Below are 56,698 nucleotides of genomic sequence, written 5' to 3'. Positions count from 1 at the left end.
CGCGCAGACCAGGGAGAACACGCCGAACATGCCGGAACCGGCCAGCAGCAGGCGCCGCCGCCCCAGCGCGTCGCTGACGGGACCGAGCACGAGCTGCCCGGCGGCCAGCCCGATGAGGCAGGCCGTCAGGGAGAGTTGGACGGCCGTCTTCGAGGTGGCGAACGAGGTGACGATCTGGGGGAAGCCGGGCGCGTACATGTCGATGGCGAACGGCGATACCGCCGAGAGTCCGCCGAGGACGACGACGAGTGGCCCCGTCCCGGTCCGGGAGGACGCGGCATCGGTACTGACGGTCATCGGTCTCCATCCGGGGGTGCCTGCTGGGGGTCGGCCCATCGTCGGCACCGGGACCGCGCCGTGGTGTGGAGCGGCGGTCCCGTGGATGTGGAGCGCGGTGCCCGGCTCTCGGAGGTGTCAGGAGTGTGCCCGCCGGAACCCGGCGGGAGTGGTGCCCCGGTCGCGCCGGAAGGCGTAGCCGAAGTTGCTGGGCGAGGCGTAGCCGACCTCGTGCCCGATCCGGGCCACCGGCCAGTCGGTCTCGACGAGCAGGGCCGCGGCGCGGTCGAGGCAGCGGCGCCGGTGGTGCTCCATCACCGGCGCCCCGTACAGCGCGCGGAACCCGGTGGTGAGGCGCCGGACCGACATCGAGACCGTGCGGGCCAGTTCGGGCAGCGTCGGCGGTGCGTGGCGTTCTCGCCAGAGCAGTTCGGGGACGCGGCGCAGCGCGGCCACCTCGTGGTCGTCCAGCGCGAGGTCCCCGGTGTCCGCCGGCGGCGCGGTGGCGGTGAGTCCGTCGACCAGGGCGGCCAGCGCCGCCACGAGCCGCGATTCCATGTACAGCAGGCGCCCCGGGGACGAGCGCCGGTGCAGGAAGAGCTCCTCCAGCGGGCCGGCCGCCGGGCGCAACGCGGCGGACCGGCCCAGGTACTGTTCGCGCGCGACGTCCTGCGGCCCGGGGGCCGGCAGGGCGCCCGCGCCGAGGTTGCCGAGGTAGGTCTCCAGCCCGGTCCAGGTCCCGGTGACCGACACGGCGCGGTACCGCTCGCCGTCGCCGTGCGCGACGACGCCGCCGGTGGCGCACCGGGGGCTCAGCGCCACCGACCCCGCGTGCAGACCGCCGGTTCCGGTGCTGGTCTCGCTGACGTGCATGCGCCCGTCGACGCAGTGCTCCAGCTCGAAGTGGTCGCCGGGGAAGGCGTACCCGACCTGGTGCCCGCCGGCGAACGCGACGTCGTAGCGGACGATGTGGAACCCGCTGCGCAGCGGCGTCACCTCGATCGTGCCGTCGCCGACCTCCGGGCGGAGCCGGTGCCGGACGGTGCCGTCGCGGCTCCCCTCGGTCTCGGCGATCGACGCGTAGTACGCCGCGAGCGTCGCGTCCGACGTGGGGGAACCGGTCACGCCGGCGAGCTGGTGTACCCGGGTCACAAGATCGAGGTTAGCCTCCTGGCGCGTGCTGTTCAGCTCTTCTTCGTGAGGGCCCGCTCGACGTCCGTGAGGACGGCCTGCGCGGCGAGCGGGCCGCCGGAGCTGTTCCAGGCGGAGCCGTCGACCACCACGACGTGGTGCTTCTCGACGGCCTTGAGCTTGGTGAAGTTCGGTACGGCGGTGGCTTCCGCGAGGCCCTTGTCCCCCGCGGCCTTGTCGCCGAGCGCGCCGAGGAAGAGCCAGTCGCCGTCGATGGCGTCCAGGCGCTCCAGGCTCACCGGTTCGCTGTGGCCGGAGCTTTCGCCCTGCTGGCCCTGGGGGCGCTTGAGGCCGAGGGCGGCGAGGGTGTCGCCGACGTGTCCCTTGCCCTTGCCGACGACCGAGGGGGCGCCGTTCTGCCAGCGCACGACGCTGGTGACGGCCCCGGCGTTGGGTCCGAGCCCGTCCTTGACGGCCTTGGTGCGGGCGTCGAAGGAGGCGAGCCACTTCCGGCCGTCGGCCTTCTTGCCGAGGGCGTCGGCGGTCGCGGTGAAGGCGTCCCGCCAGGGGGCGTTCAGTTTGGCGGTGAGCACGGTGGGGGCGATCCGGCGGAGCTTGTCCTGCACGCGCTTGGCGCCCACCGTCTCGTCGAGCAGGATCAGGTCGGGCCGCATGGCGGCGAGCTTGTCCAGGTCGGGTTCGGCGACGTTGGCGACGATCCGGGCGGACTCGGCCTTCGGGGCGAGGTAGCCGGCCACGCCGGACTGGCCGCGGCCGCTGGTGGCGCCGATCGGCCGGGTGCCCAGGGCGAGCGCGGCGTCGAGGGTGGGCTCGCTGAGCGTCACGACCTTCTTGGGGGCGACGGGCACCGCCACCTCCTTGCCGTTGGCGTCGGTGACGGTACGGGTGCCGGAGCCGCCCTCCTTGCCGTCGGCGCCATCGCCGCAGCCGGCGAGGGTCAGGGCGCCTGCCAGGGCGGCGGCGAGCAGGGCGGCGGGTCGGCGGTAACGCATCGGTGTTGCTCCTTGTGTGTACGGAAAGGGTGCGGGGCCGGCGGGCGGGTCTCAGGAAGGCGGTGGCGTTCCCGGGCCGAGGAGGGTGATCAGCCCCTGTGCCAGGGCGACGGTCCAACAGGCGTAGTCGTGGCCGCCGTTGAAGTCGGAGCCGGTGACGGGGTGGCCGCAGGCCCGGAGCGTCCGGCGCAGGACGCGGGTCTGTTCGAGCATTCCCCACTCGTGCAGGCCCACGTCCAGGTGCAGCCGCAGCCCGCGCCGCGCCCCCTCGGCGTAGCGCCGGGTGATCCACGCCGTCTCCCCGGCCGGTTCGCCCGGGGGCTGCCACCACAGGGACGGGGACTGGGCCAGGACGTTGCCGAACCGGTCGGGCGCGCCGTACCCGGCGTACAGGGCGGTGAGTCCGCCCAGGCTCTGCCCCGCGACGACCGTGCGTGCGGGGTCCGGGCGGACCGGCAGGCGGTCGGCGGCCCAGGGCAGCAGTTCCCCGGCGAGGAAGGTGACGTACGCCGGGTGGCCGCCGAATTCCCGTACGCGGGTGGCGTTGTCGACGGCGTGCGGGGCGAGGACCGTGAGCGGCGGGATCGCGCCGTCGGCGACGAGGCCGTCGAGCACTTCTTCCAGGCGCAGTTGGCCGAACCACATGTCGCCGTCGAGCAGGACGAGGGTGTCGGTGTGCTGCCCGGCGCGGCCCGTGGCCGGTGCCGGCGGCTCGTACACCCACACCTCGCGTTCCGCGCCGAGCGCGGCGCTGGCCACCTGGTGGCGCCGGACCGTGCCGCGCGGGGTGCCGGCGCGGGCGGGGTGGGGCCAGGGCCGGGCGGGGGCGTCGGGGAGTTCGAAGACCGAACCGGGCGGGCCGTGCCAGCGGGTGGCGATGGTGCGGGGGTTGAGGGGGTCGCCGACGCCGGTGGCGGCCAGCCGGCCGAGGTCGCCGAGCGGCCGTCCCTCGGTGTCGGCGGCGATGCGGTACGAGCCGCGGTGGTCGCCGCGCAGCCGGTAGGTCAGGTGCCACACGTCCGTGCCGGGCAGCCGGCGCATCAGGCTCGGGGCGAGGTCGGCGCGGTCCATCAGCCGGTTGACCATCAGCAGCACCTGGCGGGTCGCGGTGCCGCCGCGCCACAGGAAGGTGACGGCGTGGTGCCCGGGGTCGCCGTCGAGCGGTTCGACGAGCGGGGTGCCGCGGGCCGCCACCTCGTCCCAGAACCGGTCCAGTACGGCGGCGCGCGCGTCCGCCGACCCGGCCGTGGCGAGCCGGGCGGCCAGGCGCGTCACTTCCGGGCTGTCCGTGGTCTCGGCCGGGCGGGGCCGGGGGGTGCGGGGCGGCCCGGCGGGGGCCGTGCGGGCGGCGGGGGCGCCGTCCGCGCGGCTCATCCGTCCGCTCCGCGGGCGAGGGCCAGTTCGACCAGCCGGGGCACGGTGTCGGCGGGGCTGGGCAGCGCGGCCATCTCCTCGGCCGTCTCGCGGGCCGCGGTGGCCAGCGCCTCGTCCTCCAGGAGCCGCCGCACCAGCTCGCGCCCGGGGCGGTCGGTGCCGGCGAGCGCCGACGGGTCGGGCGGGACCAGGCCGCAGCCGCGCGCCCGGACCGCCGCCGCGTTGGCCGGCCGGTCGGCTCCCTCGCCGAGGACGAGCTGCGGCAGCCCCGAGTCCAGGACGGTCAGGGTGGTGCCGGCGCCGCCGTGGTGGATGGCGGCGTCGCTGGCGGCGAGCAGGGCGCTCAGGGGCGTCCACTCCACGGGGCGTACGTTCTCGGGGAGCGGGCCGAGCGCCGAGAGGTCGGCGCCGCCGAGCGCGAGCACGAATTCGGCGTCGGTCTCGCGGGCCGCGTCGATGACCCACTCCACGGGCGAGAGGCCGTCCACGACCGGGCGGACGGTGCCGAGGGTGACCGCGACGCGGGGGCGCTTGCGCGCCGCGAAGAGCCAGTGCGGGAGCGCGCCGCCGCCGTTGTACGGGACGTAGCGCAGGTGGCGGCGGTGCGGTTCGGTGGTGACGCTCATGCGGGGCGGGGTGACGTCCAGCCAGGCGGCGACGGGTCCAGGGCCCGCCAGGTTGTGGCGGGCGTACCCGTCGGCGAGGGCGTCGTTCATCATCGCGACGTGCCGGCCGGTGTGGCCGAACCCGACCGCGTGGACGACCGAGGGGATGCCGAGCGCGGCGGCCACGAGCTGGCCGACGACGCCGTTGGGGGTGTGTACGACGAGGTCGGGCCGCCAGTTGCGGGCGGTGTCGACCATGGTGTCCGCCATCTCCTCGCTGAAGAAGGAGAATCCCTTCCCCTTGGGGGCGGTGCGCTTCTCATCCGGGGCCGGGGGCTTGCCCTGGCGGTTCTTCTCCATGGCGGCGTACAGGGCGTCGGGGTCGATGCCGGGCGCGCAGTCCACGGCGGGCAGTCCGGCCGAGGCGGCGTGGCCGACGGCTCGGCCGCAGGTGGCGACGAGGACGTCGTGGCCGGCGGCGCGGAACGCCTGGGCCAATGGGACCAGTGGATAGAGCAGCCCGAAGAAGGGCGGCCCGGCGAACAGGACACGCATCGACAACCTGCTTTCTGTCCCGACGGGCCGTCAAGTCGGTTTCGGGACACGGGTGGTGCGAGTGGCGGCGGGAAACGGGCGGTACGTCGGTACATGTGCGACAGGTCACATACCCCGAGTGACGACCCGACACTTAGGTAAGCCTAAGCTAACCACGTGCTCAGCAGGTCAACAACGCCTCCCGGCTGGCTACGCAGGCTCGGTGCCGCGTGCCGCCACCACCCCCGACTCCTCTTCGCGGTCGCCGTGAGTTCCGTGCTCGGCACGGGACTTGAGGCGATCGGCCCCCTCCTGGCCCGGCTCGGCGTCGACGACGCCGTGGCCGGGCACACCGACCGCATCGGCTGGCTCGCCGCCGCGATGGCGGGCCTCGCGCTGGTCCAGTTCGCCGCCGAGTTCACCCGCCGCTACGCCGCCGGGAAACTCGCCCTCGGCGTCCAGCACCGGTTGCGTACCGAGGTGTTCGACTCCCTCCAGCGCCTGGACGGCGTCAAACAGGACGCGCTGCGCACCGGCCAGGTGGTCTCCCGCGCCAACAGCGACCTGACACAGGTGCAGATCATGCTGGGGATGCTGCCGATCCCGCTCGGCACCACGGCCCTCTTCCTCGTCGCCGTCGGCGCGATGCTGTGGCTGTGCGCCCCGCTCGCCCTGGTCGCGCTGACCGTGGTGCCCGCCACCGCGTGGGCCGCCGCCCGCAGCCGCAAACGGCTCGTGCCCGCCACCCGCGAGGCACAGGCCGGCGCCGCGCGCATCGCCGAGCAGGTCGAGGAAGCCGTCACCGGCGTACGGGTGGTCAAGGGCTTCGGCCAGGAAGAGCGCGAGGTGCGCCGGCTGGCCCGCGCCGCCCGCGGCCTGTTCGGACGGCGGATGCGGGTGGCCCGCATCCAAGCCGGCGCCACCGCCACCCTCGCGGCGCTGCCCGCGCTCGGCCAGGTCGGCGTGCTCGCCCTCGGCGGCTGGCTGGCGCTGCGCGGCACCATCGGGCTGGGCACCTTCCTCGCCTTCGCCGCCTACCTGGCGCTGCTGGCCGGGCCCGCCCGCCTGTTCGCGAGCTTCCTGGTCACCGCCCAGCAGGCGCGCGCCGCGGCCGAGCGGGTCTACGAACTCGTCGACGCCCGGCCCGACATCACCGATCCGGCCGACCCGGTCGCCCTGCCCGCAGGGCCGACCGGCCTGGAACTGCGCGACGTGCGCTTCGGGTACGCGCCCAGCGACCCGGTGCTCAACGACGTGTCCCTGACCGTAGGGCCCGGCGAGACACTGGCCCTGGTCGGCCCTTCGGGCTCCGGCAAGTCCACCGTCTCGCTGCTGCTCCCCCGCTTCTACGACCCGCAGGACGGCTCCGTACGCGTCGGCCCGCCCGGCGCGGCCATTGACGTCCGCGAACTGTCGCTCGCGGACCTCCGCTCCACCATCGGCGTGGTCTTCGAAGAGCCCTTCCTGTTCTCCTGCTCGGCCCGCGACAACATCGCCTACGGCCGCCCTGATGCCACCGACGCGCAGGTCAGGGCGGCTGCCGAGGCCGCCGAGGCGCACGGGTTCATCTCGGCGCTGCCCGACGGCTACGCCACCGAGGTCGGCGAGCGCGGGCTGACGCTCTCCGGCGGGCAGCGGCAGCGCGTGGTGCTGGCCCGCGCCCTGCTGGCCGACCCGCGCGTCCTGGTCCTGGACGACGCCACCTCCGCCGTGGACGCCGCCACCGAGGCCGCCATCCACCGCACCCTGCGCGCCGTCACCGGCGACCGTACGACCCTGCTGATCGCACACCGCCGCTCCACCCTCCGGCTCGCCGACCGCATCGCCGTCCTGGACGAGGGCCGCGTGGTGGACTGCGGCACCCAGGAGGAACTGGCCGAGCGCTGCCCGCTGTTCCGCGAGCTCCTGGCCGGTCCTGGCGACTCCCTCGACGTACGCGTCACCCCGGCCCCGCACGCCACCGACCAGGGCGTCACCCCGGAACTGTGGCCCGAGCCCCCCGCCGACGCGGCCCGGAACGCGGTGGAGGAGACCACCGACGACCCGCGCCTGGACGAGGACCGGCTGCGCGCCCCCGACCCCGACGCGCGCTTCCGGCGCCTGCTCGCCCCCGTACGCGCCGCCCTGCTGCTCGGCCTGCTGCTCGTCGCCGCCGACTCCCTCGCCTCCCTCGCGCTGCCCCTCCTCGTACGGCACGGCCTGGACGCCGGGGTCGGCGCGGGCGACGGCGGCGCGCTCGCCGCCACCGCGCTGACCGCGCTGCTCGTCGTCGCGGCCGGCTGGGGCGTGCTCACCCTCCAGGCACGCGTCACCCGGCGGGCCGGGGAACGGGTGCTGTACGGGCTGCGGGTGAAGACCTTCGCCCACCTCCAGCGCCTCGGTCTGGACTTCTACGAGCGCGAGCGCGGCGGCCAGATCATGACCGCCATGGTCAACGACATCGACGCGCTCTCCGCCTTCCTCCAGACCCATTTGCTGGCCTCCGTCGCCGCCCTGGCCACCCTGTGCGGCGCCGTCGTGGCAATGCTCGCCGTCGACCTGCCGCTGGCCCTGACCGCACTCGCCCTCGTCCCCCTGATCGCCGTGGCCACGGCCGTCTTCTGGCGGCTGTCCTCCGCGGCGTACAGCGACGCGCGCAAACGCGTCGGCGAGGTCAACTCCAGCCTCCAGGAGAACGTCTCGGGCCTGCGCGTCGCCCAGTCCCAGAGCCGCGAGGGCAAGACCGCCGAGGCGTTCGGCAAGCTCTCCGAGGGCTACCGCGCCGCCCGGCTGCGCGCCCAGCGCTACGCCGCCGTGTACTTCCCGTGCGTCAACCTCACCGCCGAACTCGCCAAGGCCACCGTGCTGCTGTACGGCGCACACCGGGTCGCGGACGGCGGCCTCAGCCCCGGCGTCCTGGTCGCCTTCACGCTCTTCCTCGGCATGTTCTTCGCGCCCCTCCAACAGCTCTCGCTCGCCTTCGACAGCTACCAGCAGGCGTCCGTCGGCCTGCGCCGCACCCTGCAACTGCTGCGCGTCACGCCCTCCGTGCGGCCCGCCGCCGACCCCGTACCCGTACCGGAACGGCTGCGCGGCGCGGTCGAACTCCGCGCGGTCACCCTCCGCTACCCGGGCGCCGGGCAGCCGTCACTGGACCGGGTCAGCCTGCGCGTCGAGCCCGGCGAGACGGTCGCGCTCGTCGGCGCGACCGGCGCCGGCAAGTCCACCGTCGTCAAGCTGCTCGCCCGCTTCCACGACGCGACCGAGGGGCAGGTGCTGGTGGACGGCACGGATGTCCGCACCTACGACCCGCCCGCCTACCGGCGGCTGCTGGGCGTCGTCCCCCAGGAAGCCCACCTGTTCACCGGCGACATCGCCGACAACGTCCGCTACGGCCGCCCCGCAGCCACCGACCGGGAGGTCGAGGCGGCCGTACGGGCGGTGGGCGCGCTGCCCGCGGTGGCCGCCCAGCCGTACGGCTTCCGCCAGCCCGTCGGCGAGCGCGGGCAGCGCCTGTCCGCCGGCCAGCGCCAGCTCGTCGCCCTGGCCCGCGCCCACCTCGTGGACCCCGGCCTGCTCCTCCTGGACGAGGCCACCGCTGCCCTCGACCCGGCCACCGAACGCGCGGTGCTGGACGCCGGGGACCGCCTGGCCGACGGCCGCACCACCGTGCTGGTCGCGCACCGCCTGGCCACCGCCGCGCGGGCCGACCGGATCGTCGTCCTGGACGCCGGGCGGATCGCCGAGGAGGGCACCCACCAGCAGCTCCTCGACGCCGACGGTCACTATGCCCGGCTGTGGCACCACCACTCCGCCGCCGAACCCGCCACCCTCACCCAAGGATGACCCGCTCATGAAGGCACTTGTCCTCTCCGGAGGCACCGGCAGCAGACTGCGGCCCATCACCCACACCGCCGCCAAGCAACTCGTCCCCGTCGCCAACAAGCCGGTGCTCTTCTACGGCATCGAGTCCCTGGTCGCCGCGGGCGTCACCGACATCGGCATCATCGTCGGCGACACCGCGGCGGAGATCCGTACCGCCGTGGGCGACGGCTCCCGCTTCGGGGCCCGCGTCACCTACCTCCCCCAGGAACAGCCCCTCGGCCTCGCGCACGCCGTGCTCGTCGCCCGCGACTGGCTCGGCGACGACGACTTCGTGATGTACCTCGGCGACAACTTCGTGGTCGGCGGCATCACCGAACTCGTCGAGGAGTTCCGGCAGTCCCGCCCCGACGCGCGCATCCTGCTCACTAAGGTCGCCGACCCCAGCGCGTTCGGCGTCGCCGAACTCACCCCCGAAGGCCGCGTCCTGCGCCTGGAGGAGAAGCCGCGCGAGCCGCGCAGCGACCTGGCGCTGGTCGGCGTCTACCTCTTCACGCCCGGCGTGCACGACGCCGTACGGGCCATCGAGCCCTCGGCACGCGGCGAACTGGAGATCACCGACGCCCTCCAGTGGCTGGTCGAGGCGGGCCGCACCGTGCAGTCCACGGTCATCTCCGGCTACTGGAAGGACACCGGCAACGTCACCGACATGCTGGAGGTCAACCGCACCGTGCTGGAGGGCCTGCCGCCCGCCGTCCTGGGCGAGGTGGACGGCGACAGCGAACTGGTCGGCCGGGTCCGCGTCGAGGCCGGGGCCAGCGTCGTACGGTCCCGGATCGTGGGCCCCGCGGTCATCGGCGCGGACAGCGTCGTGCGCGACTCCTACATCGGCCCCTCCACGTCCGTCGCGGGCGGCTGTGTGATCAGCGGCAGCGAGGTGGAGTTCTCCATCATCCTGGACGACTCCCGCATCGAGAACGCCGGCCGGATCGAGGGGTCGCTCATCGGCCGCATGGTCCGCATGAGCGGCGCCGCCCGCGCGCCCCGCGCGCACCGCGTGGTGCTCGGCGACCACAGCCAGGTGCAGATAGCGCCCTGACCCCGCCCGCCACCACTCAGCCGCATCCCCTTCCTCTTTTTCTTCTTTGGACTGACGCCTTGAGAATTCTCGTCACCGGCGGGGCCGGCTTCATCGGCTCCCACTTCGTCCGCACCCTGCTCGCCCCGGCGGGCTCCGGCACCGGGCCGCACGTCGTCACCGTCCTGGACGCGCTGACCTACGCGGGGGACCGCGCCAACCTCCAGCCCGTGCAGAGCGATCCGCGGTTCACCTTCGTGCACGGCGACATCCGTGACCGGCCGCTGGTGGACGACCTGCTGGCCGATCACGACGCGGTGGTGCACTTCGCCGCCGAGTCGCACGTGGACCGGTCCATCGCGGGCGGCACCGACTTCGCCTCCACCAACGTCCTGGGCACCCAGGTCCTCCTGGAGTCAGCGGTGCGCCACCGCATCGCCCGCTTCGTGCACGTCTCCACCGACGAGGTGTACGGCTCGATCGCGGACGGCTCCTGGACCGAGGACCAGCCCCTGGCCCCCAACTCCCCCTACTCCGCCTCCAAGGCGGGCTCCGACCTCCTGGCACTGGCCCACCACCGCACCCACGGCCTGGACGTGTCGGTGACCCGCTGCTCCAACAACTACGGCCCCTACCAGCACCCCGAAAAGGTGATCCCGCTGTTCGTCGGCCGGCTGCTGGCGGGCGGGCGCGTCCCGCTGTACGGCGACGGGCTCAACGTACGCGACTGGCTGCACGTGGACGACCACTGCCGGGCGCTGCGCCTGGTCCTGGAGGGCGGCCGGCCCGGCGAGGTCTACAACATCGGCGGCGGCACCGAGCTGACCAACAAGGACCTCACCGAACGCCTCCTCGCCGCCTGCGGCGCCGGCTGGGACCGGGTCGACCACGTCAGCGACCGCAAGGGCCACGACCGGCGCTACTCCGTGGACTGGACCAAGATCCGTACCGAACTGGGCTACGTCCCCCGGCACTCCTTCGAGGACGGGCTCGCCGAAACCGTCGCCTGGTACCGCGACCGCCCCGACCGGTGGGCGGCGCCGGCCGCCGACGCCACCGGCGTACCGGCCGCGGGCGGTGCCGCCCGGTGAGCCGCTGGCTGATCACCGGCGCCGGCGGCATGCTCGGCCGCGAGGTGGGCCGCCTGCTGGCCGCCGAGGGCGAATGCGCGCTCCCCATGGACCGCCGGTCCCTGGACCTCACCGACACCCGCGCCGTGGAGTCCGCCCTGCGCCGCGTCCGCCCGGCCGTGGTCGTCAACTGCGCCGCCTACACGGACGTGGACGGCGCCGAGACCCACGAGGAGCAGGCACGGCGCGTCAACGCCGACGCGGTGCGCGAGCTGGCCCGCGCCTGCGCCCGCGGCGGCACCCGGCTGCTGCACGTGTCCACCGACTACGTCTTCTCCGGCGACGCCACCACCCCGTACGCGGAGGGCGCGCCCACCGGCCCGCTCACCGCCTACGGCCGCGGCAAGGCCGCCGGCGAACAAGCCGTCCTGGCCGAGCTGCCGCGCACCGGCACCGTCGTGCGCACCGCCTGGCTGTACGGCGCCCACGGCCGCAACTTCGTCCGGACCATGGCCGAACGCGCCGCGCGCGGCGCCACCGCTGACGTCGTCAACGACCAGACGGGACAGCCCACCCCCGCCCGCGATGTCGCCGAACGGCTGCTCGCACTGGGGCGAGGCCCCGCACGCCCCGGCGTCTTCCACGCCACCACCGGCGGCACGGCCACCTGGTACGAGCTGGCCCGCGAGGTGTACCGGCTGGCGGGCGCCGACCCCGACCGCGTCCGCCCCACCGGCAGCGCCGCCCTGGACCGGCCCGCCCGCCGCCCCGCCTGGAGCGTGCTGGGCCACGACCGCTGGGCCGCCGCCGGGCTGCCCGCGCCCAGGCACTGGCGCGACGCCCTCGCCACCGAGTTCGCCGCGGTGACCGCGACGCTGGAAGGAGCAGTCTCATGCGCCCGCTGAGCATCGAAGGAGCCTGGGTGCGCGAACCCCTCGTCCACCGGGACGACCGCGGCTCCTTCCACGAGTGGTTCACCCGGCCGGAGTTCACCGGCGCCACCGGCCGCGCCCCGGTGCTGGCCCAGGCCAACTGCTCCGTCTCCCGCCGCGGCGTACTGCGCGGCCTGCACTTCAGCGAGGTGCCGCCCGGCCAGGCCAAGTACGTCACCTGCGTGCGCGGCGCCGTACTGGACGTGGTGGTGGACGTGCGGACCGGCTCCCCCACGTTCGGCGCGTGGGAGGCCGTACCCCTGGACGAGGACGGGCTGAGCGCGGTGTACGTCTCCGAAGGGCTCGGCCACGCCTTCATGGCCCTGACCGACGACGCCACCGTGGTCTACCTGTGCTCCACCGGCTACCAGCCGCGGCGCGAGCACGGCGTCCACCCGCTGGACCCGGCCCTCGACATCGACTGGCCCGCCGGCGTCACCCCGCTGCTGTCCGCCAAGGACGCCGCCGCGCCCACCCTCGAAGAGGCCGGGAAGCTGGGCCTGCTCCCCTCGTACGAGGAGTGCGTACGCCACCGGGCCGCGGCCAGGGAAGGCAGCGCCGCGTGACGACGACCGCGACCGCGGCCCGCGCCGGCTCCCCCGCACCACCCGCCCCGGCCGCGCCGCCGGCCGGGCGCCGGGCCGTGCGGGCCGGCGGGCTGCTGCTGGGCCTGGCGCTGCTGGCCGCCGTGGTGCTGGCCGGCATCGCCGTGGGCACCAAGGCCATCCCCCTCGACCAGGTGTGGCACGGCCTGTTCACGCCGACCGGCACCGCCGACGACCGGATCGTGCGGGAGCTGCGGATACCGCGTACCGCGCTGGGCGTCGCGGCAGGCGCCGCCCTGGGGCTGGCCGGCGCCGTGATGCAGACCCTCACCCGCAACCCGCTCGCCGATCCCGGGCTCCTCGGCGTCAACGCGGGCGCCTCGGCCGCCGTGGTCACCGCGATCAGCGTGCTGGGCGTCACCTCCTTCACCGGCTACCTGTGGTTCGCGCTGGCCGGCGCCGGCGCGGCGGCCGTCCTGGTCAACGCGCTCGGCGGCAGCCGCGCTGCCACGCCGGTACGCCTGGCCCTGGCCGGCACCGCCGTCAACGCCGCCCTCTTCGGCTGCGTGAACGGACTGCAACTGACGGACCTGGGAGCGCTGGAGACCATGCGGCACTGGTCGGTCGGCACCCTCGCGGGCCGCCGCGGCGACCTGCTCCCGGCCGCGCTGCCCTTCCTCCTCGCGGGCGCCGTCCTCGCCCTGGCGGTGGCCCGCCCGCTGAACGCCATGGCCCTGGGAGAGGACACCGCCCGCTCCCTGGGCGCCCGGCTGGGCCGGACCCGGGTGCTGTCCATCGCCGCCATCACCCTGCTCTGCGGCGCCGCCACCGCGGTCTGCGGGCCGATCGGCTTCGTCGGCCTGATGATCCCGCACGCGGTACGGGCCTTCTGCGGCACCGACACCCGGTGGCTGTTCCCCTACTGCGCCGTCTTCGCGCCGGTCCTGCTGCTGGGGTCCGACATCGTCGGCCGGGTACTGGCCCCGCCCGCCGAGATCGAGGTGGGGGTGGTCACCGCGTTCTGCGGCGGCCTGGTGTTCATCCACCTCGTCCGCCGGCGCAAGGTGGCCCAGCTGTGAACGCCGTCCGCACCCCCGTCGCGCGCCGCGCCGCGCCGCGCCCCACCGTCCTGCGCACCCGGGGCGGGCTGTCCCTGCGCCTGGGCCGCCGTGCCCTGCTGGTCTGCGTACTGCTGGCACTGGCCGGCGCCACGGTGGCCGTCCTGTCCCTGGGCATGGGCAGCTACCACCTCACCCCCGCCGAAGTCCTCGCCACGCTCTTCGGGGACGGCCCGCCCGGCGCGGACTTCGTCGTCGTGGACCTGCGGCTGCCCCGCGTACTGGACGGGCTGCTGGCCGGCTTCGCGATGGGCATGAGCGGCGCGGTCTTCCAGTCGCTGGCCCGCAACCCCCTCGGCAGCCCCGACGTCATCGGCTTCGGCAGCGGCGCGTCGGCCGGTGCCCTCGTCTCCGTCATCCTCCTGGAGGCCGGGACCGCGCAGATCGCCCTCGGCGCGGTGCTCGGCGGCCTGGCCACCGCCGCCGCCGTCTACCTGCTGGCCTGGAAGCGCGGCGTGCACGGCTACCGCCTGGTGCTCGTCGGCATCGGCGGCTCGGCGGTGCTGGGCTCGCTCACCAGCTACCTGTACGTACGGGCCGACATCGGCAAGGCCGCCGAAGCCGCCACCTGGATGATCGGCAGCCTCAACGGGCGCGGCTGGCCCGACGTGACGGTGGCCGCCCTCGGCGTCGCCGCCCTGACACCCGCCGTCCTGGTCCTCACCCGCCGGCTCTCCCTCCTGGAAATGGGCGACGACACGGCGGCGGCGCTCGGCGTCGCCCCCGAACGCAGCCGCCTGGCCCTCCTCGCCACCGGCACCGGCCTGACGGCGCTCGCCGTGGCCGCCGCCGGCCCCATCCCCTTCGTCGCCCTGGCCGCCCCCCAACTGGCCCGCCGCCTCACCCGCTCCCCCGGCCCCAACGTCCTCCCCGCGGCCTGGATGGGCGCCACCCTGGTCACTCTCGCCGACTGGGCGGCCCAACGCGTCTCCGGCACGGCCATCCTCCCGGTGGGCGTGCTCACGGGAGTGGGCGGAGGCGTGTACCTGGCCTGGCTGCTGTTCCTGGAAAGGAAGTCGGGGAAGCTGTGAGCCGTAATCCCGTACGCACGCAGGCACCTGACCGGCTTTCAGGAACCGGGCGCGATTCCCGTATTGCGTGACACCCCTCACCGATCACGGGGGAACATGTAGCACATATACCGGTCTGGGCATTTTCGACCGAATGCACAATGCGCCACCGGGGACTTGCCCTTGGCCGGAACCCTGCCTACGATCAACGCGTTTCACCTGACCAGTGAATTCTTACGAGGGGAACCAGTGTCCGCAACACGTCGCGCGGCGGCAGGAATTTTGTCGCTTGCCACGCTTTCCGCCGGAATGATATTCGCCGGTGCCGCACCGGCTTCCGCAGCCGGTGGCTGCCGTACGTTCTCCAAGGCGTACTACCCGTCCGAGGCCAAGGTGTCCATGCGCCTCGGGCACGTGAAGATGCGCGTCCAGATCTGTGAGAACAAGAAGGGCGACATCACCGACAGCCGCGCCTGGAGCGAGGAATCGACCACCGCGCCCGCCAAGCTGCTCGGTTGGGAAATCAAGTTCAACACGCCGTACCAGTCCGGAAAGAGCAAGACGGTCGTCACCTGGACGGCCACCGGCAAGGCGCAGACCTGCCTCGCCGGAAAGATTCCGGTCTGCAGTTACGCGGAAGACTTCAAAGTGACGGGGACGTACTACAGCAGCAGCTTTATCGGCCCGGTGGCCGGCGGCAAGGGCAAGGTACACTGGAAGCCCAAGTGCGTTAACAAGTATTGCAAGTTGAAGTTCAACACGACCAAGTAGCAGCAACCGGGAAAGAGGAGGACATGCCGCAAGAACACACCGGACGTATTCGTACGCGGCGCTGGGCGCCTCTCCTGGTCCTCTTCGTCACCTGGGTCTTCTCCGCGATCGGTTGGGACCGCAACGGTGGCGAACCCAGCATTCCCTGGGCGCTGGGCGGCCTGGCGGCCGGACTCTGTCTGGCCGCCGTCGTCCATCGACTACGCAAGCGCTGAACCGCGCGCCGGCGACGCGCTCTCCATCGCCGTACGCCGAACGCCCGGCCGGGTCCGCCCGGCCGGGCGTTCGGCATTTCTCCTCGCATATGAGGATCGGGAAAACGCTCTCGCATTAACGGTGACGCGCACCACAATAACGCCCCCGGCGAGCGGATGAAGCGCCGCGCAAAAGCGCCCGGCGGCGTGATCCGGCGCACGGGACCTTGGTCCTCTACGGCCCCACGCCGTAGAAGCCGCTCGCCGTATGCGGCCGTATGGAGGTCTCACTCACGGCGTCGCTCCGGCTTCTACGGGGTCGCATAGCAGATCGCCACGCACCACCGCTATTGCTTTCCGATTTCGCCGCCGCTAATCATGGTGGAGCACCGGGAAAGAGCGCTGCGCCCTTCACCGCAGAAGGTGAGCGCGGTCACGCACCCGGATCACATCCTTCGTATTGCGCAGCCGGCACCACATGCCCGAATCCGTAACCGGCCGCGTCCCCCTTTTACGCACCAGCGTCCCGGAAGAGGTTTCCGCATGCCGATGCCCACTCTGCTCCGTTCCGTCCGCGTGACCAAGACCCGCAAGCTCTCCGCCGCCGTGCTGGTGGCCGCCGGTGCCACCGCGGCGCTGACGGTCCCCGCCGCGGCCGGCGAGGCGCACGCCGCTTCCTCGGCCGCGCCGTCCGCCGTGCAGCCGGTCTCCGCGAACGGCCAGCCGGTGGGTGCCAAGACCAAGGCCGCCGACCCGAAGGCCGGCGAGCAGGCCGCGAACCTCGCCGACGCGGTGAAGGTGACGGCCGTGGCCGCCCAGGGCCACACCGCCAAGGAGGCCGCCAGCCGCGCCGCCGACCGCAAGCCGGTCGAGGCCGCCAAGCCGCACTACGCGAACAACCTGGACGGCTGGATCAAGGAATCGCTGGCCATCATGAAGGAGAAGGGCATCCCCGGCAGCTACGAGGGCCTGCACCGCAACATCATGCGCGAGTCCAGCGGCAACCCGAACTGCGTCAACGACTGGGACATCAACGCCAAGAACGGCATCCCGTCCAAGGGCCTGCTCCAGGTCATCCAGCCCACCTTCGACACGTACCACGTCGAGGGCACGGCCCACGACCTGTTCGACCCGGTCGCCAACATCACCGCCGCGGCCAACTACGCCGCCCACCGCTACGGCTCCATGGACAACGTCAACTCCGCGTACTGAGCCGGAGAATGGAACGCGACCTCCGGGTCGGCTGCCGACGGGCCGTCGAGCAGGGGCCTGGCCGCGCCCCGCAGTGCCCGGTCGAAGAAGGCGCTCACGTACGAGGTGGTGATCTCGCCCGACCGCCGGCCGGACAGCGGCACCGTCGGATCGCCGGCACCCAGTTGCGCGCCGAGCACCGGCAGGTCGAGGAACGAGAAGTGGCCGGCGCCCTTGACCGTGAGCCAGCGTTTCCAGCCGTCGAGGCGGCGCCAGGCACTCGGCCAGGTGGTGTCCTCGCCGCCGGGCGCGTGACCGGCGGCGGTGCCCAGCATCAGGAAGGGGCGCCCGCCGAGGCCGGACCGCGGCACCGGTGCGAAGAACGAGCCGTCGAGGTTCACGCCGGCGCGGATCCGGTCGTCGGTGCTCATGGCGTGTGCCGCGGCGTTTCCGCCGAGCGAGTGTCCCGCCGCTCCGACGCGCCGCGGGTCGATCATCGCGGAGTGCGCCCAGAAACGCGTCCGGCCGGTTTCCGGGCGGCGCAGCAAGGCGTCGACGAGGAAAGAGATGTCGGCTGCGCGGTCTTGCGCGGCCTTCCCCATCCGTTTCTTTTCCGCCGCGTCCGTCGGTTCGCTCTCCACCGTGCGGCACGCTGCGCAGGTGAGGGTGCGGCCGCCGGGAAAGGCCGTACCGAACGACTCGTAGGCATGGTCGACCAGGGCGACGACATAACCGCGTGAAGCCAGGTCCTCGGAAAGCAGCGTGAGGGTGGCGCGCGAGAGCGAAAAGCCGGGCGAGAGCACGAGCAGAGGATGTTTACCGCCCGCCGGGCGCGCGCCGGCGCGAGCGTTCGTACGTGTCGCGGCGAGCTGCCCAGCGTCGAATACGCCGTCCAGTCTCCGCCCCTCCAGGAAAAACCTGGCTTCCTCCGGGGACATGTACGGAACGCTCTCTCCGCCGCCATCCGGATGCGCGGGGTAATACAGGGACACCATCAATTCCCGCTCGGCGGTGGGCACCCAGGGGTCGCGCCGCTTCTCGTCCACGAGGTGCCGGACGTCCCGCCCGACCGCGTACGGCCCCGTGGGGCGCGGGATGGCGAGCTGGGTCGCGGAAGCGGCGAGAGGCGCGGCGGCAACCGTGGTGGCGGATACCGGCGGGGCGGCTTCGGCCCGGCCCGCGACGAGCGCGAGCGGCAGTGCCGAGGCCAGCAGAAGTGCGGTGGAGGCGAGACGTGTGCGGATCATGGGCCAGAGCGTAGGAAGGGGCGGGTGGCGCTCTGCACTGCCGAAGGACAGCCGTGAACATGACTTTGGTGGGTGGCACTCGCCCCGTGGATCAGCCCGTCGACATCGTCGGCGGTGAGCCCGGACGCGGTGTACCGGGAGTCGCCGAGCCTGCTGGTGATCCGCGTGCACGGCCGCGCCGCCCCGGCGCCACGGATCCGGCCGGGCATAACACCTGAAGACATGTACACTTATTACACGAAGCCCCGCGGCTCCCCCGTCCGCGGGGCTTCGTCGTATCCGCGGCGCGGTCGCCGGGCCAGTGGCGGGACCACCCGAAGTGGCGCCCTTGGCAGCAAACCCCATGGCAGCGGAGCCGTTTCGGGTGTCAGAGTTCCCGCATGGCTCTCTCCGCTACCTCTTCCGCCGCTCCGGTTTCCGGCGCCTCCGCCACCTCCGCCGCGTTTCCCCGGCAGTTCGCGCGCACCCGGCGCTTCACCCTCGGTGTCCCGGGCCGCTTCGGCGTCTCCCCGGACGGCAGCCGCGTCCTGTTCGTCCGTACGGGCGGCGGCGACGACCCCGTAGGCCGGCTGTGGCTCTACGAGGGCGGAGCGGAACGGGTCCTCGTCGATCCGGCGCTCCTGGAGGGCGACGGGGGCGCGTTCTCGGAGGGGTTGCTGCCCGAGGAGGAGCGGCTGCGCCGGGAGCGTGCGCGTGAGCACGCGACGGGCGTGGTGGCGTACGCGACGGACGCCGCAGCGCGCGTGGTGGCTTGTGCGCTCTCCGGCGCCCTGTGGGTGGTGCGTACGGACGGGAGCGCCCCCTTCCACGTGCCGGCCGCCGGCCCGGTCGCCGACCCCCGGCCCTCCCCGGACGGGCGGTTCGTCGCGTACGTGACCGGCGGATCCCTGCACGTCGTCCGCCTGGAGGACGGTACGGACCGGTGCTTGGCCGCCGCGGAGGGCCCGGACGTCACCTACGGGCTCCCCGAGTACGTGGCGGCCGAGTCGATGCACCGGACCCGCGGCTTCTGGTGGTCGCCGGACAGCCGCCGGATCCTGGTCGCCCGGGCCGACACGTCGGGCGTGGCCCGCCGTTACATCGGCGACCCGGCACGGCCCGAACAGCCGCCGCGCGCGGTCCCGTACCCGTCGGCGGGGACGGCCAACGCCGAGGTGTCGCTGCACATCGTGCCGGTGGCCTCCGGCGAGGCACGCGTCGAGGTGGACTGGGACCGGGCCGCGTACGAGTACCTGGTCAGCGCCGGGTGGGACGGGCACGGGCCACTCGTCGGCGTACAGAGCCGGGACCAGCGGACGTTGCGCACGCTCACGGTCGACGACGGCAGCGGCGCGACCGCGGTCCTGCACGAGCGCACCGACCCCGCCTGGGTGGAGATCGTGTCCGGCACCCCGGCCCGTACGGCCTCGGGGGCGCTCGTCCTTCCCGAGGACGCGGACGGCACCCGCCGTCTGAACATGGGCGGCAGAAACGTCACGCCGCCCGGACTGAACCTGCGCGAGGTCGTCGCCGTTGAGGGCGAACGGGTGTGGTTCACCGCCCAGGAGGAGCCGACGGAACTCCACGTGTGGAGGTGGGACCCCCAGGACGGACCGGTCCGCCTGAGCGAGGGTCCCGGGTGGTTCACCGCGGCGGTCGGCGGCGGCACGGTCGTCCTGTCCGGGCTGACCCCGGACGGGCCGGTGACCGGCGTGTCCGGCCCCGTACCCGGTACGCCGCCCGGATCCGTCGCGTCGCTCGCCGAGGAGCCGGCCGTCGCTCCGCGCCCGCGGCACCTGGTACTCGGCGAGCGCGAGTTGCGCGGCGCCCTGTACCTGCCCTCCTGGCACGAGCCCGGTACGGGCAGGCTGCCGGTACTGCTCTCCCCCTACGGAGGACCGAGCGTCCAGTTGGCGGTGCGGGCGCGTACCTGGTTCGGCTGTGTGGCGCAGTGGTTCGCCGAGGAGGGCTTCGCCGTACTGGTCACGGACGGCCGCGGCACTCCGGGGCGGGGCCCGGCGTGGGAGAAGGCCGTCCACGGCGACCAGCTCACACCCGTCCTGGAGGACCAGGTCGACGCGCTGCACGCGACCGCCGAGCGCTTCGCGGACCTCGACCTGGAGCGGGTGGCGATCCGCGGCTGGTCGTTCGGCGGGTTCCTGGCGGCGGCCGCCGTCCTGCACCGCCCCGACGTCTTCCACGCGGCGGTCGCCGGCGCCGCCCCCACCGACCAGCGGCTGTACGACACCCACTGGAAGGAGCGCTTCCTCGGCCACCCCCGGGAGGCGCCGGACGCCTACGCGCGCAGTTCCCTCGCGGGCCACGGCCACCTGCTCCGCCGCCCGCTGCTCCTCGTACAGGGGCTGGCGGACGACAACGTGGCGCCCGCGCACACCCTCCGCTTCTCGGCCGAACTGCTCGCGGCCGGCAAACAGCACAGCGTGCTGCCGCTTCCCGGAGCAGGGCATTCGCCGGCCGACGCGGCGGTGACCGAGAACCTGCTCCGCTTCGAACGCGATTTCCTGCGCGACGCGCTCGCCAAGAGCTGAACGCCCTCCCCCGCCCCTCCGTATGGAACTTCCACAACGCCCGCGGACCGCACGGACCACGTGACACACGGCTCACGGGGCGCGGCGCCCACGGGCAGGGAATGCACCGACAGCCGGAGGCACAGCATGACTCAGCAGGCTTCAGCGGGACGGGCGGGCACGGGGACACCACGCCGCACGGTCGTGGCGGCGGCCGGCGCCGCGGGACTGGCCGCCGCCCTCGCGGCATGCGGGAACGACACGGACGGGTACGGCGGCAGCGCGTCCTCCGCCGCTCCCGAGACGTCGCCAGGCTCTTCGTCGCCAGCCGGAGGCGGCGGCGCCGAGGACGGCGGAGGAACCGGCGCGGGCGGCGCGGCCGGAGGCGTACTGGCGAAGGTCACGGACATCCCCGAGGGCGGGGGCAAGGTCTTCAAGGACCACAAGATCGTGGTGACGCAGCCGGCGGCGGGCGAGTTCAAGGCGTTCTCGGCGATCTGCCGGCACCAGGGCTGCCTGGTCGACGAGGTGGCGGGCGGCACGATCAACTGCCCCTGCCACGGCAGCAAGTACGCGGTCGCCGACGGCAGCGTACGCAAGGGTCCCGCCACACAAGGGCTCCCGGCGGCCAAGGTCAGCGTCGAGGGCGACTCGATCAAGCTCGGCTGACGCGTCCCGAGGTACGGGGCGCGCCGCCGGTCATCCGGGGGCGGTCCCGGGCCTGCGCGGCTTCGTCCAGCAGGAGACCAGCTCGTCGGTGGTGGTGACGGTGGCCACGAGGGCGAGGGTGTGGCGGACCATCGCCGTCGTGTAGTCGGCCGGCACGCCGGCGATCGCGTCGGCGGGCACGACGGCGGTGTAGCCGAGGTTGACCGCGTCGAAGACCGCGTTGGGGACCGCCACGTTGGCCGACACCCCGGCGACGACGAGGGTGCGGCAGCCGAGGTTGCGCAGCAGCGGGTCCACGTCCGTACCGGCGATCGGCGACAGGCCGTGCAGCCTGCGCACGATCAGGTCGTCCTCGCGGACGGGTATCGGCTCGGCGATCCGGACCGCGGTCGTACCGGCGAGCTGTTGTACGGGCAGGCGTTCGGCGGCGCTGAACAGGCGCGCGTTGCGGCTGGCGCCCCGGCCGTCGGGGCGCCGCTCGGCGACCGCGTGCAGCACCTGTACGCCCGCGACGTGCGCGGCCGCGACCAGCCGGGCCACCCGGCCGAGCGCGCCGGTCCTGCGGGCCGCCTCGGCGAGCTCCGGCAGCGCGCTGTCCGGTCCGACGACGCCCCGCTGGCACTCGACGGTGAGCAGCGCCGTCGTGGCCGGGTCGGTCTGCTGCGAGAGGTGCGCGCCCGTTGCCATCGATGCGTCTCCTTGTTGTCACCAGCGGCCGGAACGTGACGCCGGCGCCGTGGTCGCAAGCCGCGTGAGAGTAGCCGCCATCGCGCCGGCGGGGAAGGGCATTGCGCCGGCAGGGAAGAGACCGCATGATGCCTGGCACTCGGCAGGCCGGGCCGGTCCGCGCCCGCGGGCCGCACAGCGGAGGTGGACGAGGCATGACCGCCACACAGCGGCGCGGGCGCCGCATCATGATGACGCCGCCGGAATTGGACGCCTTCCTGGCGGAGCAGCGCACGTGCCGGGTGGCCACGGTGGGCGAGGACGGCACCCCGCACGTCGGCGCCCTGTGGTTCGTCTGGGACGGCGCGGCGCTCTGGCTGTACTCGGTCGTCCGCAGCAAGCGGTGGGCGCAGCTGCGCAAGGACCCGCGGATCGCGGTGGTCGTCGACGACGGGCACGACTACGGGGAGCTGCGTGGGGCGGAGCTGAGCGGCAGCGCGGCCGTCGTGGGCGGGGTACCGCGGACGAGTGACCCCTGCCCGGAACTCGACGCCCCGGAACGGATGTTCGCCGCCAAGTACTTCGGCATGGAGGAGATGCCGCACGACGGGCGGCACGCCTGGCTGCGGCTGGTGCCGGACTCCGTCGTCTCCTGGGACTTCCGCAAGATGCCGGGGTGAGCGGAGCGCGCCGGTACCCTCGCGCGGCGCCGCGTGATCGCGTTGTCGGTGGTCTCTGCCAAAGTGGTGGGGGACGGCCCGCTTCCGGCGGATCCGGGCCGCCGGCAACGACGTGGGACGACGAGGACGAGGGAGACCTGGTGAACGTGCTCTTTCCGACGCTGGGCGACGCATCGCCGCAGCCCGCGCTGCGCTTCGGCGAGCGTGCGCTCAGCTACCGTCAGCTGGCCGCGGTGGCGTGCCGGCTCGCCGAGCGCCTCGGCGGCCAGACCCGGGTGGCCGTCTGGGCCACGCCCACGCTGGAGACCGCCGTCGCTGTCGTGGCCACGCTGCTCGCCGGGGTGCCCGCCGTGCCCGCCAACCCGAAGATCGGCGAGAGCGAGCTGGCGCACATCGTGTCGGACAGCGGCCCGGCGCTCGTCCTGGCCGAGCCGGACGCCGAGCTGCCCGCCGCGCTGGCCGCTCTCCCCCGCCTCGACGTCGACACCGGTACGGGCGACGAGAAGGTCCCCCCGCTCCCGTACGAGCCGGTTGCCGAGTCCCCTGCGCTGATCGTCTACACCTCCGGCACCACCGGCCCGCCCAAGGGAGTCGTCATCCCCCGCCGGGCCATCGCCCACACTCTGGACGCGCTGGCGGAGGTCTGGCAGTGGACGGCCGACGACGTGCTCGTGCACGGCCTGCCGCTCTTCCATGTGCACGGCCTCGTCCTCGGGATCCTCGGGCCGCTGCGGCGCGGCGGCAGCGTCCGCCACCTGGGGCGTTTCAGTACCGAGGGCGTCGTGAGAGAGCTGGGGGCGGACGGCACCATGCTGTTCGGCGTGCCGACGATGTACCACCGGCTGGCCGTGGAGGCGGGCGAGAACCCCGCTCTGGCCAAGGCGCTGTCCCGGGCCCGTCTCCTGGTCTCCGGGTCGGCGGCGCTGCCGCGCAGCGACCACGAACGGCTCGCCGCTGCCGCCGGCTGCCGCGTCGTCGAGCGGTACGGCATGACCGAGACGCTGATGAACACGAGCGTACGGGCCGACGGCGACCCCGCACCCGGCAGCGTCGGCGTCCCGCTGCCCGGCGTGTACGTCCGGCTCGTCGACGAGACCGGGCAGGCCGTCGAGGCGGACGACGGCGAAACGGTGGGCGAGATCCAGGTCCGCGGCCCGAACCTGTTCGTCGAATACCTCAACCGCCCGGACGCCACCGCCGCCGCCTTCGACGGCGGCTGGTTCCGTACGGGCGACATGGCGACCCGCGACGCCGCAGGCAACTACCGCATCGTGGGGCGCAAGGCCACGGACCTGATCAAGAGCGGCGGGTACAAGATCGGAGCGGGCGAGATCGAGAACGCGTTGCTGGAGCACCCCGGCGTCGGCGAGGCCGCCGTCACGGGCGAGCCGGACGAGGACCTGGGCGAGCGGATCGTCGCCTGGGTCGTCCCGGCGCCCGCGGCCGAGGGCGCGCCCGCACCGACCGGTGCTGACCTCGCCGACCATGTGGCCCGGCAGCTCGCTCCGCACAAGCGCCCCCGCGTGGTCCATTTCCTGGAGGCCCTGCCGCGCAACGACATGGGCAAGATCCTCAAGCGGGAACTCCGTGCGTAGCGAACCACCGCTGGGGGCGGGCGGGTCCGGCGGGGCCGATGGCGGGGCTGACGGCGGGACGGGTGAGACCGGCGGGCCCCGGGGCGCGGACGATCGGTCCATACCGGCCGGGCCGTCCCCGCGCTGGACCGCGCGCGAGGCGGTCGCCGTGGTGACGGACGACTTCACCGAGCTGCCCGCGCCCGACGACGAGACGTTGGACGATGAGCCGCTCGACGACGGGCCGCTCGGCTGGCACGGGTACGGGGCCGCGCGGCAGCGGGCCCGGGAGCGAACCGGTGAACGCGAGTCCGTGATCGTCGGAACCGCCCGGGTCGCAGGCGTGGAAACCGTCCTGGTCTCCTTCGAGTTCGGCTTCCTCGGCGGCTCCCTCGGCCGGCGCACCGGCGACCGGCTGGTGGCCGCCTTCGCCCACGCCCGCGAGCGGCGCCTGCCGGTCGTGTCGTTGATCGCCACGGGCGGCAGCCGGATGCAGGAGGGAATGCGGGCGCTGTCCCAGCTCCAGCGGGTGGCCGCCCAGTCGGCGCTGAACCGCGCCGCGGGGCTGCCGCAGCTCGCCGTGGTCCGCGATCCGACGACCGGGGGCGGCTGGGCGACGCTCGGCGCGGGCGCCGACGTGGTGCTCGCGCTTCCGGGCGCGCAGGTCGGCTTCGCCGGCTCGCGGGTACGCCCGGCAGGCGCCGACCCGTACGCGTACAGCGCCGAGGGCCAGTTGGCGGCCGGGCAGCTCGACGCCGTCGTCCCGCCGGACCGGTTGCGCGCGACGCTCGGCGGCTGGCTGCGGCTGCTGTCTCCCGGCCCGGCACGGGCGGCCGATTCCGATACGGCCGGTGCCGATGTGACCGGTGCCGATACAGCCGGTGTCCATGCTGCCGGTGCCGATGCGGCCTCCTCCGTGGAAGCCGCCCCGCTTCCGTACGCTCTCGGCGCGACCTGCCTGCCGGAGTCCGGCTGGGATGCGGTGCGCGCGGCCCGCGACGAGCGACGCCCGCGCGCCGCGGCCTACCTGGACGCGTACTTCGAGTGGCGCGAGGAGATCAGCGGCGACCGCTGCGGCGGCACCGACACGGGTGTGCGCTGCGGGTTCGGCCGGCATGACGGGCGCACGGTCGCGTTCGCCGCGCAGTGCGGCACCGCCGTACGCCCCGCGGGCTTCCGCACGGCCACCCGGCTGATCCGGCTGGCGGACCGGCTCGGCCTGCCGGTGCTCACGCTCGTGGACACCCCGGGCGCGGCCAACGACCCGGCCGCCGAACGGGCGGGCGCCGGCGCGGCCATCGCGGACGCCTTCGCCGCACTGGCCTCGGTCCGTACGCCCGTCACCTCGCTGCTCGTCGGGGAGGGCGGGTCCGGCGGCGCGCTGGCGCTGGCCGCACCGGGGCGGCTGTGGGCGACGCCGGACAGCTATTTCTCCGTGATTGCGCCGGAATCGGCCGCCGCCATTCTCAAGCGCGACGCGAGTGCGGTGCGGGACACCGCGGACCAACTCCGCATCCGCCCGCAGGACTTGCTGGACCTGGGCATCGTCCAAGGCATCGTGTCCCCGCCCAACCCCGGCTGACCGGCCTGGGACGACGACAGGCCCGGCCCTCCCCCACCCCGTGCGCCACACTGGCCACATGGACGACATCCTCATCCGCCCGGCCCGCCCTGACGAACTCACCACCGTCGCCGCACTCCGGTGGCAATGGGTGCAGGAGAACGACGGTACGCCCGTCACCACACGCGACGCGTTCATACAACGCTTCACGGACTGGGCGCGCGAGAACGCTTCCTCCCATCACTGCACAGTGATGCTCCGCGGCCACGCGGTCATCGGCATGGCATGGCTGGCGGTCACCCGGCGCGTGCCGAGTCCGCGCACGCTGGACCGGGCGTCGGGCGATGTGCAGTGTGTGTACGTGGTTCCGGGCGAGCGGGACGGCGGGCTGGGCGGGCGGATGATCGACGCGGTGCTGGAACTCGCCCACGGGATGGGCCTCGAACGCGTGACGGTCCACTCCAGCGACCGGGCGGTCCGGGCCTACTCCCGGCACGGCTTCGGCACCTCCCCCCGGCTGTTGCAGGCCGACGTGGCGCCACCCGGCCGGCGGTCCGGGCCGCCGGCTTCTTCAGTCCTCCCAGACCGGGACCGACGGTAGGCCCCGCTCGGCGCGGGCGCGGTCGGTCAGCTCTCCAGAGTGACCACGTGCAGGTGGTGCGTCCGGTGGGCGTCGTCGCCACGGACGTACAGGAGATGGCCGGACATGCCGTGGTGACCCGCCCAATAGCCGAGACGGGCCAGTTCCGCGTCGCGGGACCCGACGGCACCGAGGTCCTCGGCGGCGGCCATCAGATCGATGACGGGCTTGGCGGCCAGCCCGGGGACGGCCGTCGAACCGATGTGCTCGATCTCCGTGATCGCTCCGGACAGCGCCTCGCGCACCTCCGCGATCGCGCCGGCGGCCGCCACCGGCCAAGCCGGGTCGTACGGGACTACCTCGATGATCCGCTTGGCCATGCGCGTCATTGTGCCGGCCGGCCGGTGCCCGGATCACGGGCTTTCAGCGCCCTTCCCTCTCTTGTCCCGTCCTGCGCAACGCGGTGACGGCCGCGCGGATCGACGGCCGGCGGTCGGCGTCGGCACGCCAGACCGCGTAGACGTGCCGGCGCATGGTGTGCCGTACGGGCACCACGCTCACGCCCTGCGGCACCGGCCCGCGCCCCAGCCGGGGGGCCACCGCCACGCCGAGCCCCGCGCTGATCAGGGCGAGTTGGGTGGGGTGCTCCTCCACCATGTGGGCGACGCGCGGCTCGATTCCCTTGCTGCGCAGGGTGAACATCAGCCAGTCGTGGCAGAACTCGCCCTCCGGCGAGGCGATCCACTCGTCGTCGGCGAATTCCTCCAGCTCGACCGAGTGACGGTGCGCCAACGGGTGGCCGGCCGGCATGGCCACGTCGGCCGGGTCGTCGAGGATCGGCGCCTTGGCCAGACCTTCGGGCAGCGGGAGCGGGCGGTTGTGCCAGTCCAGGACGACGGCCAGGTCGATGTCGCCGCGCACCACGCCCCGCACCGACGCCTCCGGTTCCATCTCGCGCAGTTGCGCCCGAAGTTGGGGGTGCTCGGTGCGGAGTTGGACCAGCGCGCCGGGCAGGAGGTCACGCGCCGCGGTGGGGAAGGCGCCGAGCCGCAGCTCGCCGACGGCCTGCCCGCGATGTGCCTCAAGATCGGCTTGGGCCAGCTCGACCTGCGAGAGGATGCGGATGGCGTGCTCGGCCAGCAGCCGGCCGGCGTCGGTGAGACGCACGCCCCGGCCGTTCTTGGCCAGCAGCTGCTGGCCCGCCTCCCGCTCCAGCTTGGCGAGTTGCTGCGATACGGCGGAGGTGGTCACATGCAGCCCGTCCGCCGCCGCGCTCACCGAGCCGTGCCGTGCCACCGCGCTCAGGGTCCGCAGGCGATCAAGGTTCAACATGTAAGCAATGCTAAGCGGTGACCACCACGAAAACTCGCTTGTGCTAAGAATTGACTACGCAGCATCGTGGTTCCCATGCGCACCGCCGTCCCCCAAGGAGCCGTTGCGGCTCCCGCCTCACCGAGCCCTTCCCCCACCGGTTCTCCGGCTGCTTCCGCCGCCAATCCCCCTGCTACCGCGGCCACGCCACCGGCAACGCCGGGCCCGCGGCGTCCCGCCCTCGACTGGCGCGTCCGGTTCGGCATCCTGTGCTGCGTCTGGGGTTTCAGCTTCCTCTTCATCAAGGTCGGCACGCAGGGGTACGCGCCGCTGCAAGTCACCTTCGGCCGACTGGCCTTCGGCTCGGCGGTGCTCGTCGCCGTACTGCTGGCCAAGCGCGAACGGCTGCCCCGCTCCGCACGGACCTGGGGCCACCTGGCGGTCGCCGCGCTCTTCCTCAACGCCCTGCCGTTCTCCCTCTTCGCCTACGCCGAACTCACCATCCCCTCGACTCTCGCCGGCATCTGCAACGCCAGCTCCCCGCTGTGGGGCATGGCGCTTTCGCTGGTCGCCCTCTCCGAGGACCGGCCCACCCGCCGCCGCGTCGCGGGCCTGGGGCTCGGCTTCCTGGGCGTGCTCACCGTGCTCGGCGCCTGGCAGGGCTTCTCCGGCACGGACCCGGCGGGCACGGCGATGGCCCTGGGCGCCTCCCTGAGCTACCCGATCGGCTGGATCTACGTCCGGCGCACCCTCGGCGGCGCCAAGGAGTCCAACGTCGCCCTCTCCGGCGCCCAAATGCTTCTGGCCACCGTCCAGGTCGGCGTGGTGACCGCCCTCTTCACGTCCGCTCCCGGCTCGTTCCCCCTCGTCCCCCTTCTCGCGGTCTTCGGCCTCGGCGCACTGGGCACCGGCCTGGCCTTCCTGTTGCAGTACGGCCTGGTGGCGGAGGTCGGCCCGACCACCGCGCAGATGGTCACCTACTTCGTCCCCGTGATCGCCACGGCGGCGGGCGTCGCCCTGCTCGGCGAACGGCTCAGCTGGAACACCCCCGTCGGCGCCTTGATCATCCTGGCGGGCGCCGCCCTGACCCAGAGCCGTCCCCGCCGGACGGCCCATCGCCGCACGGCCCCTCGCCGCACGGCCCTTCGCCTCCCGCGTCGGCGGGCGGCCGAGCGGCGTGACCGGTCATCTCGGCAGTGATCGCCCACCGCTCGTGGCCCCGCCAGGCACCGTCCAGGTACTGGAAGTGCGGTGAGTACCCCTCGCGCCGGAAACCGAGCCGTTCGACCAGCCGGAGGGACGGGACGTTGCCGGGTTGGATGTTGGCCTCCAGCCGGTGCAGCCCCAGCCTGGTGAAGGCGTACTCCACGACGAGGCGCACGCCTTCGGTCATATAGCCGTGCCCGGCGGTGGACGCGTAGGCGACGTAGCCCAGGGACCCGCTCCGGAGGGAGCCCCGCACCACGTCGTTGATGTTGACGCCGCCGACGATCGCGCCGCCGGCGCGGAGGCAGACCACGAAGCCCTCATGGGTGGGCCGGTCGAACCTCGCCACGTACGCGCGAAAGGCTTCCGGCGAGGTGTCCCGGGCGGGGACCCACGGGCGGTGCAGCGCGGCACTCTCACGTTCGAAAGCCGCGATCTCCTCCCGGTCGCGCGCGCAGACGCGCCGAACGGCAACCCGCGGACCACGGACAAGAAAGCTCTGATCAGCCATCGCGCGATCGTAGTCAACATCGTCCCCCTCCTCCTGCGATCCCGGCACTCGTTCCGGTTCGCCGTCGGCCGGGCGCACGCCCCCGTACGCCTCCTGGTGTGCTCAGTCGTGGCGTCGACTGTCGTAACGTCCTCAGTCGTAGCGTCCTCAGTCGTAGCGGCGCGCCTCCCTTGGTTCGATGGCCGACGCGATGGTGTCCGCCAGAGCCGGGATCTCGCTCTCGGCAAGACCCGCGATCGTGACCCGTATGCCGGGCGGCGAGTGCATACGGAAGCGCGCTCCGGGCGCTACGGCCCACCCCGCGTGCAACAGGCGGGCCACCGCGCCGGTTTCGTCCGGGACGGGAATCCATACGTTCATCCCGCTGCGTCCCCGGGCGGAGATTCCGCGGGCCGCCAAGGCGTCGAGCAGCGCGCCCCGCCGTCTGCCGTACGCGTCCGCCACCGCTTTCGGGTCCACCGCTCCCGTACGCCACAGGTGCACCAGCGCGTCCTGGAGCAGATGGCTCACCCACCCCGGCCCGAGCCGCTGGCGCCCCCTCACCCGGTCCACGGTCACGTCGTCCCCCGCCAGCACGGCGAGCCGCAGGTCGGGGCCGTACGCCTTGGCCGCGGAGCGGACGAACGCCCAATGGTCCGTGGCCCCCGCGAGCGGGTGCAGCGGGAGGTCGACGATGTCGTGGCCGTGGTCGTCCTCGATGAGCACCACGTCCCGGTGGCCGGCCAGCACCTTCCGGAGCTCCCGTGCCCTCCCCGAACCCAGCACGGCGCCCGTGGGATTCTGCGCCCGGTCCGTGACGACGAGGGCCCGCGCGCCCTCCTTGAGCGCCCGGCCCACCTGCTCGGGCAGCGGCCCGTCGTCGTCCACCGCGACCGGCACGGCCCGCAGCCCGAGGCCGGGAATCAGATCCAGCAGGCTCCCCCATCCCGGGTCCTCGACGGCCACCGCGTCGCCGGGGCGCAGATGCGCGCCGAGCACCCGCTCCATGGCGTCCAGCGCGCCCGAGGCGACAGCGATCGGGCCGCTCGGCACGCCGTCCGCGTCGAAGGCGGCGCGGGCCAGCCGCTCCAACTCCGTACCGACGGCGGGGGCGCCGTACAGCGTCGGCTGCTCGGCGCTGCGCGCCGCGGCCTCGGCGAGCGCCGGCCCGAGGGCGGGCAGCAGCGCGGGGTCGGGGTTGCCGGAGGCCGCGTCGCGCACGCCGGGCGGAACGGGCCCCAGCGCCACTTCGCGCACCGTACTGGCCGGCCGCGGGCGTACGCGACTGCCCCGGCGGCCCGCCGTTTCGATCACGCCCCGCTCCCGCAGCGTCCGGTAAGCGGACGCGACCGTGTTGGGGTTGACCTCCAGATAGACGGCCAACTCTCTCAGCGGGGGCAGCACTTCGCCCGGTTGGAGCTCGCCCGCACCGACGGCTCGCTCGACGCTGGCGGCAATCTCCGATGCGCGCCGCCCTTCGATCCGATACTCTCCTAGCACAAAACAAATTATGCACTAGTGCAATGGAGACGGCAATGCCCCAGGCGATCCCGGACCAGTCTTTCGCGCCGACGGAGCGCACCGTACCGACCCGCGCCCGCGAGCGCGCCGCCTACGACCACGAGACCGTGCACGCCATCCTCGACGCCGGCTACCTCTGCCACCTGGGCTTCGTCCGCGACGGCGCCCCGGTCGTCCTCCCCACCCTCTACGGCCGGGTCGGCAACCGCCTCTACGTCCACGGCTCGACCGGCTCGCGCCCGCTGCGCATGTCCGGCGCGGCGGCCGACCCCGGGCTGCCCGTGTGCGTCACGGTCACGCACGTGGACGGCCTGGTCCTGGCCAAGTCCGCCTTCCACCACTCCGTCAACTACCGCAGCGTCGTCGTCCACGGCACCGCTTACCAGGTCACCGACCAGACCGAGAAGACGGCCGCGCTCGACGCCCTCGTCGACCACGTCCTGCCGGGCCGCGCCGCCGACTCCCGGCCGGCGAACGCCAAGGAGCTGGCCGCCACCGCCGTGCTCCGTCTCGACCTGGAAGAGGTCTCCGCCAAGATCCGCGCCGGCGGCCCCAACGACGAGCCCGAGGACCTCACGCTCCCCCACTGGAGCGGCGTCCTGCCGGTCTCCCCCGTGTACGGAGCCCCGATCCCCGCCGACGACCTCGCCCCGGGCATCACCGAGCCCGCCTACCTCACCGCGCGCTGAAAGGAGCCCGCATGCTGATCCACCCGTGGGACGCGCCCGCCGACGACACCGAGTGGCAGCACTGGCTGGCCGGCCACGACTTCGGCCAGCTCGCCGTCAACGGCCCGCCCGGTGAGCCGCCCCTCGTCCAGCCCCTGCACTTCGCCTACGACCCGGCCCGCCGCGAGGCCGTCACCCATCTCGCCCGCCCCAACCCGGTGTGGCGGGCCCTGGAAGTGGCCCCCGCCGTCCTGTTGAGCGTCGTGGACGACTACGTGTTCATACCCGGCCCGTGGCAGGCCGACGAGGGGGTCCCGCCCGAGCACGGCGTCCCCACCAGCTTCTACGCCGCCGTACAGCTCACCTGCACCGCTCACGTCGTGGACGACCCGCACGCGAAGGCCGCCCTCCTGGAACGCCAGCTGGGGCACTTCCAGCCCGAGGGCGGCTCGGCGCTGGTCACCGCGGACGGACCGCCGTACGGGCGGCAGCTGGCCGGCATCCGCGGCCTCCGGCTCGAAGTGACGGACGTACGGGCCAAGTTCAAGTACGCGGGCAAGCGGAGCGAGGCCGTCCAGCAGAGAATCTCGGCACGTCTGGCCGAACGGGACGGGCCTCGCGACGCCCAGGCCCGCGCCCACCAGCAGCGCCGCCTGGCGGCCTGCCCCCGCTGACGTTCCAGGAGGGCGCGCCGGCGGCGGGCCGGGCAGCGCGGGCCGGTCGTCACACCCGGGTCAGCACACCGCTTCCGGCTGCGGCGCGCCCGTACGTGCCGCCACCGCGCCCCGCGCCTCGGCGACGGCCAGCCCGGCCACGGCCGCGAGCAGCACCCCCGTGCCCACGGCCGTGCCCGCCGTCAGCCGCTCCCCCAGGAAGAGCACCGCGATCGCCGCCGCCGACACCGGCTCGACCAGTGAGATCACCGATGCCGTCGCCGCGCGTACGGCCGCCAGCCCCGCGAAGTACAGGCCGTAGCCCAACGCCGTCGGCACGGCGGCGATGTAGCCCATCAGCCAGAGGCTGCGGCCCAGTTCGTGGGCCTGCGGCCAGAGCCCTTCGGCCGCGGCCAACGGCAGCAGGCACGCGGATCCGACGGCGAACGCGCTGATCGTCGAACCGTACGGGTCGGCGGCGCCGCCGGCCCTCCCCAGGCGGCGGGTGGTCAGCGTCATCACGGCGCACCCCGTGGCGGACAGCAGCGCCAGGGCGACCCCGGCCGGCCGCACCGTACCGGAACCGCCGCCTCCGAGCACCAGCACCGCCAGCCCGCCCAACGCGCCCGCGACCGCCGGGACGCCACCGGCGCCGAGGCGTTCGCCCATGGTCAGCCGCGCGCCGAGCGCGATGAGCACAGGACCGGCCCCCATGGTCACGACCGTGCCGACGGCCAGTCCGGTCATTTCGACAGCCGCGAAGTAGGCGGTTTGGAAGACGGCCAGCGCCACCCCGGTGACGAGGATCGGTACGGCACGGCGCCGCAGCGGAGTGTCCGGGCGGACGGCGGACACCGGCGCGCTCGCCACCCGGCGGCGGCGCAGGACCGCCCGTGCGGCCAGCAGCAGCACGAGGCCGCCGGCGGTTCGCCAGAAGGTGAGTGCCAGAGGGCCGAGGCCGCTGATCCGGTAGAGGAGCGCGGCGGCCGCGCCCGCCGTGCCCCAGGCGGTCGCGGCGACGGTCACGTACAACAGGCCCCGGCCCACGGGCAGGGCAGGGGAAGGGACTCCATGCATGAGTGTGCTTCTCCGGGAGATCCGGCACGGCGCGGAACGCCGTGAAACGGTCGCGTGGTCCCGTATGCGGGCAGCGACGACCTGCCCGGGACTGGCCCGGACCGGTTCTTCCTCGGAGGCCGCCGCCCGCGCTAGGCGGCGGGAGGAGGCAGCACGGTCGAATGCATGCCCGTCACTTTAGGTGGCGTGCAAACCGGCCGACAAGCCCGTTCCCGCGCCGGACCGCCCCCTCCCGCGGCGCGTCCTCCTGCCCCTTGCCCGGCTACCCCTCGTCCGGCCGGTCCCGCCTCGGTGTCGACGACTGCGCGACGAGCGCACCGGCCAGCACGACCGCCCCGCCCACGATCTGCGGCGCGGACAGGTGCTCGCCGAGCAGCACCCACGCCAGCACGGTCGCGATCACCGCCTCCAGGCACGCCACCACCCCCGCCACCTGCGGGGAGAGCCGCCGCACGGACAGTACGCCCGTGAGGTAGGCCAGTACGGTCGCGACCAGCACGATCCACACGAGCAGCCACACGGCGGGCACCTCGGCGCCGCCCATGTGCGCGCTGCCGCCGAGCACCGCCCAGTCCATCTCCCAGGGCCGCGTGACCGCCGTCAGCAGGACCGCGCCGATCAGCAGCCCGTACGCGATCACGCCCAGCGGGTCCGCCGCTTCCGCGCCGTCGCCGCCGTGGTCGGAGAGCACGAAGTAGCCGACCTGGCAGCAGGCCGCGCCGAGCGCCGGCGCGAGTCCGACCGGGTCGAAGCGCAGGCCGGACCACACCTCGACGACGCAGGTCAGCCCGACGACCGCCAGCAGGACGCCGCAGGCCGCTGCCCGCGTGACCGGCTTGCGCTGCACGAACCTGACCCAGCCCAGCACCAGCGCGGGCGCGAGGTATTCGACGAGCAGCGCGACACCGACGGGGATACGGGAGATCGCGGCGAAGTAGCACGCCTGTACGCCGGCGACGGCGAGCAGGCCGAAGCCCGCGAGGAGCGCGGGTCGGCGCAGCGGCAGGCGCCGGTGCCGCCAGGCGACGGGCAGCATGACGAGCGCGGCGCCGGCCGCCCGCAGCCAGGTGACGTGCAGGGGATCGAGGCCCGCGGTGATCAGCGGTTTGGCGGCCACGCCGGAACTGCCGAAGGCGAAGGCGGATATCAGCGCCAGGACGAGCCCCCGGCTGCGGGCGCGCGCCGGCCCGCCGGCGCTGCCCGGTTTCTCCTGGGCACCGGCAGCCTTCGCGCTCCCTACCGCCCCTGAGTTCCCGTCGCTCCCGTGGGTGGCCTGGTTCCCCGTAGACGTACGCATCGGCACATCATGACAAGACCTGTCAGGAGCGTCACCCCTGTTCGACCTGTCATTCCTGGCCGGAGCGGTCCCCGTCGAGCCGGGCGGCCAGCCGCCGGGTGTCGATCGAGGCCCGGCGCAGCACCTCGACGGCCCGCGATTCCGGGTCGTCCACGAGGGCCGCGAGCAGGTCCAGGCAGTGGGCGTGCGTCGCGTACCGGGCGTGCGCGCGGTCGAGGGCGCCGTCCAGGGCGGCTGCCGCGGCGGGCGACCAGCCCGGCACCGCGTTCTCGCTCACCACGGGCACCGCGCCGGAGTCCTCGACGGTGCCGTGCCACTGAAGGCCGTAGCCGATGCTGCGCTGGACGAGGTAGCCGAGCAGCCGGGCGACCTGCGGCCCGCCGTCGAACGCCGCCCGTACGCAAGGGTCCGTCTCCAGGAGCCCGTGCAGCAGGTGCGCGGTGTCCACCTGGTGGTCGCCGTCACGCGTGGCCCTTCTGCGGGCAGCGGAGACCACCGACGCGAGCTCCACGGTGAGCTGCGCTTCGAGGTCCTCGTGGCGAGAGCCTCCTCCGCTGTCGCACGCAGTACGGTTTGGCACAGTCCCCACCCCACCAGCCGCCGGCGCCCGGAACATCCCCGGCGGGAAGCATTCGCGCATCCCCCGGTGGTTGGGCGCCGCTTCCCGCAATCTCATCCTTGCGGAGGAGAAGCGGCCGTGCCGCGCCGGGCCGGGGCCCGACGCGGCACGGAAGCAGCGAGTGGTGCGCTGCCGTACACCAGGGAGCGGGTCACTCGTCCTCGGCGAGGATCAGGTACAGCTCCTTGCGGGCCTTGTTGACCACGGTGATGGCCTTCTCCCGCTGTTCGGGCGTACCGGTGGCCCAGACCTGCCGGAACGCCTCGACCAGGCCACCGCCCGCCTTGCGGATCTCGTTCATGGCCTCCCAGTCGACGCCGCGGCCGGCTTCCTCCCAGGGCGCGTCGGCGACGCTCTCCGCCTCCGTACGCCCGGCCTCGGTCAGCGAGAAGAGCTTCTTGCCGCCCTCGCTCTCGCTGCTGATCAGCCCCTCGTCCTCCAGGAGCTGGAGGGTGGGGTACACCGAGCCGGGGCTCGGCTTCCAGGCGCCGCCACTGCGCTCGGCGATCTCCTGGATCATCTCGTAGCCGTGCATCGGCCGGTCCTTCAGCAGGGCCAGGATCGAGGCGCGCACGTCACCGCGGCGCGCCCGGCCACGCGGCCCGCCCCGGCCCCGGCCGCCGAACGGCGGCCCACCGAAAGGCGGCCCGAACGCCCCGAACGCGGCACGCCGCCCTTCGGACCGTCCTTCGAAGTCTCCCCGGCCGCCGTGCCGGCCGTATCCGTGGTGCTCATGTCCGTGGGAACGCATGATGACGCTCCTTCCATATCGTCGATGATCTTTCGCGACATCGCGTTGATCGGTCGCGATGCTTCAACGATATATCGGAACTGTTCGGATGGCAATGCCCGGGCACGGGGCGGTGCCCCTCATGGGTTCAGGAGACGGTCCGGCTCGCTCAGGCCCCGGTCAGGAACCCCGCGAGGGCGCCGCGGCTGCGCCGGAGGTCGTCGATGCGTTCGTCAGCGGCCGCCAGTTCCCGGCTGAGGATGGACCGCACTTCCCCGCACATCTCGAACTGCGGCTGCTCGCCCCGGGCGCACGGGAGGACCGCGCGGATCACCTCGGTGGACAGGCCCGCTTCCAGCAACGCCCGGACCTGCCGCACGGTGACCACCGTGTCCTCGTCGTAGTCGCGGTAGCCGTTGAGGCCGCGCCGGGCTTCGAGCAGCCCCTGTGCCTCGTAGTACCGCAGCAGCCGCGCGTTGACACCGGTACGCCGGGCCAACTCCCCGATCAGCATGTGCCGTGCCCCATCCCCGTTTGACCTTCTCATCGATGTGAAGCCTTAACGTCGCCCCCACGAGTGAACATTCCGCACGACGCACCCACTGGAGTGACGACATGGCCTCTTTCGTGGCACACCTCAACGGCCGGACGGCGACCGCCGGGGACCTGGCCCCGCTCGCCTTCGCGGGCTACGCCCACTTCACCGCCGTACAGGTACGCGGGGGCCGGATCCGGGGCCTCGACCTCCACCTCGAACGCCTCAGATCCGCCTCGGTGGAGCTGTTCGGCCGGGCCCTGCCGGACGACCGGGTGCGGTCCTACCTGCGGACGGCACTGGAGTCCGGCCCGGCGGACCTCTCGCTCACGGCCACGATGTACTCCTCGCGGGGCGAATTCACCGCGGCCGGTACCGACGTGGAGCCCGAGGTGCTGGTACGGACCGGGCCGGCCGCGAACGGCCCGCAGGGGCCGCTGGCGCTGGCGACGGTCGAGTACGAGCGGCCCCTGCCGGCCGTGAAGCACGTCGGCGAGGTGGCCAAGACGTACTACCTCCGGCAGGCCGTCGGCCAGGGCTTCGACGACGCCGCCTTCGTCGACCGCCGCGGCCGCCTCAGCGAGGGCACGATCTGGAACCTCGCCTTCTGGGACGGCAGCGCGGTCGTGTGGCCCGAGGCCGAGATGCTGGGCGGGAGCATGATGGGCGTCGTACGGCGGCAACTGGTCCGGCTCGGCGTCCCCCAGCGCGTCCGGGAGGTCACGCCCGCCGATCTGCCGGCGATGGCCGGAGCCGTGGTCATGAACTCGTGGACGCCGGGGGTGGCGGTGCACCGGATCGGCTCCGTGGCCATCCCCGAGGCCCCGTCCTTCCTGGAGCTCCTGCACCGGGCCCACCAGGCCGAGCCGCCCACCGCGCCCTGAACTGCCGGGCAGACCCGGACGCCCGATTCCGTCAACTGGCCCTCCGGGCGAGGCGCCAGGCAGCGGCCACCCGTCCTCAGCGCGAGCCGATTCCAGTCCACTCGGTTTCGATTGGCCTTGGAGGGAGGCGATGTGGCCCCCATAGTCTCAGGCCATGAGGATTCGCATCGTTGACGCCTTCACCGACCGCCCCTTCGGCGGCAACCCCGCCGGAGTCGTCCTGCTCGACGCCGACGGCTTCCCCGACGACGGCTGGCTCCAGCGCGTCGCCGCCGAGGTCAACCTCTCCGAGACCGCCTTCGCCCACCCGCTGCCCGCGGGCGGTGACGCCGACTGGGCGCTGCGCTGGTTCACTCCGGCCACCGAGGTGAACATGTGCGGGCACGCCACTTTGGCCACCGCGCACGTCCTGCACACCACCGCGACCGCCACCGGAACGGTCCGCTTCGCCACCCGCAGCGGCGTGCTGACCACGGCGGCCGGCTCCGGCGGCGCGATCACCATGGACTTCCCGACGGCCCCGTTGACCTCGGTCGACGTGCCGCCGGTCGTCGTCGAGGCGCTGGGGACCGAGGTCGGTTGCGCGTTCGACACCGGTGAGAACGTCGGCGATCTCCTGGTCGAACTGGCCGACGAGAAGTCCGTACGGGCGCTGGAGCCGGACTTCAAGGCCCTTGCCGGGGTCGGCGGCCGCGGCGTGATCGCCACCGCCAGGGCCGAAGCGCCCGACGGCGGCTACGACTTCGTCACCCGCTGCTTCTTCCCGGCCGTGGGCATCGACGAGGACCCGGTGACGGGCAGCGCGCACACCGCCCTCGCCCCGTTCTGGGCGGCCCGGCTGGGCCGGGACGAACTCACCGGCCTCCAGGGCCCGGCCCGCCGTACCGGCCTCGTACGTGTCGCGCTGCGCGACGACCGTACGCTGCTCACCGGCTCGGCCGTCACCGTCGTCGACGGCGAACTCCTCGTCGCCCCCTGAGGTTCGTCACGGGCCCGGCCCGGCGCCGGGCCCCACCCCTCAGATCGTGGGCAGCCAGCCCACCTTCCCCGCCAGCAGCGCGTACCCCAGGAACGCCACGATGTCGATCAGCGCGTGCGCGGCGACCAGCGGGCCGACCCGACCCCACCGCCGGTACAGCACCACGAAGACCGCACCCATGACCATGTTCCCGAAGAACCCGCCGATCCCCTGGTAGAGGTGGTACGAGCCGCGCAGCACCGAACTCGCCAGCAGTGCCGCCAACGGGGCCCACCGCAGCTGCCCGAGCCTGCGGAGCAGGTACCCGACGACGATGACCTCCTCCACCACGGCGTTCTGTACGGCGGAGGCGATCAGCACCGGGAACTTCCACCACACGCCGGGCAGCGACTCCGGCACCACCGTCAGGTTGAAGCCGGCCGCCCGCGCCCCGAGGTAGAGCAGCAGCCCGCTGCCCCCGATGACCGCCGCGACGCCGACGCCCCGGCTCAGGTCGAAACCGGGCTTCAGCCGGTCGAAACCAATCGCCTGCAGACCGCCGGCGCGCTCCCGCAGCAGGAAATGAGCCACCAGCGCCACGGGCACCAGCGCGGTGGCGATGCCGAACAGCTGCCAGGCCAGGTCGAGCCAGGGGCGGCCCGGCGCGTGCGAGGAGTTGAGCATGGCGGCCTGGTCCTTGAGCCCGCCGGGCTTGGTCAGCGACCCGACGAAGCTGATGAGCGCGGACGCGCCGCTGGCACCGAGCGAAAGCGCCAGGACGAGCGCCGTCTCGCTGCGCAGCAGCCGCCGCGAAAGCCCGTCGCCCGAGCCCCCGCCCGGCTCCGGCCTCCCTGGGCCAGGGGTTTCCGCACCGGTCACGGGACTCGCGTCCGACTGCACAGCTGCCTCCAGTTCCGCACTACCGCCATGGGACGTCATAGCTTGCCCGACATCTCCACGACGAGTAGCACGGGGCGGCGTACGGGCCCTGCGCCCGCCTGCGGGCGCCGCACCCCGCAACCGCTGTCACCCGGCGGCGGCAGCGGTCCGCCTCAGCCCCACCCGGCCCCCACCGGCGCGGCCGACCACTCGACGGGCCAGGCGTGTACCGGCTCGCCCGAGTGCATCAGTTCGCTGTAGCGCCGGGTCATCGCGGCCAGCGCCGCGCCCCGGTCCAGGCCGCGGGCGAGGGCGTGGTGGTAGGCGGCCGCCTGCCAGGACGCGCCGTTGACGCGGCGGCGGCAGCGTGCCTCGATGACGCCCAGGTAGTGGTCCCGGTCGGCCGGTTCGACACCCCAGGCGTCCAGGCCGGCGGCGGCCATGGGCAGCAGGTCCTGGCGTACCAGGCGTACGGCGGAGACCTCGGCGAGGCCGCCCGAGCGGCCGGGGCGCGGCCACTTCAGCACGGCGTCGATGCCCCGGCGGCAGGCGGTGTCGAAGTTCTCGGCCGCGGCGGCGAACGGCATACGGGTCCACAGCGGGCGCGGTTCCTCGGCCAGGGTGCGGACCAGCCCGTAGTAGAAGGCCGTGTTGGCGATGACGTCGGTGACGGTGGGGCCCGCGGGCAGCACCCGGTTCTCGACCCTGAGGTGCGGTACGCCGTCGGCCACGCCGTACACCGGCCGGTTCCAGCGGTAGACGGTGCCGTTGTGCAGCACCAGTTCGGCCAGGCTCGGCACCCCGCCTCCGTCGAGTACGGCGAGCGGCTCCTCGTCCGAGTGGATCGGCAGCAGCGGCGGGAAGAACCGCAGGTTCTCCTCGAAGAGGTCGTAGGGCGCGTCGATCCAGCGTTCCCCGAACCAGGTGCGCGGCCGGACGCCCTGGGCCCGCAGTTCCGGCGGCCGGACGTCGGTGGCCTGCTGGAACACCGGCGGGCGGGACTCCCGCCACAGCTCGCGGCCGAAGACGAAGGGCGAGTTGGCGCCGACCGCGATCTGTACGGCGGCGATGGCCTGGGCGGCGTTCCAGACCGCGGCGAAACGGTTCGGCGTGACCTGGAGGTGCAGCTGGACCGAGGTGCACGCGGCCTCGGGCGCGATGGAGGCCGACGAGGAGACCAACCGTTCGACGCCCTCCAGGTCGATCTGGAAGTCCTCGCCGCGAGCGGCCCTCATCTGGTCGTTGAGCAGTACGTAACGGTCGATCTCCGAAAGGTTGGAGGCGACCAGGTCCTCGGCGGCGAGGGTCGGCAGAATACCGATCATCACGATGCGGGCGGCCACTTCGGCCGCCTTGCGGTCGGCATAGGCCAGACCCGTGCGGAGTTCTTCGGCGAGCTGGTCGAGAACGCGCCCGGACAGCCGGTGCGGGAGGATATTCACTTCAAGATTGCACTGTGCCAGTTCCGTCTGGAAATCCCGGCTCGCGATGCGCTCCAGGACCTGCGAGTTCATCATCCGCGGCAGGCCGTCGGGCCCGGCCAGGTTCAATTCGATCTCCAGCCCCACGAGGTTCTTGGGGCGGTCGAACCGCTTGTCGTCCAGGAGTCTCCGCAATCCCGTCAGGCACTCGTACAGCTTTCTGCGATACCGTTGCCGGTCGGTGAGATCGATGCCGCCCGCCGCAACCTTCTCCCCCATCGGAACGTCCCTCCTCGTATCGACGGGCCCGGCGCCGCGGGCCGCGCGGGGCCTGCCGTGACGCCGGGGGCTCCCGGTGCCGCCGGGGCTCCCCGGCGGCGCCAGGCGATCGCGCTACGGTCGATGATGCCCGGCAATCCGATCGATAACGCCTCGGACAGGCGCCGGAAACGATAAGCTCCAAGGGACGGGCGGCCTGGCACATTCCGAGGGCATACCGTCGGGATCAGAGCCCGGCGCATTGCCCCCGCGGGGAAAGACGCCGTGATCCGGAAAAAGACCGTCCAGTTCCGGCCTACCATGTTCACGGCGAATTGCGAGGCCGTCGGGTTGCGTTCCGCACAAAAGCGCCGAAAACACCTCGTCGGCCGGTCCGGATTCCGCCTTGCCGGTAATCCGCGAAGCCGCTAGACGAAACACTTGGTGAACACTCGTCGTATAAACTTCGCTGACGAGGCAGAGAGTTGGCGCCCAGCGTCGCGGTGTTGCACCGGGGCTGTGGCATGCGGCTGATCCCGCCGGGCCGACATCCCCGGTCGGCCATGCTCTGGCGCTCTGACCCCGCCCGCTGACGACGCCGTCCGCACTTGCCCAGCACCACCGTGTCTCCCAAGTGAGAGGCGACCCACCATGCCGCTGCATGTTCCCCCTGCCCCCGCGCCTGCCCTCCGCAGCGTCCTCGCCGCCCTCGGCTCCCCCACCGCCGTACGCGAGGCCCGCACCCCCGCCCTCCGTGCCCACCAGGGCCCGCTCAGTGCCGAACTCCCCCTACCCGTACACGTGTTGGACGACGTCAGCCACCCCGCCGGGCCGCCCCGCACCCGGCTGGCCGGCTGGCGCTTCCTGATCCGCAGCGGCGACCGGGCCGTGGCGACCGCGGAAGCCATGCTCACCGCCGACGGCTGGACCTTCTCGCATTTCTGCGAGGGGCCCTACGTCACATCGACCGAACGGGCACTGCGTCAGGCGGAGTCCGTCGCCGCCGCATACCAGCCGCGTCTGCTGTCCGTGCCGGAGCTGTACATGCTCACCTTGTGGCTGCACCACGACACCGGTACGGACGGGTCCGAAGGTGCGCTCGCGCCGGGTGACATCCTCGTACCGCTGGCACCGGCCCCGCCCGGCATCGCGGCCCACCGGCCCCACCGGGTGGCGGACCTGCTGCCCCGGCTGACCCTGCGCCTCGCGCCCGTACCCTTGCTGAGCTCGCCCGCCTGAGGTTCCGCAGGGGTTCCGTGCGGCGAACGGCCGAGGTCGCACCACCGCAACCGCGCACAGGAGCACACTGCCTCACAGGATCGCGCCCCGCGCCCGCCACGGACGCGGGGCGCTCCGCTGCGCTCACCCGCGCGGAGTACGCGGCCGCCCCGCCCCCAACCCCCCGCTGATTCCGCACACTTGAACTGAACCGACCGCACGGGTGATGCGTCATTATCTAGTGAGTGCCGCTGCAGCCAAATCCCTGCGGAATCCGGCCCGTGGGGCAACACTGGTATCGACCTACTGAAACGGGGGAGCGGCCATGAGCATCTCGTCGAGCCGCAGGACGAATCAGCCCACATCGCAGCGAAAGACTTCATCCATGTGCCAGCATCAACCGCCGTGCCCGACCGCAGACTCCGCCGACCGGGAGGCCGCCCACCTCGTGGCGCACCACCCGGAGCAGGGCTGGAGCCTGCTGTGCAACGGTGTCCTCCTCTTCGAGGACACCGGTGAGCTGCTGCCGGACGGCCAGGTCATCGCGCCGCACCGGACGCTGGGCACGCCGCAGGTGGCGACCGCCGCCTGAGCGTACGAGGCACTGCACCACAGAAATCCGCACAGCGGGACAGAAAGCACCGGACCACACCAGAACACCGCACGACAGGGAACAGGGCCCCCGGCGGCTTCGCCGAGGGCCCTTCGCGTGCGCGCCACCGCGGGTGGCGCGCACCGGCGGGTCAGCCGTCGTACTCCTCCAGCGGCGGGCAGGAGCAGACGAGGTTGCGGTCACCGAACGCGCCGTCGATCCGGCGCACCGGCGGCCAGTACTTCTCCGCCGCCTCGGCGCCGGCCGGGAAGACCGCCTCCTCGCGGGTGTAGGGGTGCGGCCACTCGCCGCTCAGCGCCGCCGCCGTGTGCGGGGCGTTGCGCAGCGGGTTGTCGTCCTTGTCCCACTCCCCCGAGCCGACCTTGTCGATCTCCGCGCGGATCGCGATCATCGCGTCGCAGAAGCGGTCGAGTTCGTGCAGGTCCTCGCTCTCGGTCGGCTCGATCATCAGCGTGCCGGCCACCGGGAACGACATCGTCGGCGCGTGGAAGCCGTAGTCGATCAGCCGCTTGGCGACGTCGTCGATGCTCACGCCGGTCGCCTTGGTCAGCGGCCGTACGTCGATGATGCACTCGTGCGCGACCAGCCCGCCGGGGCCGGTGTAGAGCACGGGGTAGTGCGGCTCCAGGCGCTTGGCGATGTAGTTGGCGCCGAGCACCGCGACCTGGGTGGCGCGCTTGAGGCCCTCGCCGCCCATCAGCCGGACGTACGCCCAGGAAATGGGAAGTATGCCCGCGGAGCCCCACGGCGCCGCGGAGATGGGGCCCACGCCCGTCTCCGGGCCCGCGGTGGGCTGCAGCGGGTGGTTGGGCAGGTACGGCGCCAGGTGGGCGCGTACGCCGACCGGGCCGACGCCGGGGCCGCCGCCGCCGTGCGGGATGCAGAAGGTCTTGTGCAGGTTCAGGTGCGAGACATCGCCGCCGAACTTGCCCGGCTCGGCGAGCCCGACCAGCGCGTTGAGGTTGGCGCCGTCCACGTACACCTGGCCGCCCGCGTCGTGCACGGCCGCGCAGATCTGCGTGATGTGCTCCTCGAACACGCCGTGCGTGGACGGGTAGGTGACCATCAGCACCGCGAGCCGGTCCCGGTACTGCTCGATCTTGGCGTGCAGGTCGTCGGTGTCCACCTCGCCGTCCTCGCCGGTCTTGACGACGACGACCTTCATGCCGGCCATCACGGCGCTGGCGGCGTTGGTGCCGTGCGCGGAGGACGGGATCAGGCAGACGGTGCGCTGCTCGTCGCCGTTGGCCCGGTGGTACGCCCGTACCGCCAGCAGGCCGGCCAGTTCGCCCTGCGAACCGGCGTTCGGCTGGATGGAGACCTTGTCGTAGCCGGTGATCTCGGCCAGCCGCTCCTCCAGCTCCGCGATGAGCGTGAGGTAGCCCTGCGCCTGTTCGACCGGCGCGAAGGGGTGCAGCTGCCCGAACTCGGGCCAGGTGACCGGCTCCATCTCGGTCGTCGCGTTCAGCTTCATCGTGCACGAGCCGAGCGGGATCATGCCGCGGTCCAGCGCGTAGTCCTTGTCCGACAGACGGCGCAGGTAGCGCAGCATCGAGGTCTCGGAACGGTGCTGGTGGAAGACGGGGTGCGTCAGGTACGCGTCGCCGCGCAGCAGCCCGTCCGGCAGCGCCTCGGCCGCCGTCGCGTCGAGCGACTCGATGTCGCCCTGGACGCCGAACGCCCGCCACACCGCGTGCACCTGCGCGCGTCCGGTGGTCTCGTCGCAGGCGATGCCCACCAGGTCGGCGTCGACCAGCCGCAGGTTGACCCCGGCCTCGCGGGCCGCGGCGACGGTTTCGGCGGCCCGGCCCGGCACCCGCACGGTCAGCGTGTCGAAGTACGCGCCGTGCACGACCTCGGCCCCGCCGGCGCGCAGCCCCTCGGCCAGTACGGCGGCGTAGCGGTGCGTACGCCGCGCGATGGCCGCGAGCCCGTCGGGGCCGTGGTAGACGGCGTACATGCCGGCCATCACCGCGAGCAACACCTGCGCGGTGCAGATGTTGCTGGTGGCCTTCTCCCGGCGGATGTGCTGCTCGCGCGTCTGGAGGGCGAGGCGGTACGCCTTGTTGCCGTCCGCGTCCACCGAGACGCCCACCAGGCGGCCGGGCAGGCTGCGGGCGAACTTCTCCCGTACGGCCATGAACCCGGCGTGCGGGCCGCCGAAGCCCATCGGGACGCCGAAGCGCTGCGTGGTGCCGACGGCGATGTCCGCGCCCAGCTCGCCCGGCGAGGTCAGCAGCGTCAGCGCCAGCAGGTCGGCGGCGACGGTCACGATCGCGCCCAGCTCGTGCGCCCGCTCGATCACGGCGCGGGGGTCGCGTACGGCACCGGACGCGCCGGGGTACTGGAGGAGCACGCCGAAGACGCCGCGCTCGGCGATCTCCGCCGGGATGCCCTCGGACAGGTCGGCCACCACGACCTCGACGCCGGTCGGCTCGGCGCGGGTCTCGATCACGGCGATGGTCTGCGGCAGGCAGTCGGCGTCGACCAGGAAGACGCCCTGCTTGACCTTGCCCACCCGCCGCGCGAGGGCCATCGCCTCGGCGGCGGCCGTGCCCTCGTCCAGCAGGGAGGCGCCGGAGGTCGGCAGCCCGGTCAGGTCGGCGACCATGGTCTGGAAGTTGAGCAGCGCTTCGAGCCGACCCTGGGAGATCTCCGGCTGGTACGGGGTGTACGCGGTGTACCAGGCCGGGTTCTCCATCACGTTGCGCAGGATCACCGGCGGGGTGAACGTGCCGTGGTACCCGAGCCCGATCATCGGGGCGAGCACCTGGTTGCGGTCCGCGAGCGCCCGCAGCTCGTCCAGGACCTCGGCCTCCGTACGGCCCTGGGGCAGGTCCAGCGCCTCGGCGCTCTTGATCACATCCGGTACCGCGGCCGCGGTGAGCTCGTCCAGCGATCCGAACCCGACCTGCGCGAGCATCTTGGCCTGGGCCTCCGGGCCCGGGCCGATGTGCCGCTGCTCGAACGGGGTACCTCGTTCGAGTTCGGTCAAGGAGATGCGATTGGTGGTCATCTGCGGGGGCCTCCTGGTCGTTTCGACCTACGCGGGGCACCACGGCGCTGGTGCCCGGACGGCCTCCCCCTCTGTCATCTCAACCTGAGAGCTTCACCGGTCCCGCACGCGGCACCGGCTTTCACCGTCGGTGAGGAGGGGTTCCGGCGCTGTGCCCGACCGTGGCCCGCCCTGCTTTCCAGAGTGACCTCGTCCATGCGGTACGTGAGCCTGAGAGATTCCGGGGAGGAGTTGCTCCTTCGGCGCCCCCGCCATGATCGGCAAGGGACTCTCCCGCATGGGGTCTACAGCCGTTCGTCAGCCTACCAGCGCGGCTTACGGACGTTCCTTCGAGTGGCCAGGGCATGAAATGTGCCGTTTGGTAGTTGTCACAAGGCAGTTGCGACCACTTGGAGGGACCGTGCAGACCGATATCGATCCCCGCAGCTTGATCGGCCGCAAGGCGTTCGACAGAAACGGAACCAAGATCGGCACCGTCGACGAGGTGTACCTGGACGACGCGACCGGCGAACCGGAATGGGCGGCCGTACGCACCGGGATCTTCAGCCGGGACGCGTTCGTCCCCCTGGAGCCCAGCGACCTGGTCGGCGAAGCGCTGCACGTCCCCTACGACCGCAAGCTGATCAGGGATGCGCCGGACTTCGGTGTCGGCCGCCATCTCTCGCCCGAGCAGGAACTACAGCTCTACCACCACTACCGGCTGGACATTCCGGCCCCCGATCCCGTCCCCGGCTCGGACGCCGCGCCGGCCGACACGGAATTCGGCCGGGTCGCCGGCGCGGAGGACTGAGCGGCGGGGACCCCCCGGTCGTCCGGCGGCCCGCCCACCAGCGGCAGCGGCTCCCCCGGCCGCAGCGCCGGATCGCCGACGGGAAAGGTGCGCACCCGCCCCGGCGCCGACCACGGCTGCTCGAACCGGACGGTCACCCGCCCCACGCCGCTGCCCTGCACCCACCCGGCCCCGTACTCCTCATGATTCACGTCAAGCCCGGGCAGCCACCTGCGCGGCCGCTCGGGCTCGGGCTCACCGGCGGCCTCCCGCACGGCCTCGTCGACCGCCCTGCGCTCCCTTTCGGCCTCCTCCTGGGCGGCCTTCTCCGTCGCCAGCTGGGCGAACAGGTCCTCCTGCGTGAAGTCCGCCAGTCCGGTCACCCCCACCCCCAGCAGCCGTACGCCGCCCGTGGTGTCCACCAGGTCCAGCAGCCGGGCCACCGCCTCCCGCACCACCCCCAGGTCGTCCGTGGGCCCGCGCAGCGTCTCCGACCTGGTCAGCGTCGAGAAGTCGTAGTTACGCACCTTGATCACGACCGTCCGCCCCGACCGCCCGGCCGCCCGCAGCCGCTGCACGCACCGGTCGGCCAGCCGCGTCAGCTCGGCGCGCACCCGCGTCCGGTCCGTCAGGTCCACGTCGAAGGTGTCCTCGACCGATATGGACTTCGCGTCCCGCTCCGCCACCACGGGCCGCTCGTCGCGCCCCAGCGCCATCGCGTACAGCCCGGCGCCGTGCGCCCTGCCCAGCAGCCGTACGAGCTCCGCCTCGCCGGCCTCGGCCGTCTCGGCGACCGTATGGATGCCCGCCCGGCGCAGCGCCTCCGCGGTGGCCGGGCCCACCCCGGGCAGCGTGCGCACCGTCATCGGCCCGAGCATCTCGCGCTCGGTGCCCGGCTCGATGACCACGAGGCCGTCCGGCTTGGCCTGCTCGGAAGCGATCTTGGCGAGCATCTTGGCCCCGGCCAGCCCCACCGAACCGGTCAGTCCCGTCTGCTCCCTGATGTCCCGCCGCAGCCGCTCGCCCACCGCACGCGCGGACCGGGTGTCCGCCGCGACGCCGCCCGCCTCCAGGTCCACGAACGCCTCGTCCAGGCTGAGCGGCTCCACCAGCGGCGACAGCTCGTGGAGCAGTTCCATGACCCGGTCGCTCACCTGGCGGTACAGGGTGAAGCGCGGCGTCAGATAGGCCGCGTTCGGGCAGAGGCGGCGGGCCTGGGCCGTGGGCATGGCCGAGCGCACCCCGAAGACGCGGGCCTCGTACGACGCCGTGGAGACCACGCCGCGCGGGCCGATGCCGCCGACCACCACGGGCTTCCCGCGCAGGCTCGGCTTGGCCGCCTGCTCGGCGGCCGCGTAGAACGCATCCATGTCCAGATGCAGGATCGTCGGCGCACGTCTCACACGACCGATGCTCCCCCACACCACTGACAATCGCGCCGACCGGCCCCGGCGGACGGCACGGAAATCGCTCCGAGACGCCCTGGAGGCGCCGGAGGAGGCTGCTGGGGCAGAAGAGCGCAGTGGGTGCTTCTGGTGCCACAGGGGCGCGTCAGACCGCCGTGACGGGCATACACAGCCGCCCGGACCGCCCGGCGCCCGGACCCGGTACGCCCGGAACCGATACGCCCGGCTCAGACCGCCCGGTTGCGCCGCCGCGCCAGTTCGTCGTGGGGGTTGTGCCGGACCAGCGTCTCGCCGGTGTCCACGCGCTCCCCGTGCAGCTGCGACAGCGCGCCCTCCACGTCGCGCCACACCACGCCGACCGCGATGCCGAAGACTCCCTGACCGCCTTGGAGCAGGTCGACGACCTCGTCGGGCGAGGTGCACTCGTAGACCGTCGCGCCGTCGCTCATCAGCGTCATCCTCGCCAGGTCGGACAGCCCGCGCGAGCGCAGGTGCCGGACCGCGGTGCGGATGTTCTGGAGGGAGACCCCGGTGTCCAGCAGCCGCTTGACGATTTTCAGGACGACGACGTCCCGGAAGTTGTAGAGCCGCTGGGTGCCCGACCCGTAGGCGGGCCGCACGCTCGGCTCGACGAGCCCCGTACGGGCCCAGTAGTCGAGCTGGCGGTAGGTGATGCCCGCGGCCGCGCACGCCGTCGGACCGCGGTAGCCGATGGTTTCCGCCCCGCGGTCCCCCGGCACCGCGGCAGTCTGTACCGGGGTGCGCTCAGCAGCCCCGGAGTGGAGCGGCAACGCCCCTTCCGCCGCCGTACCGTCGCCGGTGATTGCCACGCCGACCTCCGTCCTCCACGTCCCGGACGGGACCTGCCATATCGACGGTATGCAGTCACTCGGGGTGCGTCAACGATCGCCGCGCTCGCCACGCCGAGTGATAATCACCCTGCGAGTGGTTTCTCGTGCCCCCGGACGGGGAAAGGCTACTCGAATGCGCGGAAGGCGGCCCTCCGCACACCCGGATCACTGGCTGTTCGTGCCGAAGTCCTCGGGCGAGATCTGGTCGAGGAACTCGCGGAACTTCTCCACCTCGTCCTCCTGCTCGTCCGGGATGGCGATCCCCGCGTCGTCGAGGACCCCGTCGGTCCCGTAGATCGGCGTACCGGTACGCAGCGCCAGCGCTATGGCGTCGGACGGGCGGGCGCTGACCTCGACACCACTGGCGAAGACCAGTTCCGCATAGAAGACCCCCTCGCGCAGGTCCGTGATGCGGACCTGGGTCAGTTCCTGGCCCACCGCTTCCAGCACGTCCTTGAAGAGGTCGTGCGTCAGCGGCCTGGCAGGGGCCATCCCCTGCTGGGCGAAGGCGATGGCGGTGGCCTCCCCCGGCCCGATCCAAATGGGCAGGTAACGGTCGCCTCCTACCTCCCGTAGGAGCACGATCGGTTGGTTGGAAGGCATTTCCACCCGGACACCCACGACATCGAGCTCGTTCACACAGCAACCCTAGGACGTGCCCGGCCGGTTTGGGTAGTCGGGCCACCCATTGCTCACGTCAGCCGGACGCGCAAGGCGGACTGGACCAGTGCGGCATGCAGCCGCACGGACAGTGTGGCCAGCTCCCTGGCGGTGGTCTCGGCATGCTGCCTGGTCTGCGGGTTACGGTGCCGGCGCAGCGGCGCCACGACCTGTTCGACCAGGTTGGCCTCCCGCTCGGCCGCCGCCTTCACCGCGCGCAAATGGCGGGGTTCGAGTCCGAAACGCCCCAGTTCTGCGACAAGTTTGGCGACCGTGACGGCCTCGATGTCGTACCCCCCGTCGGCGTCCGGGACGATGAGCCCGTACGCCTCCCAGTCGGCGAGCTGCGCCTCCTCGACCTCCGCGGCGGCCAGCAGCTCAGCGCGGCCGATGCGGGCGGCCGTGGGCAGGTCGCCGGCCGGCTCGCCCAGGCTGCCGAGCAGCTCGCCCGCGGGCGCGGCCGGGGCCGGCAGCTGCACCTGTTCGCCGCGCGCCAAGGCGTCGAGGTGCTCGCGGATCACTTTCAGCGGAAGATAGTGGTCCCGCTGCATGCGCAGGACCGCCGCCAGCCGGGCGACGTCCTCCGTACTGAACTTGCGGTAGCCGGACGGCGTGCGCCGGGGCTCGACGAGCCCCTCGGCCTCCAAGAAGCGGATCTTGGAGATGGTCACCTCGGGGAACTCGTCGCGCAGCGTGTTGAGCACCGTGCCGATGCTCATCAGCTTGCCGTCCGAGGCGGCGGTGCCGGCAGACCCGGCACCGCCCGGCCCAGTGCGGTGCATATGCCTTCCCTGGCCGGTCAGAACCCGACGCCCCGCTGGCTCGCGTAGAAGACCAGCCGGAACTTGCCGATCTGGACCTCGTCGCCGTTGGCGAGCGGCACCGAGTCGATCCGCTCACGGTTGACGTACGTGCCGTTCAGGCTGCCGACGTCGGCGACCGTGAAGCCGCCGTCCTGGCCGCGGCGGAACTCCACGTGGCGGCGCGAGACCGTCACGTCGTCCAGGAAGATGTCGCTCTGCGGGTGCCGGCCCGCCGTCGTCAGGTCGCCGTCCAGCAGGAAGCGGCTGCCCGAATTCGGCCCCCGGCGCACGACCAGCAGGGCCGAGCCCATGGGCAGCGCCTCGACGGCCGCCTGGGCCTCGGGGGACAGCGACGGGATCGGCGTCTGCCCCGTCGTCTCCGCGTCGTACGCCTCCAGGCCCGAGATCGAGATGGTCGACGTCGTCTCGGAGGCACGCTCGGCCTGCGCGCCGGGGCGCAGCGGAGCTCCGCAGTTGGAGCAGAACCGGCTCGCCTCGGCGTTCCGGTGCCCGCACCTCGTACACACCGGCAAGGCAACCCCTCCACCCGTGCTAGCGGCCGACGGTCCCTGGGAACCTATGCGGCCGGGCACGGAGGGGTCAACAGACCCGGCACCGGCGCCGCCGACCTGGTCACGGAAGAGCGGGCGCTCCTGAGCGGCGCCGCCCTCGTCGGGCCGGCCCTGGGCACGGTGCTTCGCCGAGCCGCTGCCGCCCTCCTGGCGTGCGCTCTTGCCGAACAGCTTTGCAAACAACTTCACGGGCGATTCCCCTTGAACGAAACAGACCCGCCCGTGGGGCAGGACGAACCCTCGATGCACACACCGGCCGATCCGGACATCCAGTGAACGTCCGTGGCCTCCACACAGTTTCCACCACGCACCACCCGTTCGGTGCGCCGACCCCCCGCTGCCTCATGCCCTGCCCGGGCCCTCCCCATACCTGGCTCGCTCACCGCGATGACGACCGAGCGTAGTCAGGCCGCTTCGCCTCTCGCAAGGCGTCCACAATGATCTTCTCGTCACGGCTCACAGACACAGTGGCCTGCTCCTTTTCCAAAGTCTGCACCACTCCGCCAGGGATGTTCAGCGCCGGTTCCAGGTCCTGGGGCTTGCCGATCACCTTGAAGCGGTACGGCTGGGCGACCCGCTTCCCGTCGACCTCCACACCGCCGCGGACATCCGTGACGTAGGAGTCGGCCACGACCCGCACGTCGTTGATCTGGATGGCCTCGGCACCGGCCGCCCGCAGCTCCTGGATGGTGTCCAGAAGTTTGTCCGCCTCGACGGAGTGCGTCGAGTCGGTGATGGTGAGGTTGATGCCCGGCCCCTGGGCCGCCACCGTCCCCGCCAGCACACCGAGCTGCTGCTCCTTCTCCACGGTCTGCTTACGGGCCTCCTCGGCCTGGTCCGAGCTGTTCTCCAGCTCGGTCTTCTGGCCTTCCAACCTGCGCTGTTCATCCGTCAGGCGCTGCGAGCGGTTGTCCAATTCATCCAGGATGCGCACCAGATCCTCCTGTCGCGCACCCCTCAGTGCACTGCTGTCACTCGTGGAACGTACCTGAATTGCCAGGCCGAGTCCGAGAATGAACAGCAGCAGGGCGACGATCAGTTGGGCCCGGGTCAGCCGCGGCGGCCACAGACCGGCCACCAGACGCTGCCGGCCGGTCATCGCCGGCTCCGGCGCGCCGGGCTTCGCGGCCCCGTCCGTGCCCTCCTCCCGCGCCTGGTCCCCGGCGTCCTTCCCGTCCGCCGGCCGCTCCGCCGACCGGCTCTCCGGAGGCAGCGGCCGCCGGTCGGCCGGCCGGCCGGGCCCGCGCTCGCCCTCCGGCCGGCCGGGCTCCGGCGTTCCGTCCCGCTCGGGATTCTCGTCCGTAGCCATCGGCATCAGGCCCTGAAGACGTGCCGGCGGATGGCCGCGGCGTTCGAGAAGATGCGGATGCCCAGTACGACGACCACACCGGTGGACAGTTGGGCACCGACGCCGAGCTTGTCACCGAGGAAGACGATGAGCGCGGCGACCACCACGTTGGACAGGAACGAGACGACGAAGACCTTGTCGTCGAAGATGCCGTCCAGCATCGCGCGCAGACCGCCGAAGACGGCGTCCAGCGCCGCGACGACAGCGATCGGCAGGTAGGGCTCGACCACCGTCGGCACCACGGGTCGGACCACAAGTCCGACCACGACTCCCACGATGAGGCCCAGTACGGCGATCACGATGTGCCCTTCCCTGTGTCGGCGCCACCCGCGGCACCGGCCTTCGGCTGTGCTGTACGTACGATCAAACTGGGCGCGGGCGGCAGCGTGACCTCGTTCTCGGCGGAAATCTTCGTACGAATCCCGTAGTTCTTGCGCAGGACGTCCAAGTACTGACCGTCCGCACTGTCCTGGAACGCGGTGCTGAGCTGGTGCCCGTTCCCCACCGCCAGCACCGTGTACGGCGGCACCAGCGGCTTGTTGTCGACCAGTATGGCGTCTCCCGCGGCTCTGATCGCCGACAGGGAGGTGAGCCGCTGCCCGTTGACGGAGACGGCTTCGGCGCCGGACGCCCACAGGCCGTTGACGACCCGCTGCAGATCGCGGTCGCGCAGCCGCCCGGTGTCCGAGAACCCGCTGCTCTCGCGCGGGCCGCCGCCACCGGACTGCGCCGACTTGGCGTCGTCGACGACGAGCTTCACCCCGGGCCCGGTCACCCGGGTCGAACCGGCCAGCAGCGCCAGCAGCTCGGCCTTGTCGCCGCCGTGCTTCTTCAGCGCCTCACGCTGCATGGCACCCACGTCGTTGCGGAGCGCGTCGACCCGCTTCTGTACCGCGTCGGCGTCGGCCGTGCCGTGCTCGATGCGGTTGATGAGCTCCTCGCGCTCCTTGGCCAGGGTCGGCGCCGATATCCGCGCCTGGGCGGCGCCGACCGTCACCACCACCGCGGCGAGCACCAGGCCCGCCGCCAGCCCCAACTTCGCCCGCAGCGTACGAGGGAGGCCGCGCACCCCGGCCTCGGCCTTGCGCGCCGACGCCTCCGCGTACCCGTCGTCCAGGGCGTGGTCCATGACGTTGGTCAGCAGCGACATCGAGGCATCGGGGCGCGAGGTCTGGTGAGGGGTGCTCCGATCGGGGCGCTGCTGCGACATGCCGCACATCGTCGCACGTCGGCGCCGCAGTCACCCAATGGCCCCACCGGCGTGCCGAATCGCGGCACGCCGGTGGCACCATCGGGTTCGTCCGGACGCGGGTACGCCCGGCGGGTGATCAGCGGCCCGCGCTGTCCACCACCGCTGACCACTCGTCCAGCAGCTGCTGCGCCGAGGCGTCGTCCGGGCCCTCCGCCCACAGATGGGTGACGGCCTCCGCCGGGTCCGGCAGCACCAGCACCCAGCGCCCGTCGGCCTCCACCACCCGTACGCCGTCGGTCGTGTCCACCGACCGGTCGCCCGCGGCCTCCACCACATGGCGCATGACCAGGCCCTTGACCGCCCACGGCGTCGCCAGGTCCCGCTTGAGCACATGGGCACGCGGGATGCGCGCGTCGATCTGGCTGAGCGTGAGCTGCGTACGCGCCACCAGCCCGATCAGGCGTACGAACGCTGCCGCGCCGTCGAAGACGCTGCTGAACTCCGGCACGATGAACCCGCCCCGGCCGTCACCGCCGAAGATGGTGTCGTCCCCGCGGCCCACCCGGGTCAGGTCGTCGGGCGAGGTGGTCGTCCACTCCACCTGCGTCCCGTGGTACGCGGCCACCTGCTCCGCGATACGGGTCGTGGTCACCGGCAGCGCCACCCGCCCGCTGCGCCGCTCGGCGGCCACCAGGTCGAGCATGACCAGCAGCGCCCGGTCGTCCTCGATGATCCGGCCGCGCTCGTCCACCAGCGACAGCCGCTCGCCGACGGGATCGAAACGCACCCCGAAGGCCGCCCGCGCCGACGCCACGATCTCCCCCAGACGGACCAGTCCGGAGCGCCGGGCGTCGGCGGTCTCCGTCGGCCGCGACTCGTCCAGGCCGGGGTTGATGGTGAGCGAGTCGACGCCGAGCCGCCCGAGGAGGCTGGGCAGCACCAGGCCGGCGCTGCCGTTGGAGGCGTCGACGACCACCTTCAAGCCCGACTCTCCGACGCCCTCCGTGTCCAGGGCTCTGAGCAGCGACCCGGTGTACGAGTCGTAGACGCTGGAGGGGAAGTGCAGATCGCCGATCTCGCCGGGGAAGGCCCTGCGGTACTCCTGGCGCGCGTAGACCCGGTCCAGCTTGCGCTGGCCCGCGAGCGACAGGTCGGCTCCCCGCTCGTCGAGGAACATGATGTCGACGGAGTCCGGCACGCCCGGTGTCGTACGGACCATGATGCCGCCGGCGCTGCCCCGGGCCGTCTGCTGGCGGGCGACCGGCAGCGGCACGTTCTCCAGGTCGCGTACGTCGATGGCGCTGGCCTGGAGGGCGGAGATCATCGCGCGCTTGAGCGCCCGCGCGCCGCGGGAGTGGTCACGGGCCGTGGTGACCGTGGAGCCCTTCTTCAAGGTCGTGGCGTACGCGCCGGCGAGGCGCACCGCCACCTCGGGTGTGATCTCGACGTTCAGGATGCCGGACACGCCCCGCGCGCCGAACAGGTGTGCCTGACCGCGCGACTCCCAGATCACCGAGGTGTTGACGAAGGCGCCGGCCTCGATGGTCTTGAACGGGTAGACCCGGACATTGCCCTGAACAATCGATTCCTCACCGACGAGACACTCGTCGCCGATGACGGCTCCGTCCTCGATCCGCGCCGCCCGCATGATGTCGGTGTTCTTGCCGATCACACAGCCGCGCAGGTTGCTCTGCTGCCCGATGTACACGTTGTCGTGCACCACGGCCTTGTGCAGGAAGGCACCGCTCTTGACGACGACGTTCGACCCCACGATGGTGTGCTCGCGCAGCTCCGCGTCGGCCTCGACCTTGGCGTAGTCGCCGATGTACAGCGGCCCGCGCAGCACCGCGTCCGGATGCACCTCGGCGCCCTCGGCGACCCAGACACCCGGGGAGATCTCGAAGCCGTCGATGTCCACGTCGACCTTGCCTTCGAGGACGTCGGCCTGCGCCTTCACATAGCTCTCGTGCGTGCCGACGTCTTCCCAGTAGCCCTCGGCGACATAGCCGTAAACCGGCTTGCCCTCCTTCATCAGCTGCGGGAAGACATCACCCGACCAGTCCACCGGGACGTCGGGCTCCACGTAGTCGAAGACCTCGGGCTCCATGACGTAGATGCCCGTGTTCACCGTGTCGGAGAAAACCTGCCCCCAGGTCGGCTTCTCCAGGAAACGCTCGACCTTGCCTTCTTCGTCGACGATCGTGATGCCGAATTCCAGAGGATTGGGGACCCTCGTGAGGCAGACGGTGACGAGCGCGCCCTTCTCCTTGTGGAAACGGATCAGGTCGGTGAGATCGAAGTCGGTGAGCGCATCGCCGGAGATCACCAGGAAAGCGTCGTCGCGAAGCGCCTCCTCGGCGTTCTTCACACTGCCGGCCGTCCCCAGCGGCTTTTCCTCATTGGCGTAGGTGAGCTCCATACCGAGCTCTTCGCCGTCACCGAAGTAGTTCCGGACGAGTGACGCCAGGAATTGCACGGTCACTACGGTCTCACTGAGCCCATGCCGCTTCAACAGCCGCAGTACGTGCTCCATGATCGGCCGGTTGGCCACCGGCAGCAGCGGCTTGGGCATACTCGACGTCATGGGGCGAAGACGGGTGCCTTCGCCACCGGCCATCACAACGGCCTTCATGTCGGAAGCGTCCTCCTCTAAAGAGACGACGGTCTTGCCGACTTCACCCGTCCGGAAGACTTACCGTTCTCCACTCTCAGCACCCGGTCTCCGCCGGGTGCCGGTGCGGCGAGTTCAGTCGGCCTTGGCGTCCGCCTTGATGAGTCGGCGGACCTGGACCACATAGAGGATCCCTGCCCACCAGTAGAGCGCTGTACCCCATCCGGCGAACGCCCATCCGAAAATAGCAGCGAGCGTGTGGAGCCAACCCTCTCCGTCACTGAGCAGCAGCAACGGGAACGCATACATCAAGTTGAATGTAGCCGCCTTCCCCAGGAAGTTCACCTGGGGAGGGCCGTACTTGTGCCGGGCGAGCGCCGCGACCGCGATCAACAGCATGAGTTCGCGCGCCAGCAAGGCACCAGTGACCCACAGCGGGAGGATCCCCCGCCAGGTCAGGCCGACGAGAGTGGAGAGGATGTACAGCCGGTCGGCGGCGGGGTCGAGGATCCGGCCGAGGCTGCTGATCTGGTTCCAGCGGCGGGCCAGCTTGCCGTCGAGGTAGTCGCTGACGCCGCTGAGCGCCAGTACGAGCAGCGCCCAGTACTTGGTGTCCGGGCCGCCGAACTCCTTCCACAGGATCAGCCACAAGAACACCGGCACGCCGACGAGACGAGCCATGCTCAGAATGTTCGGGATGGTGAGGACACGATCCGTCTGGACGCGCGTCTCCTGGACCTCCACCCGGGGGCCTCCTGTGGGAACGTACCGACGATGCCCCCTGACCTTACCTGGCCACTACAGTCCGCCACACCGCGGGGCCCCTGTCCGGATACCGCCGGACAACCACCCAAAAAACGGTCAGCAGTCGGCCGGCCGCTCGCCCTCCGCTGCCTTGGTTTCTCCTCAAAGGGTCCGGAAATGCGGAAAGCCCCGCACCATACGGTGCGGGGCTCCCCACATTCACAATTTGTTCGGCGGCGTCCTACTCTCCCACAGGGTCCC

General features: G+C 72.7%; 52 protein-coding genes, 1 pseudogene and 1 riboswitch (1 of these 54 cut by a window edge). Of the genes and pseudogenes, 24 read left to right on the top strand and 29 right to left on the bottom strand.

Going from position 1 to position 56,698, the window contains the following annotated elements; all coding sequences use genetic code 11:
• The 5 genes from ACH4OW_RS38355 to ACH4OW_RS38335 all read right to left on the bottom strand — a co-directional run.
• A protein-coding gene (locus tag ACH4OW_RS38355) for a multidrug effflux MFS transporter (RefSeq protein WP_398033438.1) crosses the window boundary here: on the bottom strand, positions 1-297 show its 5' end (the start). Its footprint begins 939 nt before the window's first position; 297 of the gene's 1,236 nt are visible here — the first part of the coding sequence; its start codon is at positions 295-297; the stop codon falls past the left edge of the window.
• A gap of 117 nt (positions 298-414) precedes the next feature.
• Complete coding sequence (locus ACH4OW_RS38350; protein WP_398033436.1) at positions 415-1,428, bottom strand: helix-turn-helix domain-containing protein; 1,014 nt, start codon at positions 1,426-1,428, stop codon at positions 415-417.
• Positions 1,429-1,460: 32 nt separating this feature from the next.
• Positions 1,461-2,420 (bottom strand): ABC transporter substrate-binding protein, encoded by a 960-nt coding sequence (locus tag ACH4OW_RS38345; protein ID WP_398033433.1) that lies wholly within the window; start codon positions 2,418-2,420, stop codon positions 1,461-1,463.
• A gap of 51 nt (positions 2,421-2,471) precedes the next feature.
• Complete coding sequence (gene fes, locus ACH4OW_RS38340) at positions 2,472-3,794, bottom strand: enterochelin esterase (protein WP_398033430.1); 1,323 nt, start codon at positions 3,792-3,794, stop codon at positions 2,472-2,474.
• Positions 3,791-4,954, bottom strand: coding sequence for a nucleotide disphospho-sugar-binding domain-containing protein (locus ACH4OW_RS38335; protein WP_398033427.1), 1,164 nt, complete (start codon positions 4,952-4,954; stop codon positions 3,791-3,793). Before ACH4OW_RS38335 ends, fes begins: the two co-directional genes overlap by 4 nt.
• A gap of 156 nt (positions 4,955-5,110) precedes the next feature.
• Here ACH4OW_RS38335 and ACH4OW_RS38330 point away from each other — a divergent pair, with 156 nt between their 5' ends.
• The 10 genes from ACH4OW_RS38330 to ACH4OW_RS38285 all read left to right on the top strand — a co-directional run bounded on the left by ACH4OW_RS38330 (position 5,111) and on the right by ACH4OW_RS38285 (position 16,664).
• Positions 5,111-8,758 carry an ABC transporter ATP-binding protein gene (locus tag ACH4OW_RS38330; RefSeq protein WP_398033425.1) on the top strand — a complete coding sequence of 1,216 codons (3,648 nt, stop codon included), beginning with the start codon at positions 5,111-5,113 and terminating at the stop codon, positions 8,756-8,758.
• A gap of 7 nt (positions 8,759-8,765) precedes the next feature.
• A complete protein-coding gene (locus ACH4OW_RS38325; protein ID WP_360140803.1) occupies positions 8,766-9,833 on the top strand; it encodes a glucose-1-phosphate thymidylyltransferase in 1,068 nt (355 codons plus the stop codon).
• 59 nt (positions 9,834-9,892) lie between these two features.
• The gene (gene rfbB / locus ACH4OW_RS38320; protein WP_398033422.1) at positions 9,893-10,903 is read left to right on the top strand and encodes a dTDP-glucose 4,6-dehydratase; all 1,011 of its coding nucleotides are present in this window, start codon (positions 9,893-9,895) and stop codon (positions 10,901-10,903) included.
• The gene (rfbD, locus tag ACH4OW_RS38315; RefSeq protein WP_398033420.1) at positions 10,900-11,787 is read left to right on the top strand and encodes a dTDP-4-dehydrorhamnose reductase; all 888 of its coding nucleotides are present in this window, start codon (positions 10,900-10,902) and stop codon (positions 11,785-11,787) included. The genes rfbB and rfbD overlap by 4 nt, the downstream gene beginning before the upstream one ends.
• The gene (locus ACH4OW_RS38310; RefSeq protein WP_398033417.1) at positions 11,775-12,380 is read left to right on the top strand and encodes a dTDP-4-dehydrorhamnose 3,5-epimerase family protein; all 606 of its coding nucleotides are present in this window, start codon (positions 11,775-11,777) and stop codon (positions 12,378-12,380) included. The genes rfbD and ACH4OW_RS38310 overlap by 13 nt, the downstream gene beginning before the upstream one ends.
• On the top strand, positions 12,377-13,438 hold the full coding sequence (locus tag ACH4OW_RS38305; protein ID WP_398033415.1) for a FecCD family ABC transporter permease: 1,062 nt from the start codon (positions 12,377-12,379) through the stop codon (positions 13,436-13,438). The genes ACH4OW_RS38310 and ACH4OW_RS38305 overlap by 4 nt, the downstream gene beginning before the upstream one ends.
• A complete protein-coding gene (locus tag ACH4OW_RS38300; protein WP_398033412.1) occupies positions 13,435-14,508 on the top strand; it encodes a FecCD family ABC transporter permease in 1,074 nt (357 codons plus the stop codon). The genes ACH4OW_RS38305 and ACH4OW_RS38300 overlap by 4 nt, the downstream gene beginning before the upstream one ends.
• Positions 14,509-14,670: 162 nt before the next feature.
• Positions 14,671-15,258 carry a hypothetical protein gene (locus tag ACH4OW_RS38295; RefSeq protein ID WP_398033409.1) on the top strand — a complete coding sequence of 196 codons (588 nt, stop codon included), beginning with the start codon at positions 14,671-14,673 and terminating at the stop codon, positions 15,256-15,258.
• Between the two features lie 23 nt (positions 15,259-15,281).
• On the top strand, positions 15,282-15,473 hold the full coding sequence (locus ACH4OW_RS38290) for a hypothetical protein (protein ID WP_360141587.1): 192 nt from the start codon (positions 15,282-15,284) through the stop codon (positions 15,471-15,473).
• Positions 15,474-15,995: 522 nt separating this feature from the next.
• A complete protein-coding gene (locus ACH4OW_RS38285; protein ID WP_398033406.1) occupies positions 15,996-16,664 on the top strand; it encodes a transglycosylase SLT domain-containing protein in 669 nt (222 codons plus the stop codon).
• On the opposite strand, the gene ACH4OW_RS38280 is transcribed toward ACH4OW_RS38285, so the two are convergent.
• The gene (locus ACH4OW_RS38280) at positions 16,628-17,890 is read right to left on the bottom strand and encodes an alpha/beta hydrolase family protein (protein WP_398033403.1); all 1,263 of its coding nucleotides are present in this window, start codon (positions 17,888-17,890) and stop codon (positions 16,628-16,630) included. The two genes, ACH4OW_RS38285 and ACH4OW_RS38280, sit on opposite strands and share 37 nt — an antisense overlap.
• 380 nt (positions 17,891-18,270) lie before the next feature.
• Here ACH4OW_RS38280 and ACH4OW_RS38275 point away from each other — a divergent pair, with 380 nt between their 5' ends.
• Both ACH4OW_RS38275 and ACH4OW_RS38270 read left to right on the top strand, forming a co-directional pair.
• Positions 18,271-20,418, top strand: a complete 2,148-nt coding sequence (locus ACH4OW_RS38275) for a prolyl oligopeptidase family serine peptidase (RefSeq protein ID WP_398033401.1) — start codon at positions 18,271-18,273, stop codon at positions 20,416-20,418.
• A gap of 126 nt (positions 20,419-20,544) precedes the next feature.
• Positions 20,545-21,066 carry a Rieske (2Fe-2S) protein gene (locus tag ACH4OW_RS38270; protein WP_398033398.1) on the top strand — a complete coding sequence of 174 codons (522 nt, stop codon included), beginning with the start codon at positions 20,545-20,547 and terminating at the stop codon, positions 21,064-21,066.
• Positions 21,067-21,096: 30 nt separating this feature from the next.
• On the opposite strand, the gene ACH4OW_RS38265 is transcribed toward ACH4OW_RS38270, so the two are convergent.
• The gene (locus ACH4OW_RS38265; protein WP_360139171.1) at positions 21,097-21,753 is read right to left on the bottom strand and encodes a cysteine hydrolase; all 657 of its coding nucleotides are present in this window, start codon (positions 21,751-21,753) and stop codon (positions 21,097-21,099) included.
• A 194-nt stretch (positions 21,754-21,947) separates the two neighbouring features.
• Here ACH4OW_RS38265 and ACH4OW_RS38260 point away from each other — a divergent pair, with 194 nt between their 5' ends.
• From ACH4OW_RS38260 to ACH4OW_RS38245, 4 genes are all read left to right on the top strand, one after another.
• Positions 21,948-22,412, top strand: a complete 465-nt coding sequence (locus ACH4OW_RS38260) for a pyridoxamine 5'-phosphate oxidase family protein (protein ID WP_360139174.1) — start codon at positions 21,948-21,950, stop codon at positions 22,410-22,412.
• Between the two features lie 140 nt (positions 22,413-22,552).
• Entirely contained in the window at positions 22,553-24,007 is a 1,455-nt protein-coding gene (locus ACH4OW_RS38255) for an acyl-CoA synthetase (protein WP_398033395.1), read from the top strand.
• A gap of 148 nt (positions 24,008-24,155) precedes the next feature.
• A complete protein-coding gene (locus ACH4OW_RS38250) occupies positions 24,156-25,568 on the top strand; it encodes a carboxyl transferase domain-containing protein (protein ID WP_398033392.1) in 1,413 nt (470 codons plus the stop codon).
• A gap of 58 nt (positions 25,569-25,626) precedes the next feature.
• Positions 25,627-26,148 (top strand): GNAT family N-acetyltransferase, encoded by a 522-nt coding sequence (locus tag ACH4OW_RS38245; protein WP_398033389.1) that lies wholly within the window; start codon positions 25,627-25,629, stop codon positions 26,146-26,148.
• 26 nt (positions 26,149-26,174) lie between these two features.
• On the opposite strand, the gene ACH4OW_RS38240 is transcribed toward ACH4OW_RS38245, so the two are convergent.
• The gene (locus ACH4OW_RS38240; protein ID WP_398033387.1) at positions 26,175-26,507 is read right to left on the bottom strand and encodes a GrpB family protein; all 333 of its coding nucleotides are present in this window, start codon (positions 26,505-26,507) and stop codon (positions 26,175-26,177) included.
• Between the two features lie 43 nt (positions 26,508-26,550).
• Positions 26,551-27,459, bottom strand: a complete 909-nt coding sequence (locus ACH4OW_RS38235) for a LysR family transcriptional regulator (RefSeq protein ID WP_398033384.1) — start codon at positions 27,457-27,459, stop codon at positions 26,551-26,553.
• Positions 27,460-27,534: 75 nt separating this feature from the next.
• On the opposite strand from ACH4OW_RS38235, the gene ACH4OW_RS38230 reads away from it, so the two are divergent.
• The gene (locus ACH4OW_RS38230) at positions 27,535-28,638 is read left to right on the top strand and encodes a DMT family transporter (RefSeq protein WP_398033382.1); all 1,104 of its coding nucleotides are present in this window, start codon (positions 27,535-27,537) and stop codon (positions 28,636-28,638) included.
• A 79-nt stretch (positions 28,639-28,717) separates the two neighbouring features.
• Here ACH4OW_RS38230 and ACH4OW_RS38225 read toward each other — a convergent pair.
• Positions 28,718-29,155, bottom strand: a pseudogene (locus ACH4OW_RS38225) (GNAT family N-acetyltransferase); the annotation flags it as partial.
• Between the two features lie 147 nt (positions 29,156-29,302).
• Positions 29,303-30,634 carry an aminotransferase class I/II-fold pyridoxal phosphate-dependent enzyme gene (locus ACH4OW_RS38220; RefSeq protein WP_398033379.1) on the bottom strand — a complete coding sequence of 444 codons (1,332 nt, stop codon included), beginning with the start codon at positions 30,632-30,634 and terminating at the stop codon, positions 29,303-29,305.
• Positions 30,635-30,669: 35 nt separating this feature from the next.
• On the opposite strand from ACH4OW_RS38220, the gene ACH4OW_RS38215 reads away from it, so the two are divergent.
• A complete protein-coding gene (locus ACH4OW_RS38215; RefSeq protein WP_398033376.1) occupies positions 30,670-31,344 on the top strand; it encodes a pyridoxamine 5'-phosphate oxidase family protein in 675 nt (224 codons plus the stop codon).
• Between the two features lie 11 nt (positions 31,345-31,355).
• Entirely contained in the window at positions 31,356-31,997 is a 642-nt protein-coding gene (locus ACH4OW_RS38210) for an FMN-binding negative transcriptional regulator (RefSeq protein ID WP_398033373.1), read from the top strand.
• 60 nt (positions 31,998-32,057) lie between these two features.
• On the opposite strand, the gene ACH4OW_RS38205 is transcribed toward ACH4OW_RS38210, so the two are convergent.
• The 5 genes from ACH4OW_RS38205 to ACH4OW_RS38185 form a co-directional block, all read right to left on the bottom strand.
• Entirely contained in the window at positions 32,058-33,053 is a 996-nt protein-coding gene (locus ACH4OW_RS38205; RefSeq protein ID WP_398033371.1) for a DMT family transporter, read from the bottom strand.
• Positions 33,054-33,315: 262 nt separating this feature from the next.
• Positions 33,316-34,350, bottom strand: coding sequence for an EamA family transporter (locus ACH4OW_RS38200; protein WP_398033368.1), 1,035 nt, complete (start codon positions 34,348-34,350; stop codon positions 33,316-33,318).
• Positions 34,351-34,399: 49 nt separating this feature from the next.
• On the bottom strand, positions 34,400-34,930 hold the full coding sequence (locus ACH4OW_RS38195; protein ID WP_398033366.1) for a Clp protease N-terminal domain-containing protein: 531 nt from the start codon (positions 34,928-34,930) through the stop codon (positions 34,400-34,402).
• Between the two features lie 190 nt (positions 34,931-35,120).
• Positions 35,121-35,720: a PadR family transcriptional regulator gene (locus ACH4OW_RS38190; RefSeq protein WP_360139214.1), complete on the bottom strand. Its 600-nt coding sequence runs from the start codon at positions 35,718-35,720 to the stop codon at positions 35,121-35,123.
• 148 nt (positions 35,721-35,868) lie between these two features.
• Positions 35,869-36,213: a MerR family transcriptional regulator gene (locus ACH4OW_RS38185; RefSeq protein WP_360139217.1), complete on the bottom strand. Its 345-nt coding sequence runs from the start codon at positions 36,211-36,213 to the stop codon at positions 35,869-35,871.
• Between the two features lie 101 nt (positions 36,214-36,314).
• Here ACH4OW_RS38185 and ACH4OW_RS38180 point away from each other — a divergent pair, with 101 nt between their 5' ends.
• Positions 36,315-37,118: an aminotransferase class IV family protein gene (locus tag ACH4OW_RS38180; protein WP_398033363.1), complete on the top strand. Its 804-nt coding sequence runs from the start codon at positions 36,315-36,317 to the stop codon at positions 37,116-37,118.
• Positions 37,119-37,272: 154 nt separating this feature from the next.
• Positions 37,273-38,097, top strand: coding sequence for a PhzF family phenazine biosynthesis protein (locus ACH4OW_RS38175; RefSeq protein ID WP_398033361.1), 825 nt, complete (start codon positions 37,273-37,275; stop codon positions 38,095-38,097).
• Between the two features lie 39 nt (positions 38,098-38,136).
• Here ACH4OW_RS38175 and ACH4OW_RS38170 read toward each other — a convergent pair whose 3' ends face one another.
• Together ACH4OW_RS38170 and ACH4OW_RS38165 are read right to left on the bottom strand one after the other, a co-directional pair.
• Positions 38,137-38,976, bottom strand: coding sequence for a CPBP family intramembrane glutamic endopeptidase (locus ACH4OW_RS38170; RefSeq protein ID WP_360139226.1), 840 nt, complete (start codon positions 38,974-38,976; stop codon positions 38,137-38,139).
• Between the two features lie 152 nt (positions 38,977-39,128).
• Positions 39,129-40,655 (bottom strand): glutamate-cysteine ligase family protein, encoded by a 1,527-nt coding sequence (locus ACH4OW_RS38165; protein ID WP_360139229.1) that lies wholly within the window; start codon positions 40,653-40,655, stop codon positions 39,129-39,131.
• Between the two features lie 630 nt (positions 40,656-41,285).
• Between ACH4OW_RS38165 and ACH4OW_RS38160 the strand changes: the two genes are divergently transcribed.
• A complete protein-coding gene (locus ACH4OW_RS38160; protein WP_360139232.1) occupies positions 41,286-41,873 on the top strand; it encodes a hypothetical protein in 588 nt (195 codons plus the stop codon).
• Positions 41,874-42,237: 364 nt separating this feature from the next.
• Entirely contained in the window at positions 42,238-42,444 is a 207-nt protein-coding gene (locus tag ACH4OW_RS38155; RefSeq protein WP_360139235.1) for a DUF5999 family protein, read from the top strand.
• A gap of 151 nt (positions 42,445-42,595) precedes the next feature.
• On the opposite strand, the gene gcvP is transcribed toward ACH4OW_RS38155, so the two are convergent.
• Entirely contained in the window at positions 42,596-45,481 is a 2,886-nt protein-coding gene (gene gcvP / locus ACH4OW_RS38150; protein ID WP_360139238.1) for an aminomethyl-transferring glycine dehydrogenase, read from the bottom strand.
• A gap of 188 nt (positions 45,482-45,669) precedes the next feature.
• Positions 45,670-45,767, bottom strand: a riboswitch (glycine riboswitch).
• A gap of 114 nt (positions 45,768-45,881) precedes the next feature.
• Between gcvP and ACH4OW_RS38145 the strand changes: the two genes are divergently transcribed.
• Positions 45,882-46,271 (top strand): PRC-barrel domain-containing protein, encoded by a 390-nt coding sequence (locus tag ACH4OW_RS38145; protein WP_360139241.1) that lies wholly within the window; start codon positions 45,882-45,884, stop codon positions 46,269-46,271.
• Here ACH4OW_RS38145 and ACH4OW_RS38140 read toward each other — a convergent pair.
• The 10 genes from ACH4OW_RS38140 to ACH4OW_RS38095 form a co-directional block, all read right to left on the bottom strand.
• Positions 46,175-47,653 (bottom strand): DNA polymerase IV, encoded by a 1,479-nt coding sequence (locus ACH4OW_RS38140; RefSeq protein ID WP_398033356.1) that lies wholly within the window; start codon positions 47,651-47,653, stop codon positions 46,175-46,177. The genes ACH4OW_RS38145 and ACH4OW_RS38140 overlap by 97 nt on opposite strands.
• Before the next feature lie 230 nt (positions 47,654-47,883).
• The gene (locus ACH4OW_RS38135) at positions 47,884-48,486 is read right to left on the bottom strand and encodes a MerR family transcriptional regulator (protein WP_360139247.1); all 603 of its coding nucleotides are present in this window, start codon (positions 48,484-48,486) and stop codon (positions 47,884-47,886) included.
• A gap of 186 nt (positions 48,487-48,672) precedes the next feature.
• Positions 48,673-49,146 carry a bifunctional nuclease family protein gene (locus ACH4OW_RS38130; RefSeq protein WP_003984965.1) on the bottom strand — a complete coding sequence of 158 codons (474 nt, stop codon included), beginning with the start codon at positions 49,144-49,146 and terminating at the stop codon, positions 48,673-48,675.
• A 53-nt stretch (positions 49,147-49,199) separates the two neighbouring features.
• The gene (locus ACH4OW_RS38125; RefSeq protein WP_360139250.1) at positions 49,200-49,949 is read right to left on the bottom strand and encodes a MerR family transcriptional regulator; all 750 of its coding nucleotides are present in this window, start codon (positions 49,947-49,949) and stop codon (positions 49,200-49,202) included.
• 17 nt (positions 49,950-49,966) lie between these two features.
• Positions 49,967-50,815, bottom strand: coding sequence for an FHA domain-containing protein (locus ACH4OW_RS38120; protein WP_360139265.1), 849 nt, complete (start codon positions 50,813-50,815; stop codon positions 49,967-49,969).
• Positions 50,816-50,921: 106 nt separating this feature from the next.
• Positions 50,922-51,857, bottom strand: coding sequence for a DUF881 domain-containing protein (locus tag ACH4OW_RS38115; protein WP_398033352.1), 936 nt, complete (start codon positions 51,855-51,857; stop codon positions 50,922-50,924).
• Positions 51,857-52,189: a small basic family protein gene (locus ACH4OW_RS38110; protein WP_003984969.1), complete on the bottom strand. Its 333-nt coding sequence runs from the start codon at positions 52,187-52,189 to the stop codon at positions 51,857-51,859. Before ACH4OW_RS38110 ends, ACH4OW_RS38115 begins: the two co-directional genes overlap by 1 nt.
• On the bottom strand, positions 52,186-53,100 hold the full coding sequence (locus ACH4OW_RS38105; RefSeq protein WP_360139256.1) for a DUF881 domain-containing protein: 915 nt from the start codon (positions 53,098-53,100) through the stop codon (positions 52,186-52,188). The genes ACH4OW_RS38110 and ACH4OW_RS38105 overlap by 4 nt, the downstream gene beginning before the upstream one ends.
• A 118-nt stretch (positions 53,101-53,218) precedes the next feature.
• Positions 53,219-55,714: a mannose-1-phosphate guanyltransferase gene (locus tag ACH4OW_RS38100; protein ID WP_360139259.1), complete on the bottom strand. Its 2,496-nt coding sequence runs from the start codon at positions 55,712-55,714 to the stop codon at positions 53,219-53,221.
• A gap of 114 nt (positions 55,715-55,828) precedes the next feature.
• On the bottom strand, positions 55,829-56,437 hold the full coding sequence (locus tag ACH4OW_RS38095; RefSeq protein ID WP_360139262.1) for a CDP-alcohol phosphatidyltransferase family protein: 609 nt from the start codon (positions 56,435-56,437) through the stop codon (positions 55,829-55,831).
• Positions 56,438-56,698 lie beyond the last annotated feature (261 nt).

This window comes from Streptomyces sp. NPDC017056 (assembly GCF_044332485.1).
In the GTDB taxonomy this organism is placed as follows: Bacteria; Actinomycetota; Actinomycetes; order Streptomycetales; family Streptomycetaceae; genus Streptomyces.
This window is presented reverse-complemented; position numbering and strand designations above follow the sequence as displayed.

Excerpts from the sequence above, each read along its gene's own strand:
- ACH4OW_RS38345 (WP_398033433.1), bottom strand. The coding sequence starts at position 2,420 with ATGCGTTACCGCCGACCCGCCGCCCTGCTCGCCGCCGCCCTGGCAGGC.
- fes (WP_398033430.1), bottom strand. The coding sequence starts at position 3,794 with ATGAGCCGCGCGGACGGCGCCCCCGCCGCCCGCACGGCCCCCGCCGGG.
- ACH4OW_RS38335 (WP_398033427.1), bottom strand. The coding sequence starts at position 4,954 with ATGCGTGTCCTGTTCGCCGGGCCGCCCTTCTTCGGGCTGCTCTATCCA.
- ACH4OW_RS38325 (WP_360140803.1), top strand. The coding sequence starts at position 8,766 with ATGAAGGCACTTGTCCTCTCCGGAGGCACCGGCAGCAGACTGCGGCCC.
- ACH4OW_RS38310 (WP_398033417.1), top strand. The coding sequence starts at position 11,775 with ATGCGCCCGCTGAGCATCGAAGGAGCCTGGGTGCGCGAACCCCTCGTC.
- ACH4OW_RS38290 (WP_360141587.1), top strand. The coding sequence starts at position 15,282 with ATGCCGCAAGAACACACCGGACGTATTCGTACGCGGCGCTGGGCGCCT.
- ACH4OW_RS38285 (WP_398033406.1), top strand. The coding sequence starts at position 15,996 with ATGCCGATGCCCACTCTGCTCCGTTCCGTCCGCGTGACCAAGACCCGC.
- ACH4OW_RS38280 (WP_398033403.1), bottom strand. The coding sequence starts at position 17,890 with ATGATCCGCACACGTCTCGCCTCCACCGCACTTCTGCTGGCCTCGGCA.
- ACH4OW_RS38275 (WP_398033401.1), top strand. The coding sequence starts at position 18,271 with ATGGCTCTCTCCGCTACCTCTTCCGCCGCTCCGGTTTCCGGCGCCTCC.
- ACH4OW_RS38270 (WP_398033398.1), top strand. The coding sequence starts at position 20,545 with ATGACTCAGCAGGCTTCAGCGGGACGGGCGGGCACGGGGACACCACGC.
- ACH4OW_RS38265 (WP_360139171.1), bottom strand. The coding sequence starts at position 21,753 with ATGGCAACGGGCGCGCACCTCTCGCAGCAGACCGACCCGGCCACGACG.
- ACH4OW_RS38260 (WP_360139174.1), top strand. The coding sequence starts at position 21,948 with ATGACCGCCACACAGCGGCGCGGGCGCCGCATCATGATGACGCCGCCG.
- ACH4OW_RS38245 (WP_398033389.1), top strand. The coding sequence starts at position 25,627 with ATGGACGACATCCTCATCCGCCCGGCCCGCCCTGACGAACTCACCACC.
- ACH4OW_RS38240 (WP_398033387.1), bottom strand. The coding sequence starts at position 26,507 with ATGGCCAAGCGGATCATCGAGGTAGTCCCGTACGACCCGGCTTGGCCG.
- ACH4OW_RS38235 (WP_398033384.1), bottom strand. The coding sequence starts at position 27,459 with ATGTTGAACCTTGATCGCCTGCGGACCCTGAGCGCGGTGGCACGGCAC.
- ACH4OW_RS38230 (WP_398033382.1), top strand. The coding sequence starts at position 27,535 with ATGCGCACCGCCGTCCCCCAAGGAGCCGTTGCGGCTCCCGCCTCACCG.
- ACH4OW_RS38215 (WP_398033376.1), top strand. The coding sequence starts at position 30,670 with ATGCCCCAGGCGATCCCGGACCAGTCTTTCGCGCCGACGGAGCGCACC.
- ACH4OW_RS38210 (WP_398033373.1), top strand. The coding sequence starts at position 31,356 with ATGCTGATCCACCCGTGGGACGCGCCCGCCGACGACACCGAGTGGCAG.
- ACH4OW_RS38205 (WP_398033371.1), bottom strand. The coding sequence starts at position 33,053 with ATGCATGGAGTCCCTTCCCCTGCCCTGCCCGTGGGCCGGGGCCTGTTG.
- ACH4OW_RS38200 (WP_398033368.1), bottom strand. The coding sequence starts at position 34,350 with ATGCGTACGTCTACGGGGAACCAGGCCACCCACGGGAGCGACGGGAAC.
- ACH4OW_RS38190 (WP_360139214.1), bottom strand. The coding sequence starts at position 35,720 with ATGCGTTCCCACGGACATGAGCACCACGGATACGGCCGGCACGGCGGC.
- ACH4OW_RS38185 (WP_360139217.1), bottom strand. The coding sequence starts at position 36,213 with ATGCTGATCGGGGAGTTGGCCCGGCGTACCGGTGTCAACGCGCGGCTG.
- ACH4OW_RS38180 (WP_398033363.1), top strand. The coding sequence starts at position 36,315 with ATGGCCTCTTTCGTGGCACACCTCAACGGCCGGACGGCGACCGCCGGG.
- ACH4OW_RS38175 (WP_398033361.1), top strand. The coding sequence starts at position 37,273 with ATGAGGATTCGCATCGTTGACGCCTTCACCGACCGCCCCTTCGGCGGC.
- ACH4OW_RS38165 (WP_360139229.1), bottom strand. The coding sequence starts at position 40,655 with ATGGGGGAGAAGGTTGCGGCGGGCGGCATCGATCTCACCGACCGGCAA.
- ACH4OW_RS38160 (WP_360139232.1), top strand. The coding sequence starts at position 41,286 with ATGCCGCTGCATGTTCCCCCTGCCCCCGCGCCTGCCCTCCGCAGCGTC.
- ACH4OW_RS38155 (WP_360139235.1), top strand. The coding sequence starts at position 42,238 with ATGTGCCAGCATCAACCGCCGTGCCCGACCGCAGACTCCGCCGACCGG.
- gcvP (WP_360139238.1), bottom strand. The coding sequence starts at position 45,481 with ATGACCACCAATCGCATCTCCTTGACCGAACTCGAACGAGGTACCCCG.
- ACH4OW_RS38125 (WP_360139250.1), bottom strand. The coding sequence starts at position 49,949 with ATGCACCGCACTGGGCCGGGCGGTGCCGGGTCTGCCGGCACCGCCGCC.
- ACH4OW_RS38115 (WP_398033352.1), bottom strand. The coding sequence starts at position 51,857 with ATGCCGATGGCTACGGACGAGAATCCCGAGCGGGACGGAACGCCGGAG.
- ACH4OW_RS38105 (WP_360139256.1), bottom strand. The coding sequence starts at position 53,100 with ATGTCGCAGCAGCGCCCCGATCGGAGCACCCCTCACCAGACCTCGCGC.
- ACH4OW_RS38100 (WP_360139259.1), bottom strand. The coding sequence starts at position 55,714 with ATGAAGGCCGTTGTGATGGCCGGTGGCGAAGGCACCCGTCTTCGCCCC.